Here is a 57671-nt window from a genome sequence, read left to right on the forward strand (position 1 = left end):
TAATTTATGTAAAATGGTAAAAAATATACTAATAGGAATAATAATCTTTGGGAGGACTTTTTATGCATACACAAGCTGATGAAGTTTGGTATAAGGTGATAGCTGCTTTAAATGCCAGGCTAACACAAGTAAGCCTTAATTCGTGGCTTAAAAACGTAAAACCTATAGGCATATATGAGCATACACTGGTGCTAGCTGTGTCGAATAAATTCCTTAAAACAATAGTAGAATCCAGATACAGCAATTACATATACGATGCTTTAAAGGATATCGCGCCTGAGATAAGCGATGTGGAGATAATGGTAGCTGTAGATGACGATATAGAAGAATATAAGGCCCAGATGACGCCAAACGATAATACGCCTGCAGATAATAAACAGGATACACCGAAAGACGAAGCTTTATCAGCCATATCGCAAAACGATACTCTAAACCCTAAGTATACCTTTGATACATTCGTCATAGGCAACAGCAACCGTTTCGCCCACGCGGCATCTTTAGCGGTAGCTGAAGCACCGGGTAAAGCCTATAATCCACTGTTCATATACGGAGGCGTGGGATTGGGCAAGACCCATCTTATGCACGCCATAGGCCACCGTATATTGGAGAATAATCCAGGAATAAGGCTGATGTATGTGACATCGGAAAAGTTCACCAATGAGCTGATAAATTCCATAAAGGATGATAGAAACGAGGTTTTCAGAAACAAATACCGTAACATAGACGTACTGCTGATAGACGATATACAATTTATAGCCAATAAAGAGCGGACACAGGAGGAATTCTTCCATACATTCAATACGCTGTATGAAACCAATCATCAAATAATAATATCCAGCGATAGACCGCCTAAGGATATACCCACACTGGAGGACAGGCTTCGCTCGCGTTTCGAATGGGGCTTACTGGCCGATATACAGCCCCCAGATCTTGAAACGCGTATAGCTATACTGAGAAAAAAAGCCGATATGGAAAATATAAAGGTAGCCGACGACATATTGCTCTTTATAGCGCAACAGATACAATCGAACATACGAGAATTAGAAGGGGCACTTGTTAAAATCATGGCCTATGCATCGCTGAATGAACGAAATATAGACATAGATGTGGCCGGCGATGTGCTCAAAGACATAATAAAAGATGATCAACCCCAAAAGATAACGGTGGATAGAATACAAAAGATCGTCAGCAACTACTTTAATATGAAGCCCGACGATTTTAAGGCTAAAAAGCGAAGCAGAGCGATATCATACCCTCGTCAGATAGCCATGTATCTCTGCCGCGAGATGACCGACCTATCACTTCCTAAGATAGGCGAGGAATTCGGCGGCAGAGACCATACTACCGTTATACATGCTTGCGAGAAGATAATGGGTGATATGGAAAAAGAGCCGGAGATAAAACTGACCATAAACGAACTAAAGAAACGCATACAAAGCAACTAAAGTTATCAACATTATCCACATAATACATGTGGATAATCTGTTCGTTTATTATGGCAAACACTGGGCTATAAGCAATCTGTGGAGCATGTGCACAGCGTACATGACATATCCATAGAGCTATCAACATAAAAGATATGCTGTAACAGTGGTTGATATGCGCTTATCCACAAATCAACAGCCCCTATTATTACTACTACTATTTAAATATATCTATCACACAGAAAAGAAGGAGAAAGATAATGATAATAACATGTGAAAAAGATGACTTGGTCAATGCATTGAGCATAGCAGAAAAAGCATTACCCTCAAAAACCATAATACCCATGTTAAACAACATTATAATAGAAACCGTTGATGATGCTACACACTTAAAGTCTACTGATACTGAAATAAGTATAGATACAGTATTAAATGGAAATATAATAGATCAAGGGAGCGTTGCATTAAACGGTAGGCTATTTATAGATATAGCCAGGAGCTTACCTAAAGAGCAAGTGACTATCAAGGTAGATGACCATAATGAAGCCTCTATAAAATGCGGGCTGTCGGAAATATCTATTAAAGGAATGGGGACAGTGGATTTTCCACAGTTGCCGGTTATCTCTAATGGTATGAGCTTTAATATAAGCAGTACAATATTTCGCGACATGATAAGGCAAACAGCGTTTTCCATAGCACCTCCAGATGATAACAGGGAGGTACTTACAGGAGAGCTTTTGAAATTCGAAAACGATGAGATAATGCTGGTATCAGTAGATGGTTACAGAATATCCATACGGTATGAAGAAATAAGCGAAATACCGGATCGTCAGTTCGAGGCTGTTATACCGGGTAAAGCACTCATGGAACTAATGAGGATACTGCCGCCCACTCAAGAAAATTTGAATATAAAGATAGATGACAAACGAGCTGCGTTCACTATAAACGGTACTGTAATGACTGCTCAGCTATTGAACAGCAAATTTATAAACTATGAGGATATATTGCTACCGGAATTATCTGAAACCAAGACCACGATTACGGTCAACAGAGCCGACTTGTTGAGCGCTGCTGAACGCGCTATGCTAGTAGCTAAAGAAGGGAAAAGTTCCTTGATCAAGCTGAGCATATCGGAACATGGAATGGTCCTCACATCAAATGCTGATATAGGTAAGGTACACGAGGATATCCCTATAGATATCAATGGTTCTGCTATAGAAATAGCATTTAACGGTCGGTATTTAACCGATCCGCTTAAAGTGGTAGATGATGAACAAGTATTGATGAAGTTTAATAGCGATGTAAGCCCATGCATAATAGAACCAGTAGATGGCAAAAGCTTTTTGTATTTGGTTTTGCCCGTAAGAATGGGATAAGAGGTAAGGGTATTGTATATTAAAGAATTAACGTTAACTGATTATAGAAACTACAATAACGTTAAGATAAACTTTAATATCGGCATAAATGTATTTTGGGGAGATAACGGTGCAGGCAAGACTAATATACTGGAGGCAATATATCTTACAAGTGCCGGCCGATCTCATAGGACCTCACGCGATAAAGATATGATAAGGCAAGGAGCACAAGATGCTTTCATAAACATCAAGGTTATCCGAAAGGATGGCGAGATTGATGTAAATATGATGATACCTCAAAACGGTTCTAAGCGTATAAAGGTCAATGGTAAATATATAAACCGTATAGCCCAATTGATGGGGATCGTAACCGCTGTTATATTCTCACCCGAAGACTTGAAATTGGTCAAAGAAGGACCGGAGGAGCGCAGGCGTTTCATAGATATATTTATATCCCAGATAAAACCGGATTATCTGTATAATCTCCAAAAATATTATAAAATCTTAGAAAACAGGAATAAGACGTTAAAGGATATAAAATACGGCCATGCATCGCGCGATCTCCTTGCCGTATGGAACGAACAATTAGCATATATAGGCACCGAGCTTTTGGAACAAAGATTATATTTTGTGGATAAGATATGCGCCGAAGTCTCGGATATACATGAGTATATAACCGACCATAAAGAAAACTTGAAGTTAAGATATAAAAGTACATTAAGCCTTAGCGGCAATATAAAGCAAAACTTTATTAGCGCTTTAAATCAGCGGTTTGATGCAGATATTAATATGGGAACTACTACTATAGGCCCTCACAGGGATGATATGATCATACTCGTAAATGACATGGACATGCGCTATTACGGATCGCAGGGCCAACAGAGGACGGCTGCGCTATCATTGAAGCTCGGGCAATTGGAGGTTACCGAAGATCTGATAGGTGAGTCTCCAGTGCTGCTTCTTGACGATGTTATGTCTGAGCTGGATATAATGAGGCAAAATATGCTGATGTCATATATGAAAAGATACCAGACCATGATGACATGTATCCGGAAATCGGATTATTTGGAGCAATATGATAAAAAAACATTCTTCTATGTCGAGAATGGACAGGTATCGATATAGCATGTTGGCTATAAAGGCGCTGATGTGGTATAATAATACTAGCGCTTATTAAGGAGAAATGCCATGATAATGCATATAGGCAGCGATGTGGTTGTGCCCACTAAAAATATAATAGCTATAATAAACCTCGATATCATAGAATCTGCGGAGTGCAACATCGAGTTTTTGAAAATAGCAAAAGATGAAGGTTTTATAGAGGATGCATTCGGTGATGAAAAACCGAAATCCTTAATAATAACCGATATAGACGGTAGAAATGCGATATATATGTCGCCAATTTCGTCAGTCACATTGGCTAGACGAATGGCTACTGATCAAAACATATATTTTGACAATAATTACAAAGAGGTGAAATAATATTGGCTGAAAGCGGAGCTTATGATGCGTCGCAAATACAAGTATTAGAAGGATTAGAACCGGTCAGAAAGAGGCCGGGTATGTATATAGGGAGCACCGGTCCTAGGGGGCTCCATCATCTTGTATACGAGGTTGTGGATAACAGCATAGATGAGGTACTAGCAGGCTTTTGTGATACAATAAAGATTATCATTCATAAAGATAACTCGATAACAGTGGAGGATAACGGTAGAGGCATCCCAGTTGGGATACATCCTAAGACAGGTAGATCGGCCGTGGAAGTGGCGCTGACTATGCTCCATGCCGGCAGTAAATTCGGTGGCGGTGGATATAAGGTGTCAGGAGGACTCCATGGCGTCGGCGTGTCGGTGGTCAACGCATTATCAGAATGGCTAATAGTTACGGTGAAACAAAACGGCCATATATACCGTCAGCGCTATGAAAGAGGGAAGCCCGTAACTGATCTTGAGGTGATAGGCGATACAGATGAAACCGGAACGACGATTTCATTTAAGCCTGATTATCAGGTATTTGAAGAATTAGAATACAATTATGATACATTGCGCAACAGATTTAGGGAATTGGCCTTTTTAAATAAAGAAGTAACCATAACACTTATAGATGAGCGCGATGATAAGAAAGAGGAATTCCATTACGAAGGCGGCATAGTCTCGTTCGTAGAGTATCTAAATAAGAATAAAAGTCCGCTTCATAAAGAAGCTATATATATTTCCGGTATGCGCGACGATGTACAGGTAGAAGTGGCGATACAATATAATGACAGTTATGTTGAGAGCGTCTATGCATTTGCCAATAACATAGAAACACCGGAAGGCGGCACCCATCTGAGCGGTTTTCGCTCGGCTATGACCAAGGTTATAAATGACTATGCCAGGAAGCTTAACATGCTAAAACCCAACGAACCCAGCCTTTCTGGCGATGATGTGCGCGAAGGGTTAACGGCTATAATCAGCGTGAAGCTAAGCGATCCACAATTTGAGGGTCAAACCAAGGAAAAGCTTGGCAACAGCGAGGTCAGAGGCATTGTGGACAGTATAGTATCGGATGGTTTGAGCACTTATTTTGAAGAACATCCGTCCGTAACCAAGATCATAATAGAAAAAGCCATAAGCGCATTTCGAGCGAGAGAGGCCGCCCGCAAAGCGCGTGAGCTTACCAGGCGCAAGAGCGCGCTGGAAAGCGTATCGATGCCGGGTAAATTGGCTGATTGCAGCGAGAGAGATCCGAAGCTGTGCGAGATATTTTTAGTGGAAGGCGATTCGGCAGGTGGGTCGGCCAAGCAAGGCCGTGACAGGCGTTTCCAGGCTATACTGCCTTTGCGTGGTAAGATATTGAATGTAGAAAAAACGCGTTTGGACAGGATATTGTCCAATGAAGAGATAAAAGCCATGATAACGGCTTTTGGAGCGGGTATAGGCGAGGACTTCGATATATCAAAGCTACGGTACGAGCGCATAATATGCATGACGGATGCCGATGTGGACGGCAGCCATATAAGAACACTGTTGCTTACGTTCTTTTATAGATATATGCGTCCATTATTGGAAAATGGCAACGTGTATATAGCGCAGCCGCCGTTATACAAGGTTGAGAAGGGTAAAAAAGAGTATTATATATACTCGGACAGGGAATTGGAACAATTGTTGACCAGGATAGGGCGTGATGGGATAACAGTGCAAAGATATAAGGGACTCGGCGAGATGGATCCGGTACAGTTATGGGATACTACCATGGATCCGGCTAAACGTACCATGTTGAAAGTATCCATAGAGGATGCCATAGCTGCAGATGAGATATTTACCATACTTATGGGCGATAATGTGGAGCCGCGCAGGGAATTTATAGCCAGCAACGCACATCTTGTGAAAAACCTCGATATATAGACCGGGCAATTGCCCGGTTAATTTTTTATTAATCTGTGTAATAATTTCTTAATATTTGCTTAATAATTAGTAAAACGTACAATACGTGAGATAAATGAAGATAATCGACTTAAACGACCGGATTTGAGCTTTGACGAGCTATAAACGGAGTAATATAATAATATGCGTTGAGTAAAAAAACGACTGGCTGAATCCCTGCCTATAGCAGGGTACGGGGGAACTTTTGGTGGGGTGAATCCTTTTAATAGGTAGGGAATCCTTCGTTCCCGAACCCGTCAACTAACCTCGGAAGCGAAATAACGTAGGAGGAGTTGTGTTCAACGCAAATGAATGATTATAAGAAAGCTGTGGCGGCAGCTATTATAAGCGCAGGTTTTATTTTCAGCAGCGTTTTTGGTACAAGCGCTATGGCTGCATCACAAGGTACAGTGACCGGAAGCGGCGTTCGCCTTCGATCCAAGCCAAGTACATCTTCGAGTATATTGACCAACGCTTATAAAGGCGATAAAGTTACGGTAAAAGATAAAAGTGGCAACTGGTACAATGTGGTTTTTAACGGCAAGGCAGGATGGATGTCTGCGGATTACATAAAGATATCATCGGGTAGTATTGCAACGGCATCTCGTGGGAATACTGCGGTAGCTCCAGGCTGGGTAACAGCCAACGGCGGTTTAATACTGCGTAAATCTCCGAGCACATCGGGCGCAAGAATAACGGTTATGCCCAAAGGAAGCCAAGTGACTGTATTATCTGAGGAAAATGGTTGGAGTCAGGTGAAATACGGCAATTATAGCGGATGGGCATCTTCGAAGTACATAACGAAAACCAAGCCTGTTTCTAATGTTACATCTTCATCGCGTTCATCTTCGATTTCATCGCAGATAGTAGCTTTTGCCGAACAGCAATTGGGCAAGCCCTATGTGCATGGTGCGGCAGGGCCGAACGCTTTCGATTGTTCGGGTCTTACATATTATATATACAAAAAATTCGGATATTCCATACCACGTACATCTGACGGTCAGGGTTTCGGCAGCTATGCCCCCACCGTGGCCAAAAGCGATTTGCAGCCCGGTGATTTGATAGTATTCAAGAGCAGCGGCAGCGGTTATCATATGGGTATATACATAGGCGGCAATGAGTTTATACATTCACCAAATCCTGGTCGCAAGGTAGCAATAAATAGCTTAAATGAGTCATGGTATAAGAGCCATTACATACAAGCTAAAAGGGTTGTAAGATAAGAAGTATAATAGCAAAGCGGTGAGCGATGATCAAAGCTCGCCGCTTTTTTATGCGAAAATATGATATAATATATAGAAGAGTATGCAAACATATGGAGGAATATAGATGCCCGAAGAAGAACAAACAAAGGTTATAGAGGTAAATCTCGAAGAAGAGATGAAACATTCATACATAGATTATGCTATGAGCGTCATAGTGGGTAGAGCACTGCCTGATGTGCGCGACGGTTTAAAACCGGTGCACCGTCGCATACTTTATGCTATGAACGAATTGGGGCTGATGCCCGATAAGCCATACAGAAAATCGGCCAGGATAGTCGGTGACGTGCTCGGAAAGTATCATCCGCACGGCGAAGCTGCGGTTTACGATAGCATGGTGCGTATGGCACAGGATTTCAGCATGAGATATCCATTAGTAGACGGACATGGCAACTTCGGATCAATAGACAATGATCCTCCGGCGGCTATGCGTTATACCGAGGCACGCCTATCGCGTCTGGCTATGGAGATGCTCACCGATATAGATAAAGAAACCGTCGACTTTATACCGAATTTCGATGAAACACTAAAAGAACCGGTTGTATTGCCTTCGCGTTTTCCCAACCTTCTGGTCAACGGTTCAGCCGGTATAGCTGTGGGCATGGCCACCAATATACCGCCGCACAATCTTAAAGAAACCATAGATGCGGCTATAAAGGTAATAGATGATCCCGATATATCCATAGACGAATTGATGAAAACACTTAAAGGGCCGGATTTCCCTACCGGCGGCATTATAATGGGAAGAGACGGGATAAAACAGGCATATCATACCGGTCGCGGCAGAATAAAGGTAAGGGGAAAAACATCTATAGAACCTTTACCCGGCGGAAGATCGCGCATAATAGTAACCGAGATACCATATCAGGTCACCAAGGCTGATCTCGTTGTACAGATAGCTAATTTGGTAAAAGATAAAAAGATAGACGGAATAGCTGATATAAGGGACGAATCCGATAAAGAGGGCATGCGCATCGCCATAGATTTAAAGCGGGATGTAAACCCAAATGTCGTGTTAAATCTGTTATATAAGCATACGCGCCTGGAAGATACATTCGGCATCATCATGCTGGCTTTGGTCGATAATCAGCCTAAAGTACTCAATATAAAGCAGATGTTCTATTACTATATAGACCATCAAAAAGACGTCATAGTAAGGCGTAGCCGATACGATCTAGAAAAAGCCGAAGCTAGAGCTCACATACTGGAAGGTCTACGCATAGCGTTGGATCATATAGACGCCATCGTAGCGCTTATACGTTCGTCCAAGACAGACCAAATAGCCAAAGAAGCGTTGATGTCTCAGTTTAATCTGTCGGATAAACAAGCCCAGGCTATATTGGATATGAGGCTCAGGCGTTTGACCGGATTGGAAAGGGATAAAATAGAAGAAGAATATGCTCAGCTTATGAGCACCATAGAATACTTACGCCGTGTGTTATCCGATGAGGGCATGGTATATAAGATAATAAAGGACGAGCTTAAAACTATACGCAATAAATACGGCGATGACAGGCGTACTCAGATAAGCAGTAAAGCCGACGAAATGGAAATAGAGGATTTGATACAGGACGAAGAAGTGGCCATAACCCTAACTCATTTCGGTTACATAAAACGCTTGCCGTTGGATACTTATAAATCCCAGCGGCGCGGCGGTAAGGGTATAACCGGCATGCAGACCAGGGACGAGGATTTTGTTGAGCACATATTTGTTACCTCTACGCATAGCTATATGCTGTTTTTTACTAATAAAGGGAAGGTATACATGATGCGCGCATATGATGTGCCGGAGGCAGGTCGGCAGGCCAAAGGTACAGCTATAATAAACCTCTTGAACTTGTCAGGAGGTGAAAAGATAAGTGCCGTCATACCTATAAGGCATATAGATGACGAAAAGTACCTTATAATGACTACGCGGGAAGGTTATATAAAGAAAACATCGATAGAAGAATACGATAATATCCATAAAAATGGTCTTATGGCCATAGGCCTCGGCGAAGGCGATGAGCTGATAGGCGTTGAACTGACCAACGGCGAGAATGAGGTTATCATAAGCACGAAAGAGGGAATGGCCATCCGCTTCCCGGAGGATGATGTGCGGTCCATGGGCAGAACCGCCCGTGGAGTCAAGGCTATAAAGCTCAATCAGGGCGATAAAGTGATAGATATGGAACTGGTAGATGAATCCGCAGACCTTCTTATGGTAAGCGAAAACGGCTACGGCAAGCGTACGCCGCTTAAAGAGTACAGAAGCCAAAGTCGCGGTGGTAAAGGTATTATCACCATGAAGATTACTGAGAAGACCGGACCGCTGGCAGCTATAAAAGTGGTGCATGAAGACGATGAGATAATGATGGTAACGTCTGACGGTATCATAATACGCCTGGAAGTCAAGGGTATACCGGTACAGGGGCGCAATACCCAGGGCGTGACATTAATGAAGGTGGAAAACGGTCAGAGAATAGTTTCTCTTGCGAAGTTTGAAAGCGAGGACTGATAAAAAGCCGCGGGATCAAACCCGCGGCTTTTTATTACAGCACTACATTTTTGTTTTTAAAAATCCACCCAATGCTTTGTCGGTATTGCCTATGTGATTTATAAGCCAATCGACTACTGTGCGGTTGGTTAGCAGCACTAGCTGTATACCGGGGCCTTCGCTTTCGAATTTCTTCTTGAGCTCACTGAAGCTATCGATAAAGCCATCATGCATAGCTTTATGTGCATCGTAATCCGGATAGCCGTATTGTTGCATGTATCTTTCTTCGGCGCCAAAATGCGTAACCACATAATCGCCGAGGAAATCTATTATTTCACCTACGACCTGTTTGCCCTTGCCTTGATTACAGGCATCGAGAAGAGCATTAACCCTGCTGAAAAGTTCTTTATGCTGATTGTCAATTTCATCAATGCCCACCGACAGTGACTGATCCCACTGTATAGCCATTGAAATCCCCCTTTCCGTATTAATTTTCTGTACTCTCCTGATATTTTTTATTGCGTATATATAGCAATATGTCTATAGCTACCATGATACTGTTAATTATATAGAGTATTATGACGTTATCGTAGTTATAGAAAATCTTATGCAATATTCCGGACATATATCCGGCCAGCAAAAGCACCGAAAATATCAGACTTTTTCCGGCGGTAGACCTGGATTTATACGACCTATAAATGGAAAAAGGCCACGCTGCTCCAAAGCAAAGCAGCATAATTGACTCAAATATACTCACTTATGTATGCACCTCTCTATAGATGATATTTTAGCATCTGTTCACGATAATTGCAAATATCAATCGCTAACCTTCAATTCGTAATATATGGCTCAAACGAGCGTAGTCTTTATATCACTGCATGCGCTGAATCTGTTATATTAGCAACCTATCTGGCATGAAAAAAGTTAAATCATATGGAAAGAGCAAAAACCATGTTCAAAAACAAAATATTTATAGTAATCGTTGTTGTAGCCGTGGCTTTAGCAGGTATAGGCACCTGGTATGCATATGACCGCCACCAGGCGGCGTTAGCAGCCGAGAAAGCACAACAGGAGGCACTGGCTAAAGCCGAAGCGGAGAAGAAAGCTGCCGAAGAAGCCAAGGCAGCAGAGAAAAGAGAGCCCTATTCTCTGGAAGAGCAGTACGCCAATGTAGAAAAACTTGATGAAAGCCAGTTGTCCGACAAGGATAAAGCGGCTATAGAAGCCCTTCACAAAAAATACGGGCCGGAAATGGACGCTATCACAAAGCTCATAACCGACTACAACAGAGTGCAAAACAGCAGAAATTACCGTACAATGACAGGCCTTGAGGGGACCGAGTATATGATACTCGGCACGGAGTTTTACAAATGGTCTACAAGCCCTGAAACAGTAGCCGACATAAAGAAAATATACCAAGACAAGAAGCTTGTTAAATAATTTGACGGCGTCAATATAACGTATCTCGTGTTTACCACGCCTGATTTTTCCACAACTGTCGACAACCCCGAAAACCCCGAATATGCATATGCCGAAGGCGAAAACATTACTCATCACGTAGAGCCGGCTGAAACTAAACCAACTACTGGTCCTGCCTGGGCTGTGGGAGTTAAAAAAGTAAACGGCCAATGGAGGATATACGCTGAAAAAAGTCTCGATTAGATTTAATCAAAACCCCGCGAGGGGTTATTTTTTTTATTATTTTTGGAGGTGTTTTTATGGCAATTAAAAAAATCATGCCGCTGCTGCTTGCGGCGGTGCTTCTTTTCGGATTGTTTTCCGGCCCTGTTGCTTTCGCTGAAGACACTACTTATAGGCCAAACGAAGATGTCAATTTGAGCCATAAATCCGACAAGGATTCGAGCGGCAAATCGGGCGGCAAAAGCAGTAACTCAAACAATGGAGGTGGCGGGGCAAACGAAAGTGCCGAACCGGAGGAAGAAGATTGGATATATAGGGGAGAATCAGGCAGAGAGGCCGAAACAACCACATATACAGACCGGAAGACGCTGTATTATCGTTGGTATGTTGCCTCCGGCCCGGGCTCGATGACAGTGGTATCAAGCGGTGCGCAGGCAGCCAGTGACGGGTATCACGCAGGCAAGAGCATATCTGCAAGATTCAGCACCGTATGCAGTTATCTGGTCTATTCGGAGCAATGGGTGCAAGATACTGAAGTGACTAAAAAGGCCGTTTATTTTATGGTATAATATAGTCAAAAACGGAAGGAGCAAATAGATATGCGTATGAAAAAGATTGTGCCCATAGCACTTATTATTGTGTTGGCCATCGGATTTATAGGTGCATTGCCAAGCGGATCTGACAGAGCATATGCAACAGATAATCAGCCGCAGATAACAAGGATGGGCGGGAAAGACCGGTTTGAAACCAATGCCCAGATAGTGGAGCAAAGCTGGCAAAACGCGGATACGGTTGTCATTATCAGAGGCAGCGGCGACAATAAGTTTGCGGATGCTATGTCAGCAAGTACATTAGCTTATCAATATGATGCACCGATATTGCTTGTTAACCAAGACACTATACCTGACCCGATAAGAACTGTGCTTGTTAAATTAAAGCCGTCCCGTGCTTTTATTGTGGGTGGTACCGGCGTGGTATCGGATAAAATCATTTCTTCGCTGAATACGCTTAATATTAGCAGCGAGCGTGTTTATGGGCAGGACAGACGTGAAACCGCCATTAAAATAGGCGACAAAGCAAAACAAAAAGGCAGCTTCGATACAGTAATAATAGCAACTGGCCTTAACTTCCCTGATGCTTTATCTGTTGCACCTATCGCAGCAAAAAATGGATGGCCAATATTGTTTGTAACAAACAAGTTATCATCGCAAGGCTTGGATACCGGCAATAGAAACGCTTTGCAAAGATGGAATGTAAATAACGTTTATATAGTAGGAGACACGGGAGTGGTGTCCGGTGCAGTAGAAGCAGATGTCAGAAAAACTCTGCCGGGTGCTCAAATAATCAGGATTGGCGGTAAAGACAGGTATGAAACCTCATTAAATATTGCCAAACGCTTTGATAAAGGAAGCTATGGTGCGGTTACAATAGCAACCGGCAAAAACTATCCTGATGCGCTTGCGGGCGCCGTATTCGCAGCAAAGAATAATTCACCGATTTTGCTGGCTAACACGTCAAGCAATCTTCAAAGCACAATCGATTATTTAACGAAAGCTCAATTTAGCAAATGTTTCGTTCTGGGGGCGAAAGATATAATGCCGGATAACTTGATAAGCCAACTGTTTGCCGGCTATGAGGAACAGCCTACGCCAGAACCTGAACCTGCGCCTGTACCCGAACCGACGCCTGAGCCAGAGCCAGAACCTGTATTATCGGATTGGGCACAGAGCGTAGTTGTTGAGGATATATTCGTCTTGCCCGGTGATGAGATGAATGTTTATATATCTTTTAAATGGTTAGAAAGAAACGATATTTATTGCTATAAAATGTATTATAAAGGTGGTTTGGCACAAGATTATACATCATTAGCTGAGCTTAGAAACGCAGATTACAATAACGATCCATATGTTCATACCAGTGGTTTTGGATTTCAGCCAGATTATTATAATTTCAGGATAGACGCAATAGGCATTTCAGGCACGGTAATAGATACTGTTACTTTATCAGTTAATACAAAAGATTATAAGAACTAACTATATAGCTGCTCGAAAGGAGACTGTAAAACTATGTTTAGCAATGGTAATATATTGAAGTTTATAGTTAGTTTTCTATTGATAGTGGGTACTTTCGTACCCACTATCAATTTAAACAAGGTTTTTGCTGCTACAACATATCAGCAAACAATATATTTTTCGACAAGTACGTCACGCTCTCAAACTCAAACTATAACTATACCTAATTTAGATAGAGTTGTTTCAGCAACTGTAGATACGGGCAGTGTATCTACGACTAAAAGAAGAAACGGCGCGTATCCAAACACAGGTGGTTACAATACCTGGCCTTAAGGAAGTATTAGGAGTTACAACAACTTCTGGGGAAGCGTAACATACGAAGTTGATGGAGATGATGTGATTTTATATTTAACCGGTAAATCTCCGGATAGAATTGAGCATCTATCTAAGCCCGCATCATATGCTTCGTCGTTTACTGATAATTCAAGCACGGCTAGTTTTTCCAGTTCATACTGGTATTCTGACAGTGATGGGTATTCAGGTTATTTAAGTAAAAACGGAAGTCCAATTAATACTTTAATACAAGCTGCAACATATATTTACAGTCAGAAATATACCGGTTATATTTATGGCCCAACATCTTCACAATATGAATAGCGGCGGATTACAGTTGGTTAAATAAATAAGGCTGAATCTATAAAGATTTACAGCCTTTGTTAAGATGCAATTGATATAACATTATTTCATAATTCGACACAATTGTCATAACTTAAACATGATGATGTAATAAAATAGTAATAAAAAATTCGGCAAAAAGTATTGATTTTGATATAACTATATGTTATATTTGTAGCATAATGATATGTGTATTGGTTTGCTGGGAATAAGGTATGATTATGGAGGAATGAGTAGGGCTTTATGGAAGATAAAAAAGAGACTTTATATTCTCAAATTATAAATGATATAAAGCAACAAATTTTAAGTGGGGTGCTTAAACCAGGAGATAAGCTTCCTACTGAGTTAGAACTGGCCGAATTATATAATGTTAGCAGGACAACATCTCAAAGAGCATTGATTGAATTGGAAAGAGAAGGCTTCATATCAAGAAAGCAAGGTAAGGGTAGCTTTGTATTATCATCCGAATTAAGGGGTAATCGCTCTGGCTTCAATAAAATAGTGTCTATTATATTGCCCGATAGCGGACCTAGCGGAAGGTTAATAGAATATATAAATGGTGCAAGCGACTATTTGAACAAAAGAGGTTATTACCTTACTGTTCATACAACTAGCAATAATTTAAGCGAGGAACGGGATTCATTAAAGAATCTATTACATAGTAGTATAAGCGGTGCTATTTTTTACCCGACCGAAAGAAAGAATTTTGATATATTATATTTATTGCATTTGAACAATTATCCAATAGTCACTATAGATAAGCGATTCCAGTCACTGCCGTTACCTTATGCCATATCCGATAACTTCGATGGAGGATATAAAGCTACATCATTTCTTATAAAGAATGGGCATAGCCGTATCGCATATATATCGACATTACCTATAGAAGATATAAGTAGTATAAGGGAACGGTTTTTCGGATACTGCGCCGCTCTAAAAGAAAATAACATCGCGATAGATACCGATCTATTTTACTTTAATTTTTGCTACAATAATGATGATGAAAACGGCAATTCTAAAAGTATGGATATGCTAGATGACTTACTGAGAAACGGTATAACCGCTATATTTACCGAACATGATTATTTAGCCATTATAATATATAGAATGCTTCGTAAAATGAATGTGAGAGTACCTGAAGATGTGTCGTTGATCGGCTTCGACAATATTGAAATGCTTGAGCATTTAGATATCCCGTTAACAACGATAAACCAAAACTTTTATGAAATAGGTAAAACTGCTGCAGGTATTGTAGTCGAGATGATAGAAAATGGATATTGCGAAGCACCCCAAAAAATCATACCTGTAGACATGGTCTTCGGGGAAAGCGTTGCTGATATTAAATAGGTAATAATATAGGTTTATATAAATATAATACAAAATCTAAGGAGGACTGGTTATGAGTATAGTGATATCTAAACTGAATGATATCAAGAAACAAATGCCGGCAGGATATTGGACCGGCGATGTTGTTAACCAACTTCGCAATGCATCATTTAACGGCATACTTTTTGATTCATGGTATTGGAGCAACAGGATCATCTCACAACTAGAATACGCCGCAAAACTGTCTGAAGTCAATGGTGGGGAATATGACAATACGGTAAACACCGCTATCCGGTTTATATGCGACAGCTATAACCACGATGGCACCATAACAAAGCAGGCGGCTTCAGAAGCTGAGAAAATGATATCGCCCCTGTCAGGTGCAGCAAAAGCATTTAAAATAATATGCGCTGCCCATGCCCACATAGACATGAATTGGATGTGGCGCTGGGATGAAACGGTGGCTGTAACGCTGGATACATTCCGTACCATGCTAGACCTGATGAATGAATATCCCGAATTCACATTTTCACAGTCGCAGGCATCGGTGTATAGAATTGTTGAAGAATATGCTCCCGAGATGCTGGAAGAGATCAAAGCAAGAATAAAAGAGGGTCGATGGGAAGTAACCGCCTCCACGTGGGTGGAAAATGACAAAAATATGCCTAACGGCGAAAGCATGGCAAGGCATATCCTATATACCAAACGATATTTATCAAATCTACTGGATATCGATCCCGATTCACTGCAAATAGACTTCGAACCCGATACATTTGGACACAGCGTAAATATACCCGAAATTCTTTTCAAAGGTGGAGTAAAATATTACTATCATTGCCGCGGTTATGAAGGGCATAACATATATAAGTGGATAGCCCCGTCAGGCAAATCCATAATATCTTACCGCGAGCCGTTCTGGTATAACAGTAGTATAGAATCATCTATGGCACTGTATGTACCCGAATTCTGCACTAAATACAATATGGATACCATGCTCAAAGTCTACGGTGTAGGTGACCATGGCGGCGGTCCGACCAGGCGCGACATCGAGCGGATCATAGATATGAATACATGGCCGGTATTCCCGCAAATACGCTTCGGTAAACTTGCCGAGTATTTTGCTTTGGCAGAAAAAGTCGCCGATAAACTGCCCGAAGTCAAAGGCGAGCTGAACTTCATATTCACCGGCTGCTATACATCCCAAAGCAGGATAAAGATGGCTGACAGGATAGGCGAAGCCACATTGAACGAAGCAGAAGCGTTCAATGCCATCTCATCGCTGTGTACCGCATCGAGATATTCGGCCGACGAATTTGCACGAGCATGGCAAAACGTACTGTTCAATCATTTCCACGACATAACACCCGGTTCATGCATAATAGATACACGCGAATACGCCATGGGCCTCTTTCAAAAAACCATGGCTGTAGCCAATACCCGCCGCAGCCTCTCCATGCGTGTCATAGGCAAAGAAATAGACACATCAGGCCTCATCGTAGAAGAAGAAAACATAAAAGAGAGCATGTCCGAAGGAGCCGGCGCCGGCTACGGTATAAAAGACTTCAGCGCCATGCAGGGTGAACGAGGCCGCGGCAAGACCAGGATATTCCACATATTCAATCCAGCAACATTCGAACGCAGCGAAGCCGTTGAAATTACAATATGGGATTGGCAGGGAAACATCGATAAGATAACGTTCAAAAACGACAAAGGCGATACCGTACCACACCAATTATTGGACCATGGTTTCAACAATTACTGGGGCCACAGCTATCTGCGCGTATTAATAAATGCAGACGTGCCCGCATGCGGCTATGCCACATATACCATGAGTGAGGCCAAAGATAACCAGGTTGCGGTGCACATGCCACATGACCCGAGGGTAGAAAACCCCTATGAATTTGTTCTGGAAAATGAGCTGATAAAAGTAACATTTGATCCCCAAAATGCGTCTATAATATCGCTTGTCGATAAAACTAACAATAAAGAATTAACCGATAATAACAGGCCTGTAGGTATATTCAGACTGATAGAAGAAGATGCGATGCGCGGCGGAACAGCATGGGTTGTAGGGCGTTATATGAACATAGAAAATCTACTCGAAAATGTAAAGATTCAAAAGATCCATTATCAAAACCAAATCATACGCCAGTCCATTGCTTATGATATAACCTTCCGTGACTCGACGCTAAAGGTTACAGTATCATTAGATTGCTATAGTGCCGCACTAAAATACAACGTAGAATGCGACTGGCATGAAATAGGCAAACCAGGAGACCGGGTGCCACAGCTTGGATTTTATATGCCGCTGCCTTACAAGAGTGCGAGCTATAAATACGACGTACCGTTCGGAGTCATAGAACGCCAGGGCATGGATATGGATGTACCAGGCAACAGCTTTGCCGTAGGAGTAAACAATGATATCGGCGCTAAATCTATAATGCTCATAACCGATTCGAAATACGGCTTCCGCTGCAACGACGACGCTATGTCCATAACGCTCATAAGGAGCTCCGTAGACCCTGATCCCTATCCCGAATTCGGCATTCATAAATTCAACTTTGCCGTATGCCTGGCGTCAGCCCAATCCAACAAAGCGCTTATAGAAGAAGCTTACGCATTCAATCATCCGCTTAATTTCGTATCGGATATCGCCCATAAAGGTTCGTTGCCGCTTACCAAGAGCTTTATAGCATTGCAATCGGGCAGCGTGGCCGTTTCGGGCATAAAGATGCCTGAGACAGATGGTTCGGATAAACTTATCGTACGCGTGTATGAAACCGAAGGTACACAGACCACGGCAAAGCTGCAATTCTTCCGCGATGTGTTAAAGGCGGGCATAGTGGACATAAACGAAAAACCGATGGCGGGGGCTTCTGCTGTCGAGGTAGACGGTCATAAGGTTGCATTCGAGGTTGCGCCGTATAGCGTGGCCAGCCTCTGCGTGGAATTTAAGTAGATGTTAAAGGCAAGGCGGCAAATGCCTGCCTTGCCTTGACATATATACTGTTTATTTTAAGGGGGGAGAAACGATGACGTAATAGAAAATATATCGATATATGTTTATTATAGAAAGGGAGGTAGACAAAATGAAAAAATTTATAATCGTGTTATTGGTTGGATTAATGATAATGTCTTTGGCAGCTTGTGGTGGTACATCATCTACAGATAAAAGCAACAAACCAGCCGAGACGAATAAGACTGGTGATAATGCCGAACAACCCACCAGCGGCGAGAAGGTAAAGGTTATAGTATGGGGATTGAATCCTTTGGCTGTAGGCAGCGGTAATAAAGAAATGATAGATGCCTTCAATAAGAGCCATCCGAATATCGAGATGGTACCTCAGTCCACGCCTGGTACCGGCGGCTATGCGACGCAGGATGTGACGAAGCTGTTAGCGGCTATAGCCGGTGGTACGCCCCCGGATATAACATGGTTGGATAGATTTACGGCTGCCCAATTCGCTGCACGCAACGCTCTGTCTCCTTTGGATGAGTATATAGAAGCAGGTGGATTGGATATGGGTCAATATGCTAGCTATGCCGTAGATGAGATCAAGTTTGACGGGAAAATATGGGCATTGCCGTGGGATACGGATACACGTCCTTTCTATTGGAATAAAGATGTGTTCCAAAAAGCCGGTTTAGATCCTGAAACACCTCCGAATACATGGGATGAATTGTTGGATTACAGCAAAAAGCTAACGGTGACCGATGCCAAAGGCAATTTCAAACAAATCGGTTTTATACCGAATTTCGGCAACAGCTGGTTATATCTGTATGGCTTCCAAAACGGCGCTAAATTCCTGAGTGACGACGGCAGAACGGCGCTTTTGAATGCCCCTGAGGTAGTCGAAGCATTAGAGTTTATGGTGAAGGGTTATGACTTACTGGGCGGTGCCAAAAAGGTTAACGCATACTCATCGACTTTCCAGGGCGAAGCCAATGATCCTTTCCTTACCGGCCAGGTGGCTATGATCATAAACGTTAATAACGCATTACAAGGTTGGTCGAGATATAAGCCTGATCTCAACTTCGGTGCAGCTTTAGCACCTACGCCGACCGGGGAGAACAAGATAACATGGAGCGGCGGCTGGTCTTGGGCTATGCCTAAAGGCGCCAAACATCCTAAAGAAGCTTTTGAGGTTATGAAATGGTTGACTACAGAGGGTATAAAAGTCCAGCAGCAAGGTGCTGCGGATTATAACAAGAAGCAGGGAAGAGATATATTTATTCCTTTTCCTGCCGCCTATACGCCGGCTAACGAGGAGCTCATTAAGACCTATATAGATCCGCTATCCAACGAGACCTTTAAGAAAGCGGCACAGGTAGGTATGGACGCTATGAGCGTGTCCAGAGCCCGGCCGGTATCTCCGGTAGGCGAGGTACTATGGACCGAGCATGCCAGAGCCATAGATAAAGCCATATATCATGAGATGACGCCTAAAGAGGCATTGGATGCCGGCAATAAGGCGGTTCAGGCGGAGCTCGATAAATTCTGGGCCGAGTACGACGCAAGCCATAAATGATAAGGGGCTTAAGCCTCTTATCATTGGAATTTATCTTATTTTCAGACAGAAATGAGGGGGAGAAATGAGAAGAATTATAGTTGTATTATTGATTGGATTGATGTTAATATCTTTGGTAGGCTGTGGGGGTACTTCATCTACAGGTGAAAGCAATAAATCGTCTGGAGCTAATAATGCTAGTAACAATTCCAAGCAACCCACCAGCGGCGAGAAGGTAAAAGTTGTCATATGGGGCCTTAATCCTTTGGCCATAGGCAGTGGTAATAAAGAGATGATAGATGGTTTTCATAAAAGCCATCCAAACATTCAATTAGATCCTCAAACTACGCCGGGTACCGGCGGTTATGCCACGCAGGATGTGACAAAATTATTAGCTGCTATAGCCGGTGGCACGCCTCCGGACATAACAACATTAGACAGATTTACTGCAGCCCAATTTGCTGCTCGTAATGCCCTGTCTCCTTTAGATGAGTATATAGAAACGAGCGGCTTAGATCTTAGCCAATTTTATGAATATGCTGTGTCAGAGATTACGTTTGATAATAAGATATGGGCAATGCCTAATGGTATAGATGACAGATTGTTTTACTGGAATAAAGACATGTTTAAAAAAGCTGGTTTAGATCCCGAAACCCCTCCGGATACATGGGATGAACTATTGGATTACAGCAAAAAGTTAACAGTAACCGATGCCAAGGGCAATTTCAAACAGATTGGTTTTATACCCAATTACGGTAATAGCTGGTTATATCTGTACGGCTTCCAAAACGGTGCTAAATTCCTGAGTGACGACGGCAGGACGGCGCTTTTGAATGCCCCAGAGGTGGTTGAAGCATTGGAGTTTATGGTGAAAGGCTATGATATACTGGGTGGCGCCAAAAAAGTTAACGCATACTCATCGACTTTCCAAGCTGAGGCAGGAGACCCTTTTATAACTGGTCAAGTAGCTATGAAGATAGACGGTAATTGGGTACTAAATAATATAGCCAGATTCGGGCCGGATACGAATTTCGGTACTGCATTACCACCTACACCGACCGGTGAGAATAAGATAACGTGGAGCGGTGGCTGGTCATGGGCTATGCCTAAGGGTGCTAAGCATCCGGAAGAAGCGTTTGAGGTTATGAAATATATGGTGACAGATGGCGCTAAGATTCAAGAGGATGGGATAAGGGCTTATAACGAAAAACAAGGCCGGCCATATGTACCTGGTTTATGGGCTTATAAACCCATCAATGAGCAATTGGTCAATGAGAATGTAAACAAATTAAATGAAGTTAACAGCAACTTAGGAAGTGCCTTTAAACTGGCCGTGGATGCTATGGCCGTCTCCAAAGCTAGGCCGGTATCTCCGGTGGGTGAGGTATTATGGACCGAGCATTCCAGAGCCATAGATAAAGCCATATATCACGAAATGACGCCTAAGGAGGCACTGGATGCCGGTAATAAGGTAGTTCAGGCTGAGCTCGATAAATTCTGGGCCGAATACGACGCAAGTCATAAGTGATAAGGGGAGTTAATCCCCTTATCACTAAACTTATTTTAACTTATTGGAGGCGAGACGGTATGATAAAAAGGAAGAAAATGAATAGCATGGAAAGATCCGAAGCAATAACAGGTTATCTGTTTGCTTCCCCATGGATTATAGGCTTGGCATTATTTACTATATATCCTATCATAGCGGCTATAATGTATAGCTTTATGGACTATAACATACTTCAGGAGCCTTCATGGCTAGGTGTTAAAAACTATGTCAATATGGTCCACGACAAGCTGTTTTGGAAGTCGTTGGGCAATACTTTTTATTATGTTATCTTCAGTGTGCCGTTATCTATGATCATAGGTCTGGCTATTGCTTTATTGTTAAACATGGACATAAAAGGCATGGCGATATACAGAACACTGTACTACATGCCTTCCATCGTTCCATTGGTAGCAGGATCTATTCTGTGGTCGTGGATATTCAACCCTAATTTCGGTATACTGACCAATTTGGTAGAATCTTTGGGGTTAGAGTCACCGGCGTGGTTGGCGGATCCCGCATGGGCCAAACCATCATTGATACTGATGTCATTATGGGGCGCCGGCGGTGGTATGATCATATATCTGGCTGGGCTAAAGAATATACCCGACGTTTATTACGAAGCCGCAGATTTAGATGGAGCCGGTAGCTGGACTAAATTTGTTCATATAACGCTTCCTATGTTGAGCCCGACGTTATTTTTCCAATTGATAATGGGTGTAATTGGGAGCTTTCAGGTATTCACACAGGCTTTCATAATGACCAACGGCGGACCAAACGACGCTACTTTGTTCTATGTACTCTATCTTTATCAGAATGCATTCCAGTTCTGGAAGATGGGCTATGCCTCAGCATTGGCGTGGGTACTATTTGCTATAATAATGTTCTTTACCTGGTTAAACTTTAAGCTTTCAAATTACTGGGTATTCTATGAGCAGGCTTAGGAGGTGTTACAATGGCTGATACAGATATGAAACAACATCCAGGTGTGGCTGCAATGACAGGAAGCGGATGGAGAGCGCGTAGGGCGAGGAAAAGGTTCTTTTCCAAGTTATTTGCTCATTTGGTTTTAATAGCAGGAGCCGTAATATTTACCTTTCCATTAGTATGGCTTGTATCTACCTCGCTTAAACCAGATACGCAAATATTCAAGGTGCCTCCGGAGCTGATACCGAGGCCTATAATGTGGGAAAACTATGTGGATATGTGGACATATTTCCCGTTTCTGCAATTCCTGAAAAATACGCTTGTAATAGTTGTATTGAGTATGGCAGGCGTGCTTATATCCGCTCCTCTGGTGGCATATGCATTTGCTAAACTCAAATGGCCTGGAAGGGACTTTCTCTTCTTTATATTACTTGGTACAATGATGCTTCCAGGACAGGTTACTATGATACCGTTGTATATATTATTTACAAACTGGGGTTGGGTGGACACCTTTCTACCACTGTGGGTGCCGGCATGGTTTGGCGGCGGAGCGTTCAATATCTTTCTTATACGTCAATTTCTGATGACAATACCTCATGAGATGGAAGAAAGCGCATTGTTGGATGGAGCGAATCATTTGACCATTTATACGAGGATAATGCTCCCGCTCATACAGCCGGTATTGACGACAGTGGCTATATTCCAGTTCATGGGTGCATGGAACGACTTCATGGGCCCGTTGATCTATATAAACGATCAAACGAAATATACATTATCATTAGGCTTAAGATTATTCCAGCAACAGACCAGCGCATCTACGACCGAATTCGGTATGATGATGGCTGCTACAACAGTAATGGTTATACCGGTTATAGTGTTCTTCTTCTTAGGTCAGAGAAGGTTCATAGAAGGTGTGGTATTGACCGGCATGAAGGCGTAAACAACGTGGAATTTAATAGGGCTGATGTTCTCAGCCCTATTAAATTGTTTTTATGAATAAAACGGGTGTTAGCTATATAAATGGGGGAATAAAATTATGAAGAGGTCTTCAAAGCATATCTGCACACTCTTGGTGTTAATTTTTCTTATACTTATTCACACATCGGCCAGCACTGCACCGATCATACCGCTAAAAGATAAATATAAAAATCAGGCTGGTCAAAAAACCGTAGAATTTGATCAAGGGCAGGCGTCGGAACCTTATTATTCATCTGTCTTTAGTAAATATCAAGAAAAAGGATATAAGCCGGTTGAAGATATGGTTATAACACTTAAGCCCGACAAAATAACAGCTTCAGATAAAGGTGATGTGCCACTGAGTTCGGGCATAGGTAACAAGGCTGATCCTGTATTAGTCTGGAATGAGGACTGCGATTGGTTTGAATGGACGGTAAACATACCTCAAGAAGGATTATATGAAATATTGTTGGAATATTACCCACTACAGGGAACGGGTTCGACGATACAAAGGGAATTATCCATAGACGGGAGGATTCCTTTTATGGAAGCCCACAACGTGATATTTCCACGCATGTGGAGGGATGAAGGGGAGCCTAAGGTTAATAATATAGGTGATGAGGTAAGGCCAAGACAAATAGAGGTACCATCATGGCAAACAGTAGCATTCAGCGACAATCAGGGCGTATATGCCGATCCGTTTCAATTTTATCTGTCTAAGGGCAAACATACCGTACGTTTGAAATATGTTAATGAGCCGGTAGCTTTCGGAAATATGATAATTAAGACACCAGATATCATACCGTCATATGAAGATTTACTGGAGCAATATAAGCAGAATGATTATTCCTATGCCGAGACTCGAACCGGAATCATTTTTGAAGCCGAGGATACGTTGGTTAAAACCGATCCGACGATAAGGCAAGAAAGCAACGGCGATCCCATGGTACAGCCAATTGCACTGGGCAACATCAAGCTCAATGTTATAGGTGATTGGCGCTGGCGCAAGGGCAATCAAGCTATTACGTGGGAGTTCAATGTTCCGGAGAATGGTCTATATAAAATAGGTATGCATGTAGGGCAATGGTGGGGCGATGGTTTACCGGTATATAGGCGAATAGCCATAGACGGTAAGGTACCGTTCTCTGAGATGAAAGAGTATTCATTCGAATATGATAGGAATTGGCGCACCGAAACGCTTTCGGATAGTTCTGGTCAGCCATATATGTTTTATTTGCAAAAAGGCAAACATCAATTAACCATGACAGTGAAATTAGGAGAGATAGGTGAAGTAGTACATAACCTTATGGATGACGCTTTATTGCTCTCTCGTGTGATCCGCCAGATCATAATGATAACCGGCAGTGAACCTGATCCTAATTTCCAATATGAGCTGGATAAAGATGTTCCCGATCTGTTGGATAACTTAAAACTATTATCTAACAGCATGAAAAAACAGGTAGATGCGCTTACAGCCATTTCAGTCAAGCGCCCTAGCGTGGCTAATAATTTTCTTATGATCAAAGATCAGCTGGATAAGATGATACGAAGGCCAGATAGCATAGCTAAAGGCCTTAATGATCTGATAAATGCCCAGTCGAGTATAGGATCGTGGATGAGGGATATACAAAATCAACCGCTTGTAATAGATTACTTTACCGTAGCTTCACCAGACAAACAATTGTCTAACGTAAGGTCAACCATTCTGCAAAAAGCAGATGTTACATGGTATAACTTCGTACGGTCATTTTCTAAAGATTATGATAGCGTAGGCAGCGTGTATACGCAAGAAAGAAAACAAAATACCACCCTTAAAGTATGGGTATCTAGAGGCAAGGAATGGGCGGAAATCATAAAAGAAATGGCTGATGAAGATTTTACCCCCAAAACGGGTATACGCATAAATATGAACGTAATGCCGGCTGGGCAGCTTAATACAGGCGGCGTTAATGCGCTTCTTTTGGCCATATCATCCGGTAAAGCACCGGATGTAGCCTGCGGAGTGGACGGAGCTTCTCCGGTAGAATATGCTATACGGGATGCAACGGTAGACCTTAGTCAATTTGAAGACTTTCCTCGGATAACCAAACGGTTCCTATCGGGGGCTATGGTGCCGTTTCAATATATGGGCGGAATCTATGCTTTACCAGAAACCATGGATTTTAACGTTCTCTTTTATCGTAAAGATATAATGAACGAATTAGGCCTGAGCATACCCAACACATGGGAAGAACTGTATAAAAACGTTTTACCTGTTCTTCTACAGAATGGCATGGAATTCTTTTATCCGCTGGGACCAGGCGGTTTGTTACCGTTCCTTTACCAACAAGGCGGAAGTTTTTATAATGCCGATGGTACTAAATCAGCATTAGATTCACCGGAAGCTTATAAGGCATTTAAGGAATGGACAGAGCTTTATACCAATTATAAGGTGCCGGTACAGGCTGATTTCTTTAATCGGATGAGGACCGGCGAAATACCGATAGGAGTAGGCGGGTATAACCAATATGTATTATTGTCTACTGCTGCGCCTGAACTATTCGGCAGATGGGGCATAGCGCCTATGCTCGGGCATCAAAAAGGGGATGGTACCGTTAATAGGACGGCCGGCGGCATGCCTCAGGCTGCCATTATTCTTAAACAATCTGAGTATCCTAAAGAGGCATGGGAGTTCTTAAAGTGGTGGACCAGCGATGATGTCCAAATGCGCTTCGGAAGAGAGTTGGAAGCATTATTGGGGGTGGAAGCGCGATGGAACACGGCCAATACCGCAGCTTTCAAAGGACTGCCATGGCCTAAAGAAGATATACAGGTCATAACACAACAATGGAATTGGTATAAAGAACAGCCGGTAGTATTAGGCGGATACTTCACATCCAGGCATATAAACAACGCGTGGAATCGTGTGGTTTTAGGCGAGATGGATGTACGCGATTCACTGGAACAAGCCATTAAAGATATAAATAAGGAGCTTAATGCAAAGCAAGAGGAATTTGGAGTAAAAACCACTCAACGAACATTACAAACACCTTCAAAACAAGAACAGGAGGTCTTATCATATGGCCGTTAGAGCGAATATCCCGGAACAAAATAGCCGAAGAGGCTTTTTACCTAAACTATCTGATAGAATAAGTGAATTTTGGGCTAAATACGGAATAGGATATCTCTTTTTAGCGCCGTTTATCATACTTTTCACCATATTTATCATTGTACCAGTATTTACGGCTTTTGGGTTGAGTTTTACCTATTATAATATGATACAACCGGCTAAGTGGACGGGGCTTACTAACTATCGAGTATTATTCATGGATGACGATGTCTTTTTAATAGGACTAAAGAATACGTTGATTTTTGCGCTCATAACCGGGCCTATGGGCTATATAATGTCATTTATGGCAGCTTGGGTTATCGATCAGCTGAAATTCCGCAATGCTTTTGCTTTGGCATTTTATGCACCTTCTATCACGAGCGGCATAGCCATGTCGGTGGTATGGATGTATTTTTTCTCTGGGGATCGATATGGACTGGTAAATAACCTGCTAACCAATATCGGATTAATTTCCGAACCGATACTTTGGAATATAGATCCTAAAACCATATTACCGGTCATTATCATAGTATCGGTTTGGATGAGCATGGGGACCGGATTTTTGGTGTTCTTAGCGGGATTTCAGAACATACCGAAAGAAATGTATGAAGCGGGTGCTATAGACGGCGTCAAAAATAAATTTCAAGAGCTTTGGTTTATAACCGTACCATTGATGAAACCCCAACTATTGTTCGGGGCGGTAAATTCAATAGTAGGATCCTTTGGGGTATTTGATGTAGCCGTTTCTATAGCTGGTATGCCCAGTCCGAACTATGCCGGACATACCATTGTGGCACATTTGTATGATTACGCTTTTATAAGATTTGAAATGGGTTATGCTTCAGCGGTAGCAGTAATACTGTTTGCTATGACATTTATATTGGGTCGATTGGCGATGAAGATATTCTCATCGAAAGATATATAGTTTGGAGGTAATGTTATGGTTGTTACTGGGAACACTATTAAAGCAAGGCATCATATAAAGTTCAGCTTTGGCTGGTTAGTCGTGTATATTTTCATGATTGCGTTGGTGGCTTTTACTGCTTTACCTATAATATATATGATTGCTACAGCTTTTAAACCATTGGATGAATTGTTCATCTATCCGCCGCGCTTTTTTGTTCGTCGGCCGACATTTCAAAATTTTTCGGATTTATTGACAGCCATGGATAGTTCAGTAGTGCCTTTTACTCGATATATATACAACAGCACTATAACAACAGCGGCTATAGTGGCCGGCACTGTCATTATATCCAGCATGGGTGCGTTTGCGCTGGTAAAATATAAATTACCGTTGGCTGATTGGATATTCAATATAGTTATCGCTGCTTTAATGTTTTCGCCGCAAGTAACACAAATCCCAACTTATATGGTTATAAGCGGGCTGAATATGGTTAACACATACTGGGCGCTTATAATACCCAAACTAGCAGTGGCTTATAATTTCTTCCTTATGAAACAATTTATGGAGCAAATACCGGACACCCTACTGGAAGCGGCTCGCATAGATGGCGCCACAGAATGGACTATATTTTGGAGAATAGTTATGCCTATGGCGCGCCCGGCGTGGGCTACCCTGGTAGTTTTCTCCTTTGTATCCAATTGGAACGATTATTTTACCCCACTGATTTTTATAACCAGTCAAGCAATGAAAACATTACCGTTAGCGCTGCAAACCATAGCCGGCGGACCGGGTGTCGTAGCGCGTTCGGGGGCTATGGCAGCGGCGACCTTTTTAACCACCGTACCGACGATAGTACTTTTTGTGTTCATGCAGTCCAAGGTTATGCAAACCATGGCTTATTCGGGTATAAAGGCATGAAGGGGGCGACGATCATGCGAAAACTATGGGCGATATTAGCGATGACTATGGTGCTTGTATTCGTTTGGCCGTTTAATGCAAAAGCCGGCGATGACACGGATTATGTATTGGGCAATGATATGAGGCGCATACCGATACCTGTAACCTATAGCGTTAGCAAAGTTATAATAAACCTGGGCGATAAGGTAGGACCGCTTAATCAAGCAGAAGACCTTTTCATAGACGAGCGTGGGCTACTGTATGTAGTAGATACAGGTAACGCTCGCATTATAAAATTAGATAAAAAGGGGGCCGTGCTAGGTGTTTACGGAGGTCCTAAAGATAAGCCGTTCAACACTCCTAAGGGAGTATTCGTAGACTGGAGCGGTGATATGTATGTGGCGGATACCGGTAACGGACGTATAGTACATCTTTCGCAGGATGGTGAATTTGTAGAAGAATTCACTAAACCCGAATCATCGCTAATAGATCCCAATTATCCATTTAAGCCTGCAAAAATAGCTATAGACGCTACTGGTTATATCTATATCTTAAATGAAAGCGACTATCATGGCTTTATAACTATCGATGCATATAACCGCTTTCGCGGATATGTAGCACCTACGCGTTTACCATTTAGTTTAACACAAACCTTAGTCCGTTTTTTTGCCACGCCGGAGCAGAAAGAACAACTAGCGAAACAATTACCTCCATCCCATTCTAATTTCGTGATACATGATGATGGTATGATATATGCGACAACATCATATGTAAATAACGATCAGATAAAAAAATTAAATTCAATAGGCAAGAATATATATAAACACGATATATCCTTTGGAGAACATCTCGATGATGCGGGCAACCCCATAGTACCCAACTTTGTAGATATAGCAGTTGACAAAAATGGCATAATAAACGCGTTAGAAGCAGAATCCAGAAAGATATATCAGTATGATCGCGACGGCAATTTGCTGACGGTGTTTGGGGGCTTGGGAAGTTGGAAGGGGAGGCTGGACTCGCCGTCCAGTTTAGTTGTAGATGACGATGGTAATATATATGTTTTGGATAAAGCCCTAAATAACATACAAGTTTTTGAGCCTACAGCGTTTATGAAATATATTCACCAAGCCTTAGCGCTTTATTACGACGGCAGATATCAAGAAGCCGTAACACCGTGGCAAGAGGTATTAAAGATCGATGCCAATTATGAATTGGCTCATAGAGGCATAGCGAAGGCGTTTATGAAACAAGAACGTTGGCGAGAGGCTATGGCCGAATACAGGGCCGGCGATGATCAAGAAGGATACTCTAGGGCCTTTTCAGAATACCGACACCAACTATACCGACAGTATTTTGGATTGGTAGTGCTGGCCATTATCGCAATAACAGTATTGATATACTGGGCGATAAGGCATCTGAAGGCCCTATCTGACACGACCTTATATGAGATTATAACGTGGCAAGGGGGATCGAAGCGATGGATATAATTAAAACTTCATTATTGGTCGTATTTCATCCTACGGACGGTTTTGAATGTATTAAAGCTCAAAGAGAGAGATTCAATTATTTGCCGGCGATCATACTATTATTCATGGTAATAGCTGAACGCGTTGCGTATATATATTTGACGCACTATCCTTTGGCTACCTTGCTGCCCAGAGACGCTAACATATGGTTGGAAATTATGAGGATGATGTTGCCGATACTCACATGGGTGGTTGCCGATTATGCAGTTACTACCATAATGGATGGCGAGACGCTTATACGCGAGACCTTAATGGCCACTGCCTATGCCATGCTGCCATATATAATCCTTATAATACCATTGGCATTGATTTCGCATTTAATGGGGCAAGGGGAATTGGGATTATATAATGCATTGCAGAATATCATGTGGGCATGGGTGTTTATACTGTTTTTTATCAGTGTTCAGACATTAAACGAATATAATTTTTGGAGAACGCTAGGAATATGCATATTAAGTATAATAGCCATGTTACTCATATGGGCTATAGCCATGTTGTTCTTTGCGTTGAGCAGCCAATTATACCATTTTATAGAAGAGGTAATACTGGAAATAAGGATGTTGTATTTAAAGTAAAGGAGGTTGAATTATGAGAAGGATATTGGCGTTGTTCATTATATGTGCATTGGCATTATTACTGCCCACTCGCAATATAAAGGCCGAACCTGATATACCTGATGGTTACAGAAAGATAGCCGAATCATCAGAGCTGCTTCTATATTATAATGACAAACCACCTTCAATCATAGTGGAAGACAAACGCAATCATTTTATGTGGAGCTCCGCATTCACCGATGAAGGAAACGAGATGAAAGATACCAGTGACCTATGGCTGACTTCATTCCGTGCGCTCTTCAATCTAAGTTATACCAATGTAAAAGAGGACACCGACCAGATAATGTTGACCAATTCAGTTATGGAAGAAGCGAATATCACTACTAAAGACCTAGAAAAAGGTATAAGCATAATTTATAACTTCAGCAAGCTTGGCATTACCGTACAGTTGGACATATCGCTAGATGGCGATTCACTGGCTGTCCGTGTACCAATAGAAAGTATCGAAGAAAATAAGAATTTTGGTGTAGTCAGCATAGAAATATTGCCATTTTTTGGAGCGGCTACCGATAGAGAGGATGGTTATGCCTTTTATCCTGACGGAAGCGGTGCATTAACGTACTTTAAATCAGATCACCCTGAATATACAGAAAACTATAGAGGATATGTTTATGGACTAGATACAGTAGATCTGGATGCCTATAAAGCTATGGAAAGTGATGGCAGAGAGCAAGCTATGATGCCGGTATTTGGCATGAAAAGAGGAGGAAATGCCTTTATAGGAGTAATTAACGAAGGCGAATACGATAGTATCATTAATTTTTCTCCAAGCGGATATCGTATAAACATAAACAGAATATCAGCGGAATTTGTTTACCGACGTCTGTATCGCGCTACTCGTGCTAATACTGTTTTGGTAGATAGGGTAGAAAAAGGAATGTTGCACTTGGACCATGCTGTAAGATATACCTTTCTGGCCGGTCGGAATGCCGACTATAGCGGTATGGCTAATGCTTACCGGCAATACCTGTTAGGTAAAGGAAATATAAAGAAGGTTATAGAGAACGGAGACAAAATCCCATTAGGGCTGGATTTACTTACCGGCATAAAAGAAGATCGACTTTTGTTTGATAAGTTTATACCTATGACCACGTTTGACCAGGCCAAGCAGATTATAGAGGAATTCTATAATCGAGGAGTAAATGATATACAAGTAAACCTCATGGGCTGGACCAAAGAAGGATTTAAAACATATCCGGTTCATCTACCGCCAAATAATGCATTGGGCGGCTGGAATGGATTAAAGCGTTTGGCGGATTATACTTCTAAAAATAGCATAGTATTATTTTTACAGGATAACTTCGTGGATGCCCTAAGTGAGAATGGCGGATTTTCGATACAAAACGACGTGGCTAGACAGCGAAACGGCTTAGTGGTAACCAATGCTTTTAATAACGCATTTTTATTTAATCCGGTCAAAACTTGGGAGCTATTTATCAACAATTTCTTGCCGAACTTGAACGGGTATGGCATAAACGGCTTAAACTTTGAGAAATTGGGTTTAATGATATACTTCGATTACCATAGGGAATATCCGCTTACGCGTGGTCAGACGGCCGATTACTGGAATAAGTTCATCAGCGAGTCCAGCAAACAATTCGGCTCAGCCGCCGTACACGGCGGTAATGCCTATATATTAAAACAAACCGATCGTATCTTTGACATACCGGCCAACGATTCAGGTTACTTCTTTAGTGATACGGCAGTGCCATTTTATCAAATGGTAGTCCATGGTCTTATACCCTATTCGTCCAGCCCGGGCAATTTATTTTATGATCCCCAGCGTCAAAAGTTAAAATGGATAGAATATGGCTATATGCCCTATTACCAACTGACCTATCAAGACTCAAAGTTATTGAAATACACTGACTACAATCAGCTATTTACATCATATTATGGCGATTGGATTGAAACCGCTGCTAGCGCATATAAAGAGTTCAACGATAAACTGGGCACTACCTGGTCTATGTTTATAACCGATCATGAAAAGATAACAGAGGATATATATAAAACCACTTATCAAAATGGCACTGCAGTATACGTCAATTATGGAGGACAATCCGCACAAGCCGATGGGCATACTATAGAAGCATTGAGCTATATAGTGGTAGATGAAAGGGGAAATGTAAAATGAGGCATAAACGCAAACTCACTTTGGAGCAAAAACGCTCTATGGAAGGCTATGTTTTTATAACCCCGTGGATAATAGGTTTTGCGACTTTTATAGCCTATCCTTTTTTCGAATCTCTATGGCTTAGCTTTCATAAGGTTACAGAAGTGGCCAATCTTGAATCGGAATGGACGGGCTGGGCGAATTATATAAATGCCTTTATAGTTGACATTAACTTTTTACCTAATTTCATAATGACGGTAAACAATACATTGATAAACACCCCTTTAATCATTGTATTTGCGTTGTTTATAGCTATATTGCTTAACCGCGATATAAAGCTTAAGGCATTCTTTCGAGCAGCTTTTTTCCTGCCAGTTTTACTCGGCACGGGTTTCATACTTCAACAGCTTCTGGGGCAGGGCGTAAATCAACAGGCTCTAACCAGAGGCATAGCAATACCCGAAGAGTTTTTCGTATATCTAGGACCTACTGTAGCCTCTTACGTACAGGGATTCTTTGACCGGCTTACTCTTATATTATGGAAATCAGGGGTGCAAATCATATTATTTTTAGCAGGACTCCAGGGGATATCAGCATCTCTGTACGAGTCAGCCAGATGTGATGGAGCCAGCGAATGGGAGATGTTTTGGCAGATCACATTGCCCATGATATCTCCGGTTATATTGCTCAATATCATCTATACGTTGATAGATTCTTTTACAGATGTAAGCAATCCTATAGTGGATTATGTCATAAATGTTGCCTTTAGGCAGCTTAATTTCGGATACGGTGCGGCACTAGGATGGATATATTTCATTTTTGTATTCATAGTCGTTGCAGTGATATTCCTTATATCAAAGCGTTTTGTTTATTATGCAGGTGATAGATAAAGGAGGATATGGCTAATGTCTATTGAAAAAAATATTGTTACGCGTGCCTCGTTACCGAAGTCAACGCGGTTGCTGGAAGCGGCTAAGAGTCGGAGCTTTTGGAGCAACATAATATTTCAGATAGCTATATATATACTTTTATTGGATTTTGCCTTTGTATTTTTATTTCCGTTTATATACATGATAATTACATCCTTGAAATCCCCTACGGATTTATTAGATATGGCCATACGCTGGATACCTAAAAGTTTGTATTTGGATAACTATTCTATGGCTACGTTGGCGTTAAACTATTGGACTTACTTGAAAAATTCGATTTTTGTGACGGTATTGAGTATAGTGGGTAATATATTATCATGTTCATTTGTGGCTTACGGGTTTGCAAGGTGTAAATTTCGCGGCCGAGACATGCTGTTTCTTGTAGTATTGCTTACTCTTATCATACCGCCTCAAACCATAGTAGTGCCGCTGTTTATTCAATACTCGAGGATGAATTGGATAAATACCTATTTACCACTTATAATTCCAACATTTTTCGGCATGGGATTGCGGGGAGGTCTCTTTGTATTCATATTCCGGCAATTTTTTAGAGGATTACCGTATGAATTAGAAGATGCTGCCCGTATTGATGGTTGTAGTAGTTTTAGAATATACTGGAATATTATCATGCCGATATCCAAGCCAGCTATATTGGTCAGTGCAATACTTTCTATGGTGTGGCACTGGAACGATTACTTTGAACCGTCTATATATCTTATGTCACCGGAAAAAGGTTTATTGCCTATGATATTGCCACAGATGGGCTTTAATTTAGGCCAGATAGGCTACGAGACAGTTGAGAAATTCAACGCAGCAGTGGTCATGGCCGGCACATTTCTGGTAGTGTTGCCACTTTTGATAGTGTATATAATCCTACAACGACAATTTATGGAGGGCATAGAACGTACGGGTCTAGTAGGCTGATCGTTTTTAGCTATATACGGTATAGGCGAGACAGCCGGAGGATTGCTTATAGACAATATCAATAACGGTAAAAAACCGGTTAGACGTGAAATGATTTTGCTGACGGAACTAATAATCCGGGCGTCTACAGCTCAGCCTAAGGACATATAACAAGTAAGCGAATTTTACCTCACTTATTTGCTTTATATGGATAAAAAAATCTATGCTGATTTATATGGGAAGCGCTTTCATAATACGAGGGAGGTATTATATAATAAGTCCGTGAGTTGTTAATCGATTATGAGGTGGGAGATTTTGGGTAAAACATAATAATTTAGGAGGAGAGGGGAGAGAAAATATGACATCGCGTGAAAGAGTGATAAGGGCATTAAAGTTTCAACAACCGGATAGAGCTCCGCGAGATTTGTGGATGCTGCCGGGTATACCTATGTTTAGATCCAATGAATTGAAAGACGTGTTGAGTAAATATCCGGTGGATTTTGCCGGGCCTAGATATAGGTATGGTAGAGGACGTCGTTGTAAAGGCCGAGAGGCTGTGGTAGGCAACTACACAGATGCATGGGGTTGCGTATGGCATGTGGCTGAACCTGGGGTAGTAGGAGAGGTTAAAGAACCTCCATTAGCCGATTGGTCTGCATTGGACAGCTATCAACCGCCATGGGAATTGCTTGATGAGGCTGATTTGTCAGAGGTAAACCGAAGCTGTGAACAAACAGATAAATTTGTAAAGGTGGGGACCGAAACGAGGCCTTTTGAAAGAATGCAGTTTTTAAGAGGGACTCAAAACCTATTCATCGATTTGGCTTATGGAACTAAAGAAGTTTACCGTCTTCGCGATATGCTGCATGAATTTTTTACCAGAGAGATGGAGATGTGGGCGAAAACCGACGTAGATGCCATAGGCTTTATGGATGACTGGGGCTCGCAGAATACCTTGTTGATCTCGCCGGAATTATGGCGTTCTTTCTATAAACCGCTCTACAGGGATTACTGTGATATAATTCACTCGAGCGGTAAGTTTGTATTCTTCCATTCGGATGGTAATATAGAAGAGATATATCCCGATTTGATAGAGATAGGTGTGGATGCCGTGAACTCGCAATTATTCTGCATGGACATCGAAAGATTGGCTAAGCTATATAAAGGTAAAATAACATTTTGGGGTGAAATAGATAGACAACATATATTGCCATATGGTACACCGGAAGATGTACGGCAAGCAGTGAGGCGCGTACGTAGAGCCTTGGATGATGGCAATGGTGGTGTTATTGCTCAATGCGAATGGGGTATAAATAATCCCCAAGAAAATATAGAGGCTGTATTCGATGAGTGGAGTAAACCGCTGGATGAAATATTGAAAGAAGAATAAAAATTGAAGGTAAATTATTGATGACAGTGACAGATAAAAACTACTGGAAATTTGCCTTGAGGTTTTAACTGCTTTATCGTATAATTAAAAAATAACGTAGATCTTTTATAAAAATGGGGGTATAAATGTGAATTTTAACTTAGAGCAAGTTCCTTTCAGCCGTTGTGGATCGTATATGGCTTTCTCGTGGTTATCGGGACGCTTTAGAGGTGTCAATGCTAAAGAAGGGCTTTATTTGCGTACGGTTCATGGCGATGCGGTGTCAAAAGAGGTCATGCGGGTAGAGCTTACCGATGGGGGCCGACCCATACCGTTCGAAATTAAGGCCATGCCCGAACTGCTTCGTTTAGAAGCTGCGAATGGATATGTTGAGATATGCATCGCGACTCCTACGGTTATAAGAATAAGAGGCCGCGGTGTAGGGTTGCGTTTTTCTTCCAGTGAGGAATCCATGTTCAATAATGCTATTCCATTTAAAGAATACCAGTGGATCATAAACGCTTTTAACAGCAGAGTACAGCTAATGTTTATACCGTTAAAAGCGCGATTATGTATGGATGCCCCTTGGGACGGCAGCAAGTGCAGTTTTGTTAAAGTGGACATACTGCCAGATGATACAGGTTATTTTGAGTGTGCAATTGAAGAATTTTATAGCTCATGGTATCAGCATACCTATGATTATTTTGATGAAAGCATCAAAAGCGTCAAAGAAGAATTTAAGGCATTTTTAGGTAAAATGCCGGATGTGCCGGATGAATTTTCCCAGGCTGGTGAGCTGGCGGCTTACATTGACTGGTCATGTATTGTAGAACCTAATGGCTTGATAACGAGGCCAGCCATGCTTATGTCTAAGAATTGGATGACCAATGTATGGAGCTGGGATCATTGCTTCAACGCCATAGCTCTGAGCTATAAATATCCTGAGTTGGCATGGGATCAATTTATGATAATGTTTGATTATCAGGACGATAATGGCGCTTTACCAGATAGCATTAACGATCGCCTGCCCATATGGAACTTCTGCAAACCACCTATTCACGGCTGGGCATTGAAAAAGATGATGGATAATACGGATTATATAGATCGTGCTAAACTGGTTCAGGTCTATGAACCTTTATGTGATTGGACCAATTGGTGGTTTAATTATCGCGACGATGACGACGACGGCATACCGCAGTATAATCACGGAAATGATTCGGGATGGGATAATAGCACTGTATTTGCTGAGAGGCCCCCCATTGAAAGCCCCGATTTAGCCGCCTTTCTTATAATCCAAATGGAAACGTTGTCTGATGTGGCGGATAAGCTTGGCAGGAAAGCCCAATCGCGTGTATGGAAACAAAGAGCATCCGAATTGTTGAATAGATTGCTTGAGCATTCGCTAAGGGGCAATAGATTGGTAGCCTTGCAGTCAGGAGTGCATAAACCGATCTCATCCCAAAGCCTACTGCCGTTTATGCCCATTATACTAGCCGGGCGTTTGCCGCAAAATGTGTTGACAGCTACCATCACTGATCTAAAACAAAGCGGTATAATAACCGAGCATGGCTTGGCTACCGAGAGCATCGACAGCCCTTCATATGAGGCCGATGGATACTGGCGCGGCCCTATTTGGGCACCGTCTACGATGTTGATGGTGGATGGGTTAAAAGAAGCTGGCGAGGAGGCCATGGCGCAAGATATATGCAGGAAATTTGCTTATATGTGCGCAGCCGGCGGCTTTGCTGAGAACTTCGATGCTTTAACCGGCGAAGGACTGCGCGATAAAGCGTATACTTGGACATCGAGCGTATTTTTGATCCTGGCACATGAATATTTATTATAATTGTAGAACATGAGGATTGAGAGAGAGGGAAAAATGATTGCTCAAGAAGATAAAAAAATAATACGAGATCTAGCCAAGCGGGTGGCAGAGATAGCCGAGCTCCCTGTCATGGAGGAGCGCCGCCGCATGTGGAAACAGCATAACCAGCTAAAACGCGTGCGTCCGATGATATTAGTATTCCCTGAAGGGTCGTGGCGTGAGCTTCTACCGCAATCGGTGCTTCAGTGCCAAGGAGAGGTTGCTCGTGGGATAGAATGGGAACTGCGTCGGCGCATATATCAGCATGAATACATACATGATGACAGTGTTATAGAGAAAAAATGGGTCGTATCAAAAGCTATCACTACTACCGATTGGGGATTGCAGCCGAAACATAGGCCTAGCAGCCAGAATACCGGCTCGTGGGGTTTTATCCCGCTTATCAATGATTATAGCGATCTCAAAAAACTAAGGTTTCCCGAGGTGCGGTACGACGAAAAAGAAACACTGGGGCGCATGGAAGAGGCCCAAGATCTGTTCGTCAATATATTGGATGTACAACTCAAAGGCATAGCCCATGTTTCGTTTCATCTTATGGATATATATTGCGAGCTTCGCGGTTTGGAGCAGGTGATGTGGGATATGTACGACAACCCTGGTATGTTGCACGAAGCCATGGCCTTTTTAGAAGAAGGTCATCGTAGGCTGGTACAGCAATATATGGATCTTAATCTTTTCAGCTTAAATAATGATGAAACCTATCATTCCTCCGGCGGAGTCGGATATACAGATGAATTGCCCAGATCCGACTATGACCCTGAAAGAATCAGGCCCTGCGATATGTGGGCGTCGGCCGAATCTCAGGAGATGGCTCAAGTATCGCCGCAGCAGCACTATGAATTTGTCATGCAATACGAGAAGCGCCTTTTGGAGCCTTTCGGGCTTAATGGTTATGGCTGTTGTGAGGATCTGACCGCTAAACTTGATTATGTATTCACCATACCTCATATAAGGAGAATTTCCATATCACCATTTGCCGATGTGGATAAGTGTGCGGAGAAACTGGGCGATAAATATATATTTTCATGGAAACCAAAGCCTTCGTATCTTGTAGGGGATTTTGATGCCGATTTTATAAGGGGATATATAAAGCACACATTGGATGTAACCAAAGGCTGCGTTATAGAGATGATATTGAAGGATACCCATACCTGTGACAACCATCCTGAACGGTTTACACAATGGACGGACATAGCTCAGGAGTTGGTTGAAGAATACTGATGGAAGCGGCTTTAAGCCGTTTCTCTTGTTCTCCATATTCAAGAATGAAGATTTCGTCGGGCTGCCGTAGGCGTGCAATGCTTTATGTTTTTATAAAGCCTGTTGAAATAGGTAACGCTATTGAAACCTACTTCGAAAGCGATTTCGGAGATGGTTTTGCCACTGCTAATTATCATCTGATGAGCTTTTTCGATCCTCGTTTCGTTTAGATATTCGATCAGAGTTTTGCCCATGGTTTTCTTAAAAAATCGGCAGAAATGGTATCTGCTCATGTGTATCATTTCGGCGGCTTCAGAGAGTTCTATCGGTTGTTCATAATGCTGGTCTATATAATCCAACAATATCTGTAATCTCTGCAGTTTTATTCTATAAGCGTTATATCGGGTGTCCGTACAGTATCTCATATCGGAGCTTCTCAGCATTAAGCATAATATTCGATATATATCGCTTTTTATGGCCAGCTCGTAACCGTGCGATTTATCGACAAACTCATGGTATATATCCATCATATGTTCTTTTATCTGACGGCCAATGGGCATCTGGGTATTTACGAGATGAGGATTACCGGGATCTTTGGAAAAGAACAGGGGGCGTAGGTAACCTTCTTCCATAGTGTTCAATAAACGAGGGTCAAACTGTAATACCAGAATGTCAGTAGCTTCATTACCTTCCGATATTGTAGAATGCACATTCAGGCCATTGATTATCACAATATCACCTGTATGAATGCCGAATACTAGATCATTTATCCTCTGAACCGCCGTTCCTTCCAGCATATACAATATTTCTACAGCCTCGTGCCAATGCGGCTTTACCGATATACTCTGCTGCCGAGACGAATTGACAAAAGATCGTATGGGTATAGCCGGGTCCGGCGTCTGGAAGTATTCCTCATATGCTGTTTCGCTCTGCGATATATGTTCTATAATCAAATAAATTCCTCCCTTTGCAAAACAAATATTTATATCAATTATATCATAATTGCCTTTTAGTTTATATGTTAATTTGGGCAATATCGTTCAATATAAAGGCAAGAATATGTTAGGCTCGAGCATCAATAAGATATATACTGTATATAAATAAATTAGAGGTAGGGGATAAGATTGATGAGATTACCTATAGATAAACCGCAACCCAATATAAATTGGTTTAAGGATGTTGTTTTAGGCAAAACCATACCATCGCGCCCGCCTTTCGCCGAGCTCTTTTTGGATATCGAAATGGTAGCTGCTATAGCTGAGGATTTTCTGGGACGGCATTGGGTCAATCCGTCAACTGCTCGCGAGGGCCGTAAAGCCTATTGGGATAATTACATTGAGGTGTATTATAGGCTGGGCTATGACTATGTAAGGCTTTCAGGCGGATTGAATTTTGTGGGAAAGAATCGCTTGGGTGAGGATACCGCCGCTCTTTCCAGAGGGAAAAGAAGCTGGGCGGAAGAGGGCAAAGGCCCTATATCTACGTGGGAGGATTTTGAAAGCTATCCATGGCCGTCGCTTGATAATGTGGATCTCTGGGATTATGAATATGCAGCCGCTCATGTACCAGAGGGTATGGGTGTGTTTGTATGTCCGACCAGCGGCTTTTTAGAGGTACCATTGGATACGTTGTTCGGTTATGAAAATCTGTCATTTCTGCTGTACGATAATCCCAAACTCGTTGAAGCCGTATTTGAGAAGGTGGGGCAGATAATCTACGGTTTCTATGAGAAACTTCTAGGGCTTCCTAATCTGGTTGGGTTCTTTCAGGGCGATGATATGGGCTTTAAGACATCGACCATGATATCGCCGGATGCATTAAGAAAGTATTCTTTGCCCTGGCATAAAAAGCTGGCTAAATTGGCCCACGACAACGGGCTGATATATATGCTTCACGCCTGCGGTAATCTGGAAAGCATCATGGAGGATCTTATCGAGGATGTGAAAATCGATGCCAAGCATTCCTTTGAGGACGCATCGGTGCCGGTAACCGAGTTTAAGAGAAAATACGGACATAGGATAGGCGTGTTAGGCGGCGTGGATATGGATAAATTATGCCGTTTGCCTGAGGATGAGCTGCGCCGATACATAAGGGGTATTTTGGAGGAATGTATGCCAAGAGGTCGGTATGCTCTCGGTTCGGGCAATACAGTGGCCAATTATGTGCCCATGAAAAATTATCTCATCATGTTGGAAGAAGGCTGGAACTGGAATAAATAGCAAGGGGGTTTTAACAATGGAATTAAAATTTTTAGCAACGGCAGCGGCAGAGGGATGGCCGGCGCTGTTCTGCCAGTGCGATGAGCCTATCGGTTAACGTTGCAGATATGAGATTTAGCTGATATAATGATACCAAGGCTTATTAAAATTTAAATGATTTTGGAGGTGGGTGTATTGTTGCAAGAAGAATTATTACAAAAATGGATTACCGATCGCATAAACGATGTAGGTAAGGTGATTTATAGGCGAAGCACAACGCTAGATGGATGGCAGTTTAAAAGAGGCTATTATGACGCTCCGGACCAATACCGCTATGAGAACCAGGAGTGGGCACCTATAAAAGTCGGTCAACAATGGGGCAGCCCAGAGCAAACCTATTGGTTTAGGAAAATGGTACGCATACCCGATACATATAAAGGCTGCAAAGTCATAATGACGATCGAACTTGGCGGAGGAGAGGCCCTGCTGTCTATAAATGGAACACCGTACCAAGGCATAGACAGAAACCATAAATCCGTTGTTTTGACCGAGCATGCCGCCGGAGATGAACAATATGATATCCTTATAGAAGCCGGCATGGAATGGGGCGAATACGCCGGTAGGCAATTGAGAGGCTTGACCTTTGAACCATACACTTTCCGCGGAGTTACGCTAGCTTGTGTAAATGAAGCCGCTTATGAATATTATTTTGACTTAAAGACGATATTTGACTCGGCGGTGGTGCAAAATGATAATGATTTGCGACAAAGCATGCTCAATAAAGTTAAAGCTTCTTTACAGTCGATAGATGATTACAACGATGATGAACAGATCAAAAAAGCCAGGATTATGCTATGCGACAGCATAAGCGCGATACGATATGCACGCGGAAACGGTAAATTGCTTTTAAATGGACATTCGCATATAGACACTGCATGGTTGTGGCCGCTTAAAGAGACCGTACGCAAGTGTAGCCGGACATTTTCTACAGCGCTTCGTCTTATGGAACAATATCCTCAGTATTATTTCATACAGAGCCAGGCACAGCAGTTTGAATATACTAAACAGTATTATCCCAAACTGTATGAACAGATAAAAACGAGGATAAAAGAAGGGCGCTGGGAGCCAACCGGCGGCACATGGGTAGAGCATGACTGCAACCTCATATCGGGCGAATCATTTGTGCGCCAGATTCTCCTAGGCAAGCGCTTCTTCATGCAAGAGTTCGGGATAGAGCCAAAGGTAGCCTGGTTACCCGATACCTTCGGATTCAACTGGATCATACCGCAGATCCTTAAAAAGGGTGGTTATGAATACTTCGTTACCAACAAGATAATGTGGATATACGAGAATAAATTCCCTTATGACCTGTTTACATGGCGCGGCAATGACGGCAGCGAGATACTGTCGTATTTTCCCACATCACCGGGGGCATATAATGGCATGCTTACGCCAAATGAGATAAAAGCCACGTGGGATAACTTCCGCCAGAAAGAACAAACGGATGAGCTGTTGTATCAGTTCGGATACGGCGACGGAGGCGGTGGCCCTACGGCAGAGATGCTGGAATACGCCAAACGCCTCACCGATCTGCCCGGCATGCCTGAATGTGCAACGGGCAGGGCGGATGAATACTTTGAGCGTTTGAGAAATGATATCGATGCTTTGCCTGTGTGGGATGGGGAGCTTTATTTCGAGCTTCACCGCGGGACGTATACAACGCAGGCCAGGAATAAGCGCAACAACCGTAAAGCGGAACTGTTGTATCGAGAGGCAGAGCTGCTATCGTATCTAGCCAGGATATATGGACATCCATATGAGCAGGAAACCTTGAATAACGGCTGGAAGAAGATATTGCTCAACCAATTCCATGACATAATACCGGGTTCATCCATAACGCCGGTATACGAGGACTCGGCTAGAGACTATGCGGAAGTATTGAGAACAGGCAACGATATAAAATCAAAAGCTTTGAAAAACCTGGAAAGCCATATAGACACATCAGGCGACGGCAAGGCTATTACGGTATTCAATTCTCTATCGTGGCCGGTAACCGATGCGGTGAGTTTAGTCATCGAAAGCGATAAAAAATATAAGGTCGTCGATCGCGAGGGCAATATCGTTGATTCTCAGGCAATAACCGAAGAAGGCCGAACCGAACTCGTATTCACCGCTGCCGATGTGCCGTCGATGGGTTATAGAGTATATCATATGATAGAAGAAGAGTCGGTACCTGCTGCTGTTGACATAACGGTGGAAAAGGAGCATCTCGAGAACAGATTTTTTGCTATAGACATAAACGAAAAGGGATTTATGACATCGATATATGATAAGATAAACGGTCGGCAAGTATTACAGCCGGATAAATGCGGCAACGTTCTACAGATCTTTGAAGACAAGCCGGCAGATTGGGAGGCATGGGATATAGACCTTTTCTATCGTGATAAGATGTGGGAGGTCGATGAGCTTATCTCATCAGAGGTCATTGCTATAGGCCCGGTAAAAGGCATACTCCGTATGATCAGACGGTTTAATAAATCCACCATAACCCAGGATATAACGATATATAACGATATACCGCGTATAGATTTTAAAACATCGGTGGACTGGCAGGAGGATCAGAAACTGCTTAAGGTAGCCTTCCCAGTCGATATAAGGGCTACAGAGGCGACCTATGACATATATTATGGTGCCATAAATCGGCCAACGCATTGGAATACGAGCTGGGACAAGGCTAAATTTGAGGTATGCGCTCATAAATGGGCGGATCTGTCCGAAACTGGTTACGGCGTAAGCCTGCTGAACGATTGCAAATACGGACACGATATTAAAGACAACGTAATGCGGCTGACGCTGTTGAGAGCGCCTATGTGGCCAGATCCCAAAGCCGATAGAGGGTATCACGAATTCACATATTCATTGTACCCGCATAAGGGCTCGTGGGACCAAGGCGGGACAGTACCTATGGCGTGGCAGCTTAATGCACCGCTTACAGCTATAGTGGCATCGCCTCATACAGGCTCGCTCGCTGCTGAGCAATCCATGTTTTCGACAGATGCGGATAATGTCATAATAGATACCGTAAAGAAAGCCGAAGATAACAGCGATTTAATATTGAGGGTGTTTGAGGCTTTTGGTCAGCGCGGCAAGGTCGGCATAAAATGCGCTTTTAATGTACAGAGCGCTGTGGAATGCGATCTGTTGGAGCGGGCACAAGGCGAAGATATATCAGTACAGACCGGCTCATTTGATGTATATATAAAGCCGTACGAGCTGAAAACCTTCAGGTTAAAACTGTAATATTATGATACGATGCATTGCGCAGCGGTACGTAACCATAATATGGATACTATATCGTTGCGCAATGCAAAACACAATCGTTGCTGCTAGGATGGCCACGGATATGTGCAGCAATTTATAGCTATGTTTACTATAACCTCAACGGCTTTTTGCATGGATTGGACCGGTATGTATTCATAGCGGCCGTGGAAGTTGTGCCCGCCGGTGAAAATGTTGGGGGTGGGCAGGCCCATGTATGAGAGGCGCGCGCCGTCTGTACCGCCGCGTATGGGCAGTATCAGGGGCTGTACACCGGCTTGCTGCATGGCTGCTTTTGCTATATCTATCGCGTACATATGCCGCTCTATTATCTCTTTCATATTATAGTACTGATCGTATAAATCTATATTTACCGTATCGGCACCGTATTTGGCGTTTAGCTTGTCCGCAATGCCCTTCATGAAGTTTTTCCTATCTTCAAAGCCTTTTTTATCGAAGTCCCTTATTAGATAATATGCGTCGGCATGATCTACATTGCCGTCAAAGTTGTTTATATGGTAGAAGCCCTCGTACCCTTCAGTATTTGCGGGTATCTCATCTGGAGGGAGCATATCGTTTAGCTCCATGCCTATCAATACGGCATTTTTCATTTTACCTTTAGCATCGCCGGTATGTATGCTCTTGCCCTTTATTTTTATACGGGCTGCTGCGGCGTTGAAGTTTTCATAATTCAGCTCGCCTATTTCCCCGCCGTCAACGGTATAGGCAAAAGCTGCTCCAAATTTTGCTGTATCGAAGCGGTCGACACCTCGGCCTACCTCCTCATCGGGAGTAAAGCATACTTTAACAGTACCGTGTTTTATCTCAGAATGCTCCAATAAAAACTCAACAGCCGTCATTATCTCGGCTACTCCGGCTTTATCGTCAGCACCCAAAAGGGTGGTGCCATCGGTCACTATAATATCCTGGCCGATATAATTTCTCAGATGGGGAAATTCGCTTGGTGAAAGCACAATGCCCATATCGCGGTTTAGTATTATGTCTGAACCGTCGTAATTTTCTATTATGTGTGGTTTTACATCATGGCCCGGCATATCCGGGCTGGTGTCCATATGCGATATAAACCCTATAGCCGGCAGGTTTGAGGAAACGTTGGATGTGAGCGTAGCGGTAACATAGCCGTTTTGATCCACGCAGGCATCTTTTAGGCCCATATGTGCCAGCTCGTCAGCCAGCACCTGCGCAAATATAAGTTGACCATCTGTGCTCGGATATGCGGGGGAAATTTCATTTGAGCACGTATCGTATTTCACATAGCGCAAGAAGCGCTGTATTACATCTTCCATAAATAAACCTTCCTTAAAATAAAGTATCTGGACCTATTATACACCCTAGACGACGTATTGAAAATATTCGCAGTCCTGTGGCAACTTTGATATAATATTGGCATGAAAGAATAAGGAGGAATAAATTATGCCAGATATGCTTGTCAAATTATATGAACTTCCACCGGTTCAGCCGGTATTGGAGCAGCAGAAAGCCCAGGGGATAGATATACGCCGGGCTTTGCCGCCTGAGAAACGCGCTGTAGTCCAGTGGGTGGCCGATAAATTCGGCAACGGCTGGGCCAGCGAATGCGATGTGGCTTTTTCCAATAACCCCGTATCGTGCTTTATAGCAGTGAAAGACGGTCAATTAATAGGATTTGCCTGCCATGATGCGACGTGCAGGGACTTTTTCGGTCCTACCGGCGTGGATCCTGCCTTCCGTGGCAAGGGTACCGGCAAGGCACTGCTTTTGGCATGCCTGGATGCCATGGCTGCTCAAGGCTACGCCTATGCTATTATAGGAGGAGCAGGGCCAGTAGATTTTTATGCTAAGGTTGCGGGTGCTACTGTAATAGATGGTTCAGTGCCAGGCATATACAATGGCATGCTTAAGCTTTAAGCCTTGATGATACATCATCAAGGCTTAAACAGTACATTTATGATATTTTTAACATCATCGTCCACCACTTTATAGCATACTTCCAGGCCGTCGCGCCGGCCTTCTATAATGCCGGCGCTTTTGAGCTTGGCCAGATGCTGCGATACGGTAGACTGGGGTAGGCCCAGGCATTCCTGCATATAAGATACATTGCATTCGTGTTCCATGAGGCCTTTGACTATGCAAAGCCTGTATGGATGGGCGATAGCTTTCAGCTTTTGTGCCAATATTTCGTAGTGTTTCGAATTATCCATATCGCTCATCTATATGAACAGCGATGCATCGGACTGCTCAGCTGCTCCGATAAATGATGCCACGCCCCCTATCTCCACACCATCTATAAGTTCTTCCTTCTTTATGCCCATTATATCCATGGACATATTGCAGGCTACTATCCTAACGCCATTCTTTATAGCCTGCTGGATCAATTCCTCGAGCGAGAAGATGTTTTTTTCCTTCATAAGATGCCGTATAAGTTTAGGTCCTATGCCAAGCATATTCATGCGCGATAACGGCAGTTTCATGGAACCTCTTGGCATCATAGCACCGAACATCTTGCTCAGAAAATCCTTGTGTACCGGCACTTTTTCAGGTTTGCGCAGTATATTGAGTCCCCAGAAAGTGAAGAACATCGTTACCTTGCGCCCCATGGCCGCGGCGCCGTTGGCGATGATGAATGAGGCTATAGCCTTGTCTAAATCGCCGCTGAATACTATCATGGCTTTGTCATGGCTTTGAGGCTCGGCCTGCTGCTCTTCTGGGAGAACGCCACTTTTTTGAATGCGGGCTACCAATGTGCGCCCCTGCCATCCTATATCCAGCAGTTTGTGGCCCGTGCGCTGACACCATACCTTTATATCGCCTTCAAATCCCGGATCGCTGGCCTTTATTTGCAATACATCGCCGGGTTTCATGCCCTGCATGGCATTATATACCTGCATTATGGGGCCGGGGCATTGCAAGCCGCAGGCATCGACCTCTATGGTATTGCCTGACGGTTTTTCATCTTGTGGGGGAATGGGTGCCTCAACGCGGCTAGAGCTGAAAGCGTCGTCATAGCGGAATATGCCTTCGTTGCTCTGACGTCCGGTTGCTATCTCGTATGTCCTGTACCCGCCGCTTAAGTTTTTGACATTGGCAAATCCATGCTGCTTCAATATCCTGCAGGCCAGGTACCCGCGCAGGCCCACCTGACAAAATACCAGTATTTCCTTATCTTTGGGTATTTCATCTAATCTGCCTCGCAGGTCATCCAGCGGTATATTTATAGCGCCGGCTATCGTGCCCATATTGTATTCCAAGGGAGTGCGTACGTCTATGAGCACTGTTTTATCATTATCACGCTTATCTACCTCATCCCAGTGGAATACATCGCAATCACCTTTCAATATATTGGCCGCCACAAATCCAGCCATGTTTACAGGGTCCTTGGCAGATGAATATGGGGGTGCGTAGGCTAGTTCCAGTTTCTCCAAATCATATACTGTCATGCCCGCGCGTATAGCTGTGGCTATGACGTCAATGCGTTTATCCACACCTTCATAACCTACTGCCTGTGCACCCAATATCCTGCCATCGTCAGGTGAGAATATAAGTTTTATGGATATAGGCAATGCATCCGGATAATAACTGGCATGAGAGTTGGGATGAATTATCGATTTCTGATATTTTATGCCGCTGCGCCCAAGTTGGCGTTCATTGTTGCCGGTTGCTGCCACCGTCATATCGAACACCTTGGCTATGGATGTGCCTTGAGTGCCTTCATATATGCTCGATCTGCCCGCTATGTTGTCGGCTGCTATACGGCCTTGTTTGTTGGCCGGCCCCGCTAGTGGTATTACGGCGTTCTGGCCGCTTATAAAGTCTTTAACCTCCACGGCATCACCTACGGCGTATATATTGGGATCAGAGGTACGCATATATTGATCTACTTTTATGCCGCCGCGCGCTCCTATAGCCAGGCCGGCATCTTTAGCCAACTTTATATCGGGTTTGACACCTATGCCCATTACTACCATATCGGTATCTATGCTCTTGCCGCTATTTAATACGACGGCTAGATGATCGTTCACGGGCTGTATGGCGTTCACACCGTCTTTGAGATAAAGCTCGACGTTTTTACTATGCAGGTGATTGTGTACTATGGCTGCCATCTCATAATCTATCTGCCCCATGATATGATCTGCCAGCTCCACTATGGTGACATTTATACCGCGGGCATGCAGGTTTTCAGCCACCTCAATGCCTATAAAGCCTCCACCCACCACTACGGCCCGGCGAGGCTTATGCTGATCTATATAGTCCTTTATCCTGTAGGTATCCGGTATATTTCTCAAGGTAAATACTCTGCTGTCGTCAACACCTGGTATATCGGGCTTTATAGGTTCAGCGCCAGGGGAGAGTATGAGCTTATCATAGGTTTCGCTGTATTCTTCATTATTCGTTAAATCCCTGACAATTACCTCTTTTTTATCCGGTACTATGCTGATTACCTCGCTTTTTGTCCTCACGTCTATATTGAAGCGCCTGGACATATCTTCAGGGGTTTGTACCAGCAATTTATCTTTTTCCTTTATTACGCCGCCTATATAGTATGGCAAACCGCAATTGGCGAATGATATATATTCGCCTTTTTCAAAAAGTATTATTTCGGCGTTCTCGTCAAGACGCCTCAATCTGGCTGCAGCCGATGCACCACCGGCCACCCCTCCTACTATGATAACCTTCATTTATGATACCCTCCGTATCGTTATATTTGTATATTACAATAATACAATATGGCGATCAGATTGTCAAATATTTATCGATATTAAATGCCGCTTTATGCAAACCGCAGAATTTTTTTATTGCATTGCCTGGTGCTTTGCAATATAATAATAGACGACATTATAAAGGGGAGTAATTCACCACAAAAGTGGTTTTGCCGATCGTCATCACGATATAGCTCTATATCCGGTCGGCAATGGAAAGAATGAGACCTTTATCCGCAAGGATAGGGGTCTTTTTTGATCCCTATAATTCTAAAAATCTTTTTGGAGGATTATATGGAACAACTGTTACAAGGATTAATGGCTATGACATGGGGCAACGTCGTAATGATACTCGTAGGTGGCCTTCTTATATACCTTGCTATAAGGCGCGAGTATGAGCCTATGCTGCTTTTGCCGATAGGCTTTGGTGCTATACTGGCCAATATACCGTTGTCGTCGGCGCTCGGACCGGAAGGATTTCTGTCGATTTTGTACGATGCCGGCATAAAGACGGAATTATTCCCGATACTTATATTCATAGCTGTGGGGGCCATGATAGACTTCGGCCCACTGCTGGAACAGCCCGTTATGATGTTTTTTGGAGCAGCGGCGCAGTTCGGCGTATTCGCCACCATAGTCGTGGCGGCGCTCCTGGGATTTCCCATAAAAGAAGCGGCTTCTATAGGGATAATAGGAGCAGCTGATGGTCCCACATCAATATATGTCGCGACGAAATTTGCGGAGAGGCTTGTTGGGCCAATAACAGTGGCAGCCTATTCTTATATGTCGCTGGTACCCATTATACAGCCGCCGGTTATAAGAGCGTTGACCAGCAAGGAGGAACGCTGCATACATATGGAGCCTTCTGCCGTGCCGATATCCAAAACGGTAAAGATTATATTTCCTATAGCGCTCACGCTTATAGCGGGTATAATAGCGCCGATGAGCGTGGGTTTGGTAGGTTCGCTTATGTTCGGAAACCTCATAAGGGAGTGCGGCGTATTGGACAGGTTGTCAAAAGCTGCTCAAAATGAACTGAGCAACCTAGTCACCCTGCTGCTTGGCATTACCATAGGTTCTACCATGACGGCGGATAAATTCCTGACGCCTGAAACGCTGATGATAATAGGTTTGGGGCTTGCGGCTTTCATATTCGATACGGCAGGCGGCGTTATATTTGCCAAGATACTCAATCTGTTCTTAAAGAAAAAAATAAACCCGATGGTAGGGGCAGCTGGTATATCGGCTTTCCCAATGTCGGCCAGGGTTATACAGCGCATGGCACAAAAGGAGGACCCAGGCAATTTTATACTTATGCAGGCTGTCGGTGCCAACGTGGCCGGTCAGATAGGTTCTATCATAGCCGGCGCTATGGTGCTGGCGCTGGTACCATGACGGAAGGGGTGTATGAATATGGTAACTGAAGCATTGCGCGTAGCTGCGCTGGGCATGGTGGGCGTGTTCGCCGTTATAACTATCGTTTACGGCGTGATAAAGCTTATGGTCAAGATATCGCAAAAGCAATAAGACTCAATCCACGCCCCCGCACGAGGGGGGATATTGGACCTCAAAAATCCTTATTTATCGATGCTATTAAGCAGTTTTGCGCGTACCGGAATATTTATGTGTATTTATGGTACGCGCAATTATAAAATGATGATTCTTTCTTGCTCATACCTCGGTTTTTACTTTCGGAATGAGCGTAATACATCGCCTTCCCCTTTCTAAAGATAAATTTACCATATCAATAATATCATATTAACGTTTCATAACGGTAGCATTTTGAAAACAATGTGGTAAAATATATTTATAAAACGAAAAGGATGTTCTTTGTATGGCTAAAATAGCTGTAATAGCCGATGATTTAACTGGTGCAAATGCTACCGGTATACTGCTCAAAGGCAAGGGATTTACTGCAGCCACTGTCATGGATACAGAGGCTTTGGACGGATATGCGCCTCGATATGACGTGTTGTCTGCAACTACCAACAGCCGCAGCATGTCGGCTGAGAGGGCATATAAAAGTGTAAAATGCTTGATAGAGCAATTCAAAGCCATTGAGGGGATAAAACTTTTCTGCAAGCGCATAGATACCACATTGCGCGGCAATATAGGCGCTGAAATAGATGCTGCTTTGGATGCGTTAGGTCATCGATATACTGCCGTAGTGGTGCCGGCATATCCGTTATCCGGTAGGGTATGCGCTGGTGGCTATGTGCTTGTGGATAATATGCCCCTCCAGCAGACCGATGTGGCTAGTGATCCAAAAACGCCGGTGAGTTCATCCAAGGTCGCCGATATAATATCTAAACAAAGCAGGCGTATGGTCGTAAATATAGGGCTGGATCAAGTGATGGCCGGGCAAGAGTGCCTGTGTGACGCGATAAATAATATTGGCGCCGGTGGCATAGTGGTAATAGATGCTACGATGCAAAATCATATAGACGTCATAGCAAATGCATGTTGCCAAAGCGTATTGCCCATAATGCCAGTGGACCCCGGGCCATTTTCGGCAGCTATGGCAGCGGCTCTATGTAAAGAAGAAGGAAAAGCCACGCATATGTTGTTAATTGTGGGCAGTGTATCTGAGCTTACCAGAAGGCAGGTTGATACCGCCAGTCGCAATCTCGCAATTCCTTGGATAGCTATAGACGTGCCGCTATTATTGAGTCCGAACAGGGATGCGGAGATGCAGCGTGTTTTTGTGGAGGTGGGACGAGCTTTTCGGCGCCACCCTATAGTCGGCATAGCTACCGCAATGCAGGCTGCACAAATCGTGCGGGTCGAGGATATGCAAGCTGCATCAGCTGTTATAAATAAAGCACTGGCGGATATAACGTTGAGCCTATTAAATGATGATAGGCTTAGCATAAAAGCTTTGTATACGAGCGGAGGCGATGTGACAGCCGCGATATGTGCCGCTGTCGGCGCGGATAGTATAGAATTAAAAGGCGAGGCATTGCCTCTGGCGACATACGGAAGGTTGATAGGCGGTGAATTTGCCGGCTTACCACTGATTACAAAGGGTGGACTGGTAGGCGGCGATGATGCCATTATAAAATGTATAGAATATCTAAGAAAGGTGGCAGATGATGGATAAACCTATAATAGCGGTAACCGCAGGCGATCCGGCGGGTATAGGCCCGGAGATAGCCATAAAAGCCTTAAATCAAGAGGATATATATGAAATATGCAGGCCTGTGCTTATATGCAGCCATGACGTAGTGGATAACATCATGCACATATGCGGCATAAATGCTGATATACATGATATATATTCTCCTGAACAAGGGGTGTATAAACACGGCATTATAGACCTTATAAATACAGGTGATGTAAAAGCTTCGGATATTGAGATGGGTAAAATATCCGCGCTGTCAGGCATGGCTGGCAGCCGGTATATAGAAAAAGCTGTAGAACTAGCCATAAGTAAGAAAGTGGGCGCGATCGCTACCGGTCCCATAAATAAAGAAGCATGGAAGCTGGCCGGCGTGCCATATATAGGGCATACCGAGATGCTGGGCGGAATGACCGGAGTGGCCGACCCTTTGACAATGTTTCAGGTAAAAGAACTGCGGGTATTCTTTCTAACACGCCATGTATCACTTAAAAAGGCCTGCAGCATGATAACTTATGATCGCGTATATGGCTATATAAAACGTTGTGACAAAGCATTGCGACAGTTAGGCATAGAGCAACCCCGCCAGGCGGTAGCCGGCCTAAATCCGCATGCCGGTGAGCATGGGCTTTTTGGTGATGAGGAAAGCGCTATTATAGAGCCCGCAATAAAAGGCGCGAAGGCAGAAGGCTTTGAAGTATACGGTCCGTTGCCGGCCGATTCGGTATTTATGTTGGCGCTGCACGGCTCCTATGATGCTGTATTATCTATGTATCACGATCAAGGGCATATAGCCGCTAAGATGGTGGATTTTGAACGTACGGTAGCCCTTACGCTGGGCTTGCCATTTTTGCGTACATCGGTGGATCACGGTACCGCTTTTGATATAGCTGGCAAAGGTATTGCGAGCGCCGTAAGCATGGCGGAGGCTATACGCGTAGCGGCGCGTTATGCGCGTATGTATAGCGCTTGAGTCTCTATTGTGGTATAATAAACTTAAAGATTAAAGAGGAAGGGTGAGTGTACATATGGATAATTTTGAATTTTTAAGCCCTACCAAAATCATTTTCGGCAAGGGTACGGAAAACCAAGTAGGTCAAGAGATAAAGAAATGCGGGGCAAAGAAAGTATTATTTCATTACGGCGGTGGCAGCATAAAACGCTCGGGCTTGTATGATAAAATAGTAGCTTCATTGAAAGAGACCGGCATTGACTTTATAGAATTAGGCGGTGTACAGCCCAATCCAAGGGTAAGCCTAGTACGTGAGGGTATAAAACTCTGCCGGGATAATGGTATAGACTTTATATTGGCTGTGGGCGGCGGCAGCGTTATAGATTCGTCCAAAGCTATAGGCGTGGGCGTGCCATATAGCGGCGATGTGTGGGATTTTTATGCCGGCAAAGCTGAACCTAAGGAAACGCTGTCCGTGGGCGTTGTGCTGACCATACCGGCGGCAGGCAGTGAGGCTAGCAAGAGCTCTGTTTTAACAAATGAGGACGGATGGTATAAAAGGGGACTTAACGTAGAGATTATAAGGCCTAAATTTGCTATAATGAATCCGGAGCTTACCTTTACTCTCCCGCCTTATCAGACCGTATGCGGAGCGTCCGATATAATGGCGCATATAATGGAGCGGTATTTTACTCATACGCCGCATGTAGATTTGACCGACAGACTGTGCGAAGGCACGCTTAAGACCGTTATAAGAAATGTACCTATAGTGCTAGAACAGCCTGATAATTACGATGCGCGCGCTGAAATAATGTGGGCAAGTACCATAGCGCACAATGACCTTCTGAGCACCGGTCGCGTTGGCGATTGGGCATCGCATGGTATAGAACACGAGCTTAGCGGCATATACGATGTACCTCACGGTGCCGGTTTGGCCGTAGTATTTCCGGCCTGGATGAAGTATGTATATAAAGAAGGCGTGGATAAATTCGTGCAGTTCGCGGTGCGTGTGTGGAACGTAGATATGGATTTCGAAGATCCCGAGCGTACGGCGCTGGCAGGGATAGACAGGCTTAAAGCATTCTATAAGAGCGTTGGTTTGCCAACGTCATTAAAAGAGCTGAATATACCGGATGACAGACTGGAAGAGATGGCCGATAAATGTACGGCTGGCGATACTCAGACTACCGGTAATTTTAAAAAGCTTGGCAAACAGGATGTATTGAATATATTAAAGATGATGTTATAGTCATAGATCTCGCGGGAGGCTTGTAAAAGCCATGCTATGACCCGCCTAAGTGCCACGAGCACTACAATTATGATATTCCGGTGCGCAGCCCATGGTGTTAGCCATGGGCTGTTGTGCCTGCAGTGCTGAGTGAGCTAGATTGCAAAATGCTCGTCTATGGCGTATAATCATCTTATGAAAACAACAGTAATAGACATTGATCCTGAAAATATAAATGAAGATGCTATAAGGAAAGCCGCCATATTAATAAGAAAAGGCGAAGTAGTAGCGTTTCCGACCGAGACGGTGTATGGCTTGGGCGCTAATGCCCTGGATGCTTCTGCAGTACATCGTATATTCGAAGCAAAAGGCCGGCCGTCGGATAATCCGCTCATAGTCCATATATGCGATATATCGATGTTGGAAGAAGTGGTGGAACATGTACCATCCAAAGCGCTTTTGCTTATGGAGCGATTCTGGCCAGGGCCACTCACTATCATTATGAAAAAACATAAGAAGATACCTTATGAAGTTACTGCTGGCTTGGATACGGTAGGTGTGCGCATGCCCGATCATCCCATAGCCTTAGCGCTTATAAGGAGTGCGGGCGTGCCTATAGCAGCACCCAGCGCCAATATATCCGGCCGTCCTAGCCCCACAAAGCCCGAACACGTTATAGCTGATATGCAAGGACGTATAGCAGCTATAATAGCCGGAGGTACATGCAAGGTAGGGGTGGAGTCCACTGTTTTAGATTTAAGTGGGAATAATCCTGTGCTATACAGACCGGGTGGTATAACATTAGAAATGCTAGAGGAAGTCATAGGTAAGGTGGATACTGCATCGGGCATATTAAAGCCTGTATTTGCTGAAGGGGCAGTACCATCGCCTGGCATGAAATACAAACATTATTCTCCCAAAGCCAAGGTTATAATAGTGGACGGACCCATTGACAGGGTTATTGCGAGGATAAAGAAGGAAGCTGACGCATATAGGCAAAAGGGCTACAATGTGGGCATAATGGCCACTGAACAAACCAAGGCCATGTATAGCGAATATATGGTCATAGCGGTCGGTGATAGAGAAAAGCCGGAAACCATAGCTGCAGCGTTATTCGATACATTGCGCTTGTTTGACAAGGCCAAGGCAGATGTAGTGCTGGCTGAAGCAGTGGATGCGAATGGCGTTGGATTGGCCATAATGAACCGCATGGTAAGGGCGGCAGGTTTTGACATAATACATGCATAAGGAGTATGTATGATAAGTTCTATATTATTCGTATGCAGCGGAAATACGTGCCGCAGCCCTATGGCACAGGCTATAGCTGAGACCATGTTTAGAAAGGCTGACAGCGGTTTGGAAGCTATAAAGGTGATGTCGGCAGGCATCGCCGCCGTGAATGGACAACCGGCTTCAGCCAACGCGATAGAGGTCATGCGCGAGATGGGTATGGATATAAGCCGTCATAGAAGTCGTATGTTGAGCGGTGAATTGGTGGAACAAGCCGATCTCATACTCACCATGACATTACAACATAAACGTTATGTATTGATGATGTTTCCAGAATCATACGACAAGGTCTTTACGCTTAAGGAATATGCGGATTGCGGTAGTAGTGACATACCAGACCCCTTTGGCGGTTCTTTGGAAGATTATAGAGAGTGTGCAAATGAGATACAGCAAGCGTTATTTAGGTTGGTGCAGAAATTAAAACAGGGTCAATAGCGCTATGAGGCGAACTATTTGCGATGTATTCATTTTTCTCCTTGCTTACAATCTTCCTGTAGATGGCAGATTAAAAAATATTTTGACACAAATGCAGTCTTATGCTATTATAAGTATGCAATGGGGATATAGCTCAGTTGGGAGAGTGCCTGGATCGCACCCAGGAGGTCAGGGGTTCGAATCCCCTTATCTCCACCACTTAAAGTCGGAGATCAATTGATCTTCGGCTTTTTTCAAATGTATGAAAGCTTTATGACGGAGGCAAAAATGTAATATGCGTAAATTATCCTTAAAGAATAAAATAACGGCGCTGTTTTTGGTTGCGGCTATTATACCTCTTATAGTGGTTTCTGTATTTCAGATCATCAATTTTCGGGATGCCCAGACGAAAAATATACAAGCTCAGGAAATGTCTCTGGCTAAAACTCATGCTGATAATATAGATAGATGGTTCAGCGATCATCTATCCGATATCCATATGCTGATAAAAAGAAATCCTGTATTGCAAAATGGCAATATAGAGCAAATAAAGCCCGTCTTAAGACAGGCTATGGACAGCGATGCTTCGGCTGAAAATTACATATTCGTTGATAAAAATGGTAAAGGCATCGATGATAAAAGCGGTATTTTGGACATATCTGACCGCGAGTATTTTAAACAGGCAAAAACTACTTTAAAGCCGACTATAAGCGAGGTATTGCAGAGTAAGATTACTGGTAACAACATAGTGGTTATAGCAGTACCGGTAGTGGTAAATAACGGCTTTCAAGGCTTATTGGCCGCTACAATAAAGATAGATGCGATACTGGAGCTTATGAATGACATATGGGTAGCGGATTCGGGATATGGCTATCTGCTCTCACCATATGGTACTTTTATAACTCATATCGATGAAGAGTATATAGGCAAAACGCTGGAAAGCGTCATGGAGTCTAAAGAGGCACAGATTTTTAAGGACTCCGTGCTGGCTAATGACAGCGGTTATATGGAGTATAGTAGTAGCTCTGTAGATAAGATGGCTGCATATAGTATCGTTCCCAATACGGGGTGGCGAGTAGTGGTAACCGCTCCTGTAAATGAGGTATACAGCGATGTAAACCGTTCATTACGTACATCGGCTATACTTATAGCAGTTTGTGTAGTTGCGGTTGTTGTGCTGTCGATTTTGCTTTCCTCCTCCATAGTGCGGCCTATATTGGCCATATCTGCTGTAATGCGGAAAGCGGCAGCCGGTTATCTGAATGAAAGATTAAGTATAAAGTCTGGAGACGAGATAGGCGCTTTGGCTGAAGATATTAATCATATGCTCCAAACGCTAAGGGATATCGTGATTAACATCAAAGACAAATCAGCTCGTATAGACGACTCGGCTGTGGGATTATCGGCCACTTCTCAACAAATAGCAGCATCGTCCCAAGCTGTGGCTCAGGCTATGCAGGATACTTCCCAGGGGGTATCTCAGCAGGCTAAGGATTTGGCTGATATATCATCGGT

The 57671-nt window shown here is 43.2% G+C and carries 44 protein-coding genes, 1 tRNA gene and 1 riboswitch (1 of these 46 running past the window's edge); of the genes, 39 read left to right on the plus strand and 6 right to left on the minus strand.

Annotation, left to right across the window (positions count from 1 at the left end; genetic code table 11):
- Window positions 1-62 precede the first annotated feature (62 nt).
- The 7 genes from dnaA (at window position 63) to gyrA (ending at window position 9942) form a co-directional block, all read left to right on the plus strand.
- Window positions 63-1445 (plus strand): chromosomal replication initiator protein DnaA, encoded by a 1383-nt coding sequence (dnaA, locus tag MAHAU_RS00005; RefSeq protein ID WP_013779659.1) that lies wholly within the window; start codon window positions 63-65, stop codon window positions 1443-1445.
- Between the two features lie 239 nt (window positions 1446-1684).
- Window positions 1685-2800 (plus strand): DNA polymerase III subunit beta, encoded by a 1116-nt coding sequence (gene dnaN / locus MAHAU_RS00010; protein WP_013779660.1) that lies wholly within the window; start codon window positions 1685-1687, stop codon window positions 2798-2800.
- A gap of 12 nt (window positions 2801-2812) precedes the next feature.
- Window positions 2813-3904, plus strand: a complete 1092-nt coding sequence (recF, locus tag MAHAU_RS00015; protein ID WP_013779661.1) for a DNA replication/repair protein RecF — start codon at window positions 2813-2815, stop codon at window positions 3902-3904.
- Between the two features lie 63 nt (window positions 3905-3967).
- Window positions 3968-4261 carry an extracellular matrix regulator RemB gene (gene remB / locus MAHAU_RS00020; RefSeq protein WP_013779662.1) on the plus strand — a complete coding sequence of 98 codons (294 nt, stop codon included), beginning with the start codon at window positions 3968-3970 and terminating at the stop codon, window positions 4259-4261.
- 2 nt (window positions 4262-4263) lie between these two features.
- Window positions 4264-6165 carry a DNA topoisomerase (ATP-hydrolyzing) subunit B gene (gyrB, locus tag MAHAU_RS00025; RefSeq protein ID WP_013779663.1) on the plus strand — a complete coding sequence of 634 codons (1902 nt, stop codon included), beginning with the start codon at window positions 4264-4266 and terminating at the stop codon, window positions 6163-6165.
- Between the two features lie 175 nt (window positions 6166-6340).
- Window positions 6341-6475, plus strand: a riboswitch (cyclic di-AMP (ydaO/yuaA leader).
- A 16-nt stretch (window positions 6476-6491) separates the two neighbouring features.
- Entirely contained in the window at window positions 6492-7406 is a 915-nt protein-coding gene (locus MAHAU_RS00030) for a C40 family peptidase (protein ID WP_013779664.1), read from the plus strand.
- Between the two features lie 106 nt (window positions 7407-7512).
- Window positions 7513-9942 carry a DNA gyrase subunit A gene (gene gyrA, locus MAHAU_RS00035; protein WP_013779665.1) on the plus strand — a complete coding sequence of 810 codons (2430 nt, stop codon included), beginning with the start codon at window positions 7513-7515 and terminating at the stop codon, window positions 9940-9942.
- A 42-nt stretch (window positions 9943-9984) separates the two neighbouring features.
- Here gyrA and MAHAU_RS00040 read toward each other — a convergent pair whose 3' ends face one another.
- Both MAHAU_RS00040 and MAHAU_RS00045 read right to left on the minus strand, forming a co-directional pair.
- Window positions 9985-10389 carry a bacteriohemerythrin gene (locus MAHAU_RS00040; RefSeq protein ID WP_013779666.1) on the minus strand — a complete coding sequence of 135 codons (405 nt, stop codon included), beginning with the start codon at window positions 10387-10389 and terminating at the stop codon, window positions 9985-9987.
- A gap of 19 nt (window positions 10390-10408) precedes the next feature.
- Entirely contained in the window at window positions 10409-10678 is a 270-nt protein-coding gene (locus MAHAU_RS00045; protein WP_013779667.1) for a hypothetical protein, read from the minus strand.
- Between the two features lie 194 nt (window positions 10679-10872).
- Between MAHAU_RS00045 and MAHAU_RS00050 the strand changes: the two genes are divergently transcribed.
- From MAHAU_RS00050 to MAHAU_RS00150, 20 genes are all read left to right on the plus strand, one after another.
- Window positions 10873-11361, plus strand: coding sequence for a hypothetical protein (locus tag MAHAU_RS00050; protein WP_013779668.1), 489 nt, complete (start codon window positions 10873-10875; stop codon window positions 11359-11361).
- Window positions 11362-11639: 278 nt separating this feature from the next.
- Window positions 11640-12131 (plus strand): hypothetical protein, encoded by a 492-nt coding sequence (locus MAHAU_RS00055; protein WP_013779669.1) that lies wholly within the window; start codon window positions 11640-11642, stop codon window positions 12129-12131.
- A gap of 30 nt (window positions 12132-12161) precedes the next feature.
- Complete coding sequence (locus MAHAU_RS14755) at window positions 12162-13595, plus strand: cell wall-binding repeat-containing protein (RefSeq protein ID WP_013779670.1); 1434 nt, start codon at window positions 12162-12164, stop codon at window positions 13593-13595.
- Window positions 13596-14492: 897 nt separating this feature from the next.
- Window positions 14493-15596 (plus strand): GntR family transcriptional regulator, encoded by a 1104-nt coding sequence (locus MAHAU_RS00070; RefSeq protein ID WP_013779672.1) that lies wholly within the window; start codon window positions 14493-14495, stop codon window positions 15594-15596.
- A 52-nt stretch (window positions 15597-15648) separates the two neighbouring features.
- A complete protein-coding gene (locus tag MAHAU_RS00075; RefSeq protein ID WP_013779673.1) occupies window positions 15649-18534 on the plus strand; it encodes an alpha-mannosidase in 2886 nt (961 codons plus the stop codon).
- Window positions 18535-18664: 130 nt separating this feature from the next.
- A complete protein-coding gene (locus MAHAU_RS00080) occupies window positions 18665-20104 on the plus strand; it encodes an ABC transporter substrate-binding protein (protein WP_013779674.1) in 1440 nt (479 codons plus the stop codon).
- Between the two features lie 64 nt (window positions 20105-20168).
- On the plus strand, window positions 20169-21611 hold the full coding sequence (locus MAHAU_RS00085) for an ABC transporter substrate-binding protein (RefSeq protein ID WP_013779675.1): 1443 nt from the start codon (window positions 20169-20171) through the stop codon (window positions 21609-21611).
- 59 nt (window positions 21612-21670) lie between these two features.
- On the plus strand, window positions 21671-22570 hold the full coding sequence (locus MAHAU_RS00090; protein WP_013779676.1) for a carbohydrate ABC transporter permease: 900 nt from the start codon (window positions 21671-21673) through the stop codon (window positions 22568-22570).
- A gap of 11 nt (window positions 22571-22581) precedes the next feature.
- On the plus strand, window positions 22582-23493 hold the full coding sequence (locus MAHAU_RS00095; RefSeq protein ID WP_013779677.1) for a carbohydrate ABC transporter permease: 912 nt from the start codon (window positions 22582-22584) through the stop codon (window positions 23491-23493).
- A gap of 96 nt (window positions 23494-23589) precedes the next feature.
- Complete coding sequence (locus MAHAU_RS00100) at window positions 23590-26580, plus strand: extracellular solute-binding protein (RefSeq protein WP_013779678.1); 2991 nt, start codon at window positions 23590-23592, stop codon at window positions 26578-26580.
- Window positions 26570-27523 (plus strand): carbohydrate ABC transporter permease, encoded by a 954-nt coding sequence (locus tag MAHAU_RS00105; protein WP_013779679.1) that lies wholly within the window; start codon window positions 26570-26572, stop codon window positions 27521-27523. The genes MAHAU_RS00100 and MAHAU_RS00105 overlap by 11 nt, the downstream gene beginning before the upstream one ends.
- Before the next feature lie 15 nt (window positions 27524-27538).
- Entirely contained in the window at window positions 27539-28420 is an 882-nt protein-coding gene (locus MAHAU_RS00110) for a carbohydrate ABC transporter permease (protein ID WP_013779680.1), read from the plus strand.
- Window positions 28421-28434: 14 nt separating this feature from the next.
- On the plus strand, window positions 28435-29889 hold the full coding sequence (locus tag MAHAU_RS00115) for an NHL repeat-containing protein (RefSeq protein ID WP_013779681.1): 1455 nt from the start codon (window positions 28435-28437) through the stop codon (window positions 29887-29889).
- Complete coding sequence (locus MAHAU_RS00120) at window positions 29880-30503, plus strand: YIP1 family protein (RefSeq protein ID WP_041643709.1); 624 nt, start codon at window positions 29880-29882, stop codon at window positions 30501-30503. Before MAHAU_RS00115 ends, MAHAU_RS00120 begins: the two co-directional genes overlap by 10 nt.
- A gap of 13 nt (window positions 30504-30516) precedes the next feature.
- Window positions 30517-32676: a DUF5696 domain-containing protein gene (locus MAHAU_RS00125; RefSeq protein WP_013779682.1), complete on the plus strand. Its 2160-nt coding sequence runs from the start codon at window positions 30517-30519 to the stop codon at window positions 32674-32676.
- A complete protein-coding gene (locus MAHAU_RS00130) occupies window positions 32673-33545 on the plus strand; it encodes a carbohydrate ABC transporter permease (RefSeq protein WP_013779683.1) in 873 nt (290 codons plus the stop codon). The genes MAHAU_RS00125 and MAHAU_RS00130 overlap by 4 nt, the downstream gene beginning before the upstream one ends.
- A 15-nt stretch (window positions 33546-33560) precedes the next feature.
- Window positions 33561-34508 (plus strand): carbohydrate ABC transporter permease, encoded by a 948-nt coding sequence (locus tag MAHAU_RS00135; RefSeq protein ID WP_013779684.1) that lies wholly within the window; start codon window positions 33561-33563, stop codon window positions 34506-34508.
- Window positions 34509-34845: 337 nt separating this feature from the next.
- Window positions 34846-35877 carry a uroporphyrinogen decarboxylase family protein gene (locus MAHAU_RS00140; RefSeq protein WP_013779685.1) on the plus strand — a complete coding sequence of 344 codons (1032 nt, stop codon included), beginning with the start codon at window positions 34846-34848 and terminating at the stop codon, window positions 35875-35877.
- 127 nt (window positions 35878-36004) lie between these two features.
- Window positions 36005-37702 carry an amylo-alpha-1,6-glucosidase gene (locus tag MAHAU_RS00145; RefSeq protein WP_013779686.1) on the plus strand — a complete coding sequence of 566 codons (1698 nt, stop codon included), beginning with the start codon at window positions 36005-36007 and terminating at the stop codon, window positions 37700-37702.
- 33 nt (window positions 37703-37735) lie between these two features.
- The gene (locus MAHAU_RS00150; RefSeq protein WP_013779687.1) at window positions 37736-38962 is read left to right on the plus strand and encodes a uroporphyrinogen decarboxylase/cobalamine-independent methonine synthase family protein; all 1227 of its coding nucleotides are present in this window, start codon (window positions 37736-37738) and stop codon (window positions 38960-38962) included.
- A gap of 38 nt (window positions 38963-39000) precedes the next feature.
- Here the strand turns inward: MAHAU_RS00150 and MAHAU_RS14760 are convergent, their stop codons facing one another.
- Complete coding sequence (locus MAHAU_RS14760) at window positions 39001-39894, minus strand: helix-turn-helix domain-containing protein (RefSeq protein WP_013779688.1); 894 nt, start codon at window positions 39892-39894, stop codon at window positions 39001-39003.
- A gap of 174 nt (window positions 39895-40068) precedes the next feature.
- Here MAHAU_RS14760 and MAHAU_RS00160 point away from each other — a divergent pair, with 174 nt between their 5' ends.
- Together MAHAU_RS00160 and MAHAU_RS00165 are read left to right on the plus strand one after the other, a co-directional pair.
- Window positions 40069-41160 carry a uroporphyrinogen decarboxylase family protein gene (locus tag MAHAU_RS00160; protein WP_013779689.1) on the plus strand — a complete coding sequence of 364 codons (1092 nt, stop codon included), beginning with the start codon at window positions 40069-40071 and terminating at the stop codon, window positions 41158-41160.
- 174 nt (window positions 41161-41334) lie between these two features.
- Window positions 41335-44439 carry an alpha-mannosidase gene (locus MAHAU_RS00165; protein WP_013779690.1) on the plus strand — a complete coding sequence of 1035 codons (3105 nt, stop codon included), beginning with the start codon at window positions 41335-41337 and terminating at the stop codon, window positions 44437-44439.
- A gap of 86 nt (window positions 44440-44525) precedes the next feature.
- Here MAHAU_RS00165 and pepT read toward each other — a convergent pair whose 3' ends face one another.
- Window positions 44526-45764, minus strand: coding sequence for a peptidase T (gene pepT / locus MAHAU_RS00170; RefSeq protein WP_013779691.1), 1239 nt, complete (start codon window positions 45762-45764; stop codon window positions 44526-44528).
- Between the two features lie 127 nt (window positions 45765-45891).
- Here pepT and MAHAU_RS00175 point away from each other — a divergent pair, with 127 nt between their 5' ends.
- Window positions 45892-46365, plus strand: coding sequence for a GNAT family N-acetyltransferase (locus MAHAU_RS00175; RefSeq protein ID WP_013779692.1), 474 nt, complete (start codon window positions 45892-45894; stop codon window positions 46363-46365).
- Window positions 46366-46382: 17 nt separating this feature from the next.
- Here the strand turns inward: MAHAU_RS00175 and MAHAU_RS00180 are convergent, their stop codons facing one another.
- Together MAHAU_RS00180 and MAHAU_RS00185 are read right to left on the minus strand one after the other, a co-directional pair.
- A complete protein-coding gene (locus tag MAHAU_RS00180) occupies window positions 46383-46658 on the minus strand; it encodes an ArsR/SmtB family transcription factor (RefSeq protein WP_148258351.1) in 276 nt (91 codons plus the stop codon).
- A gap of 9 nt (window positions 46659-46667) precedes the next feature.
- Window positions 46668-49133, minus strand: coding sequence for a CoA-disulfide reductase (locus tag MAHAU_RS00185; protein WP_013779694.1), 2466 nt, complete (start codon window positions 49131-49133; stop codon window positions 46668-46670).
- Between the two features lie 315 nt (window positions 49134-49448).
- Here MAHAU_RS00185 and MAHAU_RS00190 point away from each other — a divergent pair, with 315 nt between their 5' ends.
- The 9 genes from MAHAU_RS00190 to MAHAU_RS00225 form a co-directional block, all read left to right on the plus strand.
- The gene (locus tag MAHAU_RS00190; RefSeq protein ID WP_013779695.1) at window positions 49449-50549 is read left to right on the plus strand and encodes a sodium ion-translocating decarboxylase subunit beta; all 1101 of its coding nucleotides are present in this window, start codon (window positions 49449-49451) and stop codon (window positions 50547-50549) included.
- Window positions 50550-50561: 12 nt separating this feature from the next.
- Window positions 50562-50681 carry an OadG family protein gene (locus tag MAHAU_RS15255; RefSeq protein ID WP_013779696.1) on the plus strand — a complete coding sequence of 40 codons (120 nt, stop codon included), beginning with the start codon at window positions 50562-50564 and terminating at the stop codon, window positions 50679-50681.
- 307 nt (window positions 50682-50988) lie between these two features.
- Window positions 50989-52254 (plus strand): four-carbon acid sugar kinase family protein, encoded by a 1266-nt coding sequence (locus tag MAHAU_RS00195; protein WP_013779697.1) that lies wholly within the window; start codon window positions 50989-50991, stop codon window positions 52252-52254.
- Window positions 52247-53245: a 4-hydroxythreonine-4-phosphate dehydrogenase PdxA gene (pdxA, locus tag MAHAU_RS00200; protein ID WP_013779698.1), complete on the plus strand. Its 999-nt coding sequence runs from the start codon at window positions 52247-52249 to the stop codon at window positions 53243-53245. Before MAHAU_RS00195 ends, pdxA begins: the two co-directional genes overlap by 8 nt.
- Window positions 53246-53300: 55 nt before the next feature.
- On the plus strand, window positions 53301-54473 hold the full coding sequence (locus MAHAU_RS00205) for an iron-containing alcohol dehydrogenase (protein WP_013779699.1): 1173 nt from the start codon (window positions 53301-53303) through the stop codon (window positions 54471-54473).
- A 174-nt stretch (window positions 54474-54647) separates the two neighbouring features.
- Window positions 54648-55700 carry an L-threonylcarbamoyladenylate synthase gene (locus MAHAU_RS00210; RefSeq protein WP_013779700.1) on the plus strand — a complete coding sequence of 351 codons (1053 nt, stop codon included), beginning with the start codon at window positions 54648-54650 and terminating at the stop codon, window positions 55698-55700.
- Between the two features lie 9 nt (window positions 55701-55709).
- Window positions 55710-56177 (plus strand): low molecular weight protein arginine phosphatase, encoded by a 468-nt coding sequence (locus tag MAHAU_RS00215; protein WP_013779701.1) that lies wholly within the window; start codon window positions 55710-55712, stop codon window positions 56175-56177.
- A 122-nt stretch (window positions 56178-56299) separates the two neighbouring features.
- Window positions 56300-56375: transfer RNA gene (locus MAHAU_RS00220), tRNA-Ala, on the plus strand.
- Between the two features lie 76 nt (window positions 56376-56451).
- A protein-coding gene (locus MAHAU_RS00225; protein ID WP_013779702.1) for a methyl-accepting chemotaxis protein crosses the window boundary here: on the plus strand, window positions 56452-57671 show its 5' portion. The gene runs 757 nt beyond the window's last position; 1220 of the gene's 1977 nt are visible here — the first part of the coding sequence; its start codon is at window positions 56452-56454; its stop codon lies beyond the right edge, outside the window.

This window comes from Mahella australiensis 50-1 BON (assembly GCF_000213255.1).
In the GTDB taxonomy this organism is placed as follows: domain Bacteria; phylum Bacillota; class Clostridia; order Mahellales; family Mahellaceae; genus Mahella; species Mahella australiensis.

Bases quoted from the DNA above. Each gene is read 5' to 3' on its own strand.
- MAHAU_RS15255 (WP_013779696.1), top strand. From the start codon at position 50,562: ATGAATATGGTAACTGAAGCATTGCGCGTAGCTGCGCTGGGCATGGTG.
- MAHAU_RS00205 (WP_013779699.1), top strand. From the start codon at position 53,301: ATGGATAATTTTGAATTTTTAAGCCCTACCAAAATCATTTTCGGCAAG.
- MAHAU_RS00040 (WP_013779666.1), bottom strand. From the start codon at position 10,389: ATGGCTATACAGTGGGATCAGTCACTGTCGGTGGGCATTGATGAAATT.
- dnaA (WP_013779659.1), top strand. From the start codon at position 63: ATGCATACACAAGCTGATGAAGTTTGGTATAAGGTGATAGCTGCTTTA.
- gyrA (WP_013779665.1), top strand. From the start codon at position 7,513: ATGCCCGAAGAAGAACAAACAAAGGTTATAGAGGTAAATCTCGAAGAA.
- MAHAU_RS00140 (WP_013779685.1), top strand. From the start codon at position 34,846: ATGACATCGCGTGAAAGAGTGATAAGGGCATTAAAGTTTCAACAACCG.
- MAHAU_RS00030 (WP_013779664.1), top strand. From the start codon at position 6,492: ATGAATGATTATAAGAAAGCTGTGGCGGCAGCTATTATAAGCGCAGGT.
- MAHAU_RS00130 (WP_013779683.1), top strand. From the start codon at position 32,673: ATGAGGCATAAACGCAAACTCACTTTGGAGCAAAAACGCTCTATGGAA.
- pepT (WP_013779691.1), bottom strand. From the start codon at position 45,764: ATGGAAGATGTAATACAGCGCTTCTTGCGCTATGTGAAATACGATACG.
- MAHAU_RS00215 (WP_013779701.1), top strand. From the start codon at position 55,710: ATGATAAGTTCTATATTATTCGTATGCAGCGGAAATACGTGCCGCAGC.
- MAHAU_RS00110 (WP_013779680.1), top strand. From the start codon at position 27,539: ATGGTTGTTACTGGGAACACTATTAAAGCAAGGCATCATATAAAGTTC.
- MAHAU_RS00050 (WP_013779668.1), top strand. From the start codon at position 10,873: ATGTTCAAAAACAAAATATTTATAGTAATCGTTGTTGTAGCCGTGGCT.
- MAHAU_RS00105 (WP_013779679.1), top strand. From the start codon at position 26,570: ATGGCCGTTAGAGCGAATATCCCGGAACAAAATAGCCGAAGAGGCTTT.
- MAHAU_RS00100 (WP_013779678.1), top strand. From the start codon at position 23,590: ATGAAGAGGTCTTCAAAGCATATCTGCACACTCTTGGTGTTAATTTTT.
- MAHAU_RS00055 (WP_013779669.1), top strand. From the start codon at position 11,640: ATGGCAATTAAAAAAATCATGCCGCTGCTGCTTGCGGCGGTGCTTCTT.
- MAHAU_RS00195 (WP_013779697.1), top strand. From the start codon at position 50,989: ATGGCTAAAATAGCTGTAATAGCCGATGATTTAACTGGTGCAAATGCT.
- MAHAU_RS00095 (WP_013779677.1), top strand. From the start codon at position 22,582: ATGGCTGATACAGATATGAAACAACATCCAGGTGTGGCTGCAATGACA.
- MAHAU_RS00120 (WP_041643709.1), top strand. From the start codon at position 29,880: ATGGATATAATTAAAACTTCATTATTGGTCGTATTTCATCCTACGGAC.
- MAHAU_RS00135 (WP_013779684.1), top strand. From the start codon at position 33,561: ATGTCTATTGAAAAAAATATTGTTACGCGTGCCTCGTTACCGAAGTCA.
- MAHAU_RS00180 (WP_148258351.1), bottom strand. From the start codon at position 46,658: ATGGATAATTCGAAACACTACGAAATATTGGCACAAAAGCTGAAAGCT.
- MAHAU_RS00115 (WP_013779681.1), top strand. From the start codon at position 28,435: ATGCGAAAACTATGGGCGATATTAGCGATGACTATGGTGCTTGTATTC.
- MAHAU_RS00190 (WP_013779695.1), top strand. From the start codon at position 49,449: ATGGAACAACTGTTACAAGGATTAATGGCTATGACATGGGGCAACGTC.
- MAHAU_RS00075 (WP_013779673.1), top strand. From the start codon at position 15,649: ATGAGTATAGTGATATCTAAACTGAATGATATCAAGAAACAAATGCCG.
- MAHAU_RS00210 (WP_013779700.1), top strand. From the start codon at position 54,648: ATGAAAACAACAGTAATAGACATTGATCCTGAAAATATAAATGAAGAT.
- MAHAU_RS00080 (WP_013779674.1), top strand. From the start codon at position 18,665: ATGAAAAAATTTATAATCGTGTTATTGGTTGGATTAATGATAATGTCT.
- MAHAU_RS00070 (WP_013779672.1), top strand. From the start codon at position 14,493: ATGGAAGATAAAAAAGAGACTTTATATTCTCAAATTATAAATGATATA.
- dnaN (WP_013779660.1), top strand. From the start codon at position 1,685: ATGATAATAACATGTGAAAAAGATGACTTGGTCAATGCATTGAGCATA.
- MAHAU_RS00125 (WP_013779682.1), top strand. From the start codon at position 30,517: ATGAGAAGGATATTGGCGTTGTTCATTATATGTGCATTGGCATTATTA.
- MAHAU_RS00090 (WP_013779676.1), top strand. From the start codon at position 21,671: ATGATAAAAAGGAAGAAAATGAATAGCATGGAAAGATCCGAAGCAATA.
- MAHAU_RS00175 (WP_013779692.1), top strand. From the start codon at position 45,892: ATGCCAGATATGCTTGTCAAATTATATGAACTTCCACCGGTTCAGCCG.
- MAHAU_RS00085 (WP_013779675.1), top strand. From the start codon at position 20,169: ATGAGAAGAATTATAGTTGTATTATTGATTGGATTGATGTTAATATCT.
- MAHAU_RS00160 (WP_013779689.1), top strand. From the start codon at position 40,069: ATGAGATTACCTATAGATAAACCGCAACCCAATATAAATTGGTTTAAG.
- MAHAU_RS00185 (WP_013779694.1), bottom strand. From the start codon at position 49,133: ATGAAGGTTATCATAGTAGGAGGGGTGGCCGGTGGTGCATCGGCTGCA.
- pdxA (WP_013779698.1), top strand. From the start codon at position 52,247: ATGGATAAACCTATAATAGCGGTAACCGCAGGCGATCCGGCGGGTATA.
- MAHAU_RS14755 (WP_013779670.1), top strand. From the start codon at position 12,162: ATGCGTATGAAAAAGATTGTGCCCATAGCACTTATTATTGTGTTGGCC.
- MAHAU_RS00150 (WP_013779687.1), top strand. From the start codon at position 37,736: ATGATTGCTCAAGAAGATAAAAAAATAATACGAGATCTAGCCAAGCGG.
- remB (WP_013779662.1), top strand. From the start codon at position 3,968: ATGATAATGCATATAGGCAGCGATGTGGTTGTGCCCACTAAAAATATA.